This is a genomic window from Mesorhizobium sp. WSM4830 (genome assembly GCF_055811495.1).
Genome location: NZ_JBVVQI010000023.1, coordinates 1 through 56,747, shown reverse-complemented (window position 1 = coordinate 56,747; position 56,747 = coordinate 1). Strand labels below are relative to the sequence as shown.

Below are 56,747 nucleotides of genomic sequence, written 5' to 3'. Positions count from 1 at the left end.
TGGCCGTATCGTCCTTCCAGTCATCAGATAATTCCGGAGATGCAACGGTAACGCTGTCCGGCACTTCGATTTCCAGAAGCTGATAGGTCTGGGGCAGGTCTTCCGCGTCCACATGCACCAGAATTTCGAGAAGCGCTGTAGCTGGATGATCGGCGCAGTAGACGATCGGCGTCCCCATCACGTGCCAACGGCCGGCGCTGACCATGCCACCAGCGCCGGAGAGATCGGCGTAGCTGGAAATGCGCCACAACCGCATATGTTAGGCGAAAATGCCGTAATCGATGCGATGGAGCTCTTCTTCCACCAGGACGGCACCCGTCTCGGACCGCAAGAGGTTGATCGGTATCTCGTTGAGCACTCTGCTGCGCTTGCGTAACCAACGCTGCGCCTTTTCATGACTGCCGAAAACCCGGTCCGCCATCGCTGAAACCCGCTCAAGTCGCTGGACGCGGTCGGATTCGGCGATCGTCAGAGTCTCGTTTCGCTCTTTACGACGCGCCAAGGTCCGTCGCGGGCCAACGATCTTGTAGATTTCATCACTACTGAAGCCCCGTTGACGGAGCCCTTCGACCCTGGTGACATGAACAAGAAACCGTTCTGTCGCGGTATCGGGGATCGCGGTGTCGGCTTCTGGGCGAACCTTGATATGCAGACTAGACATGGGCTGGCTCCGCTGCCACTTGCCCCTAGACATAGGCGCAAGTGGCACATCATGCAAGGAAAACCACGACAACAAACTAGCGACCATGATGCCCCCGACAGGAAACCGCCGAGAGTTCGGGCTTTTCAATATCGCCTGTGTCGGTTAAAAGCCCAGCCATGACGAGCTTTTCGCGCCTTCTCGCGACTGCGATACGAATTACAGGCCCGGTGTTCCGGGCGGCCTGACCGCCGCCGGAGCCGCCGGGAATCTTGCGCGCGGCCTCTCGCGCTTTTTCCAGATCATGATAGTTCAACGCCCGGGCTCTTTCGCCGCCGGGCAACGCATATGGCAGACGAATGACTGATACCGAGACCGCCGAGACGATCGACTATTCCAAAACGCTCTACCTGCCGCAGACGGATTTTCCGATGCGCGCCGGTTTGCCGGAAAAGGAACCGCTGCTGGTCAAGCGCTGGCAGGATATGGACCTTTACCGCAAGCTGCGCGAAGACGCAGCCGGCCGCGAAAAATACGTGCTGCACGACGGCCCGCCCTATGCCAATGGCAACATCCATATCGGCCATGCGCTGAACAAGATCCTCAAGGACGTCATCACCCGCTCATTCCAGATGCGCGGCTATGACTCGAACTATGTACCCGGTTGGGATTGCCACGGCCTGCCGATCGAATGGAAGATCGAGGAGCAGTACCGCGCCAAGGGCAAGAACAAGGACGAGGTGCCGGTCAACGAGTTCCGGCAGGAATGCCGCGAGTTTGCGGCGCACTGGATCAAGGTGCAGGGTTCCGAATTCCAGCGCCTTGGCGTCGTCGGCGACTTCGACAATCCCTATACGACGATGGCTTTCCACGCCGAGGCGCGCATCGCCGGCGAGTTGCTGAAATTCGCCATGTCCGGCCAGCTCTATCGCGGCTCCAAGCCGGTGATGTGGAGCGTCGTCGAGCGCACCGCGCTGGCCGAGGCGGAGGTCGAATACCAGGACTATGAGTCGGACACGATCTGGGCGAAGTTTCCGGTCGTCAGCCTCGCTCGCCAGGTCATCAACATCGAGGAGGGGCAGCCAGCCCTGGATCCCAAGCTGACGCAGACCTCGCTCGATCTGCTTGATGCCAACGTCGTCATCTGGACCACGACGCCGTGGACAATCCCCGGCAATCGCGCCGTCAACTACTCGCCGCGTATCAACTATGGTCTCTACGAGGTTGCGGCGGCCGAGAACGCCTTTGGTCCTCAGCCCGGCGAAAAGCTGATCCTTGCCGAGAAGCTTGCCGACGACGCTGCCGCGAAGGCCAAGGTCACTCTGAATCGGCTTCGCAACGTTGGCGCCGAAGAACTTGAAAACCTTACGCTTTCGCATCCCCTCAAAGGTCTGGGCGGCGGCTACGATTTTCCCGTGCCGATGCTCGCCGGCGATCATGTCACCGACGATGCCGGCACCGGTTTCGTCCACACCGCGCCGGGACACGGCCGGGAAGACTTCGACGCCTGGATGGATGCCGCCTCTGATCTTCGCCAGCGTGGCATCGACACCACGATCCCCTTCACCGTCGACGATGCCGGCTTCTTCACCAAGGACGCGCCGGGCTTCGGCCCGGGCCGCGAGGGTGGAGCGGCGCGCGTCATCGACGACAATGGCAAGAAGGGTAACGCCAACCTGGCCGTCATCGACGAGCTGATCAAGCGCAACGCGCTGTTCGCGCGCGGCCGGCTGAAGCACTCCTATCCGCATTCCTGGCGCTCGAAGAAGCCGATCATCTTCCGCAACACGCCGCAATGGTTCGTCTATATGGACAAGGAGCTTGGCGACGGCACGACGCTGCGCAGCCGCGCGCTGAAAGCCATCGACGATACCCGCTTCGTGCCCGCCGCCGGCCAGAACCGCATCCGCGCCATGATCGAGGAGCGCCCGGACTGGGTGCTGTCGCGCCAGCGCGCCTGGGGCGTGCCGATCGCCGTCTTTGCCGATGCCGACGGCAACGTGCTGCGCGACGAGGCGGTCAACCAGCGCATCATGGACGCTTTCGAGAAAGAAGGCGCCGACGCCTGGTTCGCCGCCGGCGCCAAGGAGCGTTTCCTCGGCAATCACGATGCCTCGAAATGGCAGCAGGTCATGGACATCCTCGATGTCTGGTTCGATTCAGGCTCGACGCATGCCTTCACGCTTGAGGACCGGCCCGACCTGAAATGGCCGGCCGACGTCTATCTTGAAGGCTCCGATCAGCATCGCGGCTGGTTCCACTCCTCGCTGCTCGAAAGCTGCGGCACCAGGGGCAGGGCGCCCTACGACACCGTCGTCACCCATGGCTTCACCATGGATGAGGAGGGGCGGAAAATGTCGAAGTCGCTCGGCAACACCGTCGTGCCGCAGGACGTCATCAAACAGTCCGGCGCCGACATCTTGCGGCTGTGGGTGGTGACGACCGATTATTGGGAAGACCAGCGCCTCGGCAAGAACGTGCTGCAGACCAATATCGACGCCTACCGCAAGCTGCGCAACACCATCCGCTGGATGCTGGGCACGCTCGCCCATGACGATGGCGAGGAGGTGCCGCTGGACAAGATGCCTGAACTGGAGCGGCTGATGCTGCACCGGCTCGCTGAACTCGATGAAGTCGTACGCTCGGGCTACGACGCCTTCGAATTCAAGCGCATCACCCGCGCGCTGCTCGACTTCATGGTGGTCGAGCTGTCGGCCTTCTATTTCGACATCCGCAAGGACGCGCTTTACTGCGAAGCGCCTTCCAGCGTGAAGCGCAAGGCTTCCGTCCAGGTGGTGCGCCATCTCTTCGACTGCCTGGTGAAATGGCTGGCGCCGATGCTGCCCTTCACCATGGAAGAGGCTTGGCTCGACCGTCATCCGGATGCGGTCTCCCTGCACCTCGACCAGTTCCCGGAAATCGCGGCGGACTGGAAGAACGAGGCGCTGGCGGAGAAATGGCGCAAGGTTCGGCAGGTTCGCCGTGTCGTCACCGGCGCGTTGGAAATCGCCCGTGCGCAGAAGGTCATCGGTTCTTCGCTGGAAGCGGTGCCGGTCGTCACCCTCGACGATGCCGCGCTCGAAGCGGCGATCGCCGATGTCGACATGGCCGAGATGGCGATCACCAGCGATCTGGTTATCGTGCACGGCAAGGCGCCGGCGGGCAGCTTTACCCTCGACGACGTCAAGGGCGTCGCCGTGGTCGTCGAGAAGGCGGAGGACCGCGGCCTGGTGAAGTGCGCGCGCTCCTGGCGCTACACCGCCGATGTCGGCTCAGATCCGGAATTCCCGGATGTTTCGGCCCGTGACGCCGCTGTCCTGCATGAGCTGAAGGCTTTGAGCCGCCTTTAAGGCGGTGCACAAATGCCACGGCGGGCGGCCGATCGGCCCCCGCGCGTTGCCCTTAACGAGTGGTTGAGGTAAACACGCGAAACTCCGGACGACAAATTGTCGCCGGAATTCCGTCGGAAGAGCATAGGCGATGGGGACCGGACCTTTCTTTGGCCGGCGGCAATCGAGAGGCTGTCTACAGTGGGACTTTTTGGCATGACCGAGAGAACTTACGCGCGCGTTGCGCTGCTGGCGCCGCTTGTCGTATCGGGCCTCGCTTTGTCCGGCTGCATGGGCTCGCCCACTTACGGGACCGACAAGACCGCGGGCGCGCAGCTTGCCGGCGACCTCACCGGGGCTTTTTCCTTCGCACCCAAGCGCAAGGATAGTATCGACTACAAGCCGCGCCCCACGCTGGTGAAGCCGGGGCCGGGGCAGAAGGAAGTCTTGCCGCCGCCGCAGGAAAGCATCGAGACGGCGAGTGCCGAATGGCCCGAATCGCCGGAGCAGCGCCGTGCCCGCCTGCGCGCCGATGCCACCCTGCATCAGGACGACCCGGCCTACCAGGCGCAGGTCATCGATGACGTGCAGACGGATCCGGCGTCGGTCAAGGCCGCGCTGAAGCAGTCGGGCTCGAGCCACCCGCCAGCCTGGACTCCGGCCGATTCGGACAAGGCCCGCTCCGCGGAAGTCATGCGCCGCCGGGCCGAAGGCAAACAGGGCGACCCGACCACCCGCAGATATCTGAGCGAGCCGCCGGTGCAATACCGCGCTGCCGCCGCCACCGCGCCGCAGGGCGACCTCGGCGAGGACGAGTACAAGAAGGAACGCCGCCTCAAGAAGGAGGCGGCCGCCAAGAGCAAGAGCGGCGGCATGTTCGACTGGCTGCCCTGGTAGACTGACGGCGCCAGAGACGTTCTTGGCTGGCTGGATTTGGCTGACCTGGATTTGGATCGTCGGCCGGAAATCAGGGCCCGCGTCGCTCCCGAAAAAAGTCTTTAAGCAGCGCTGCTGCAGCGTTCTCGGCGATGCCCGGATAGATGTCGGGCACATGGTGGCAGGTCGGTGACGTGAAGAAGCGAACGCCGTTGACCACTGCGCCGCCCTTCTCGTCGGCAGCGCCGAAATAGAGCCGGCGCAGCCTGGCGAAGGAGATGGCGCCGGCGCACATGGCGCACGGCTCCAGCGTCACGTAGAGATCGTGGCCGCTGAGCCGCTCGCTGGAAAGCTTGCGGCAGGCCTCGCGGATCGCCAGCATCTCGGCATGGGCGGTGGGATCGGCAAACTCGCGGGTGCGGTTGCCGGCACTCGCAACGACCGTATCGCCGCCGACAACGACCGCGCCAACCGGCACCTCGCCACGCTGGGCGGCGGCTTCGGCTTCCTTAAGCGCCAGCGCCATGAAATCCTGCCGCTTCACGCGGTTTCCATTCCGATTATCTCCTCGCCACTAGAGCGCGATCCTGTTACTACCCGCGCAAACGAGCAAAGGCCACATGGACGACAAAAACAAGAAATTCCCGCGCAAGGCCGGCCCGAAGCCGGCAGGGCCGCGCGGTCGCGATAGCGCTCCCGGCAAGGGCGGCAAGCCGTCCTTCGGCGCCAAAAAACCCTACACTCCGCGCGGCGACCGGCCGGCGGCGGCCGAAGGCGAACGGCCGAAGCGCGACTTCAAAGGTGGCGACCGGCCGTTCAGCAAAGGGCCGCGTCCGGAAGGCAAGCCTTATGAAAAGCGCGAGGGTCCACGCAAGCCCTATGCGCCGCGCGGCGACCGGCCAGCAACTGCCGAAGGCGAGCGGCCGAAGCGCGACTTCAAGGGCGGCGACAGGCCGTTCAGCAAAGGGCCGCGTCCGGAGGGCACGCCCTATGAAAAGAGCGAAGGTCCACGCAAGCCTTACGCACCGCGCGGCGACCGGCCAGCAGCTGCCGAAGGCGAGCGCGGCGAGAGGCGCTTCGACCGTCCCAAGCGTGACTTCGGCGATCGTCCTAAACGTGATTTTGGCGGCGATCGGCCCCATGGGCCACAGAGGGCGCAGGTGGCATCGGAGGGCGGCTTCAAGCCGCGCCCGCGTCGCGTCGAGGCAACGGAAGAAGCCGGCGAACGCATTGCCAAGCGGCTGGCGCGTGCCGGCCTGGCCTCGCGCCGCGACGCCGAGGAACTGATTGCGGCCGGCCGCGTCAAGGTCAATGGCAAGGTGTTGTCCTCGCCGGCCTTCAACGTCATGCCCGGCGACATCATCCATCTCGACGGCATGGAGATCCCACCGATCGAGCGCACCAGGCTGTTCCTGTTCCACAAGCCGGCCGGCGTGGTCACGACAAACCGCGATCCCGAAGGCCGCAAGACCGTCTTCGACGTGCTGCCGCCCGGGCTGCCGCGGCTGATGACCATCGGCCGGCTCGACATCAACACCGAAGGCCTGCTGCTGCTCACCAATGATGGCGGCCTGTCGCGCGTGCTCGAACTGCCGGCGACCGGCTGGCTCAGGCGATACCGCGTGCGCGTCCACGGCAAGGTCGAGGAAAGCGCGCTTGCCGGCCTGCGCGAAGGCATTGCCGTCGACGGCGTCTTTTACGGCGCCATCGAAGCGACGCTCGACCGCGAGCAGGGTTCCAACGCCTGGCTGACACTCGGCCTGCGCGAAGGCAAGAACCGCGAGGTCAGGAACATCCTGGGCGCGCTCGGTCTCGACGTGACGCGGCTGATCCGCATTTCCTACGGGCCGTTCCAGCTTGACGATTTGCCGGAGGGCCATGTGCTGGAGATCAAGGGCCGCGTGCTGCGCGACCAGCTCGGCGAGCGACTGGTCGAGGAATCAGGCGCCAATTTCGACGCCGATATCGCCAAGCCGTTTTCCAACAAACCGGTCAGGCGTGAGCGGGAGGAGGAGCCCGAGCGGCCGAAATTCACCCGTGACGGCGAACGGCGGCCGATCGGCGAGGGCGGCCTGATCAAGAACCGCAAGCGGCGCGAGGGCAGCCGCGACGAAGCGCTCGGCAAGCTGTCGACAAGCCCTGACAGGAGCTTTGGGCCGAAAAAGAGCTTTGGCGAGCGTGGCCCCAGACCTGAACGCAGCGACTTCGGGGACAAACCCCATGGCGACAAGCCTCGTGGCGGCTTCGGTGGGAAAAAATCCGAACGCGAGCAGCGGCCGATCGAGCCGCCGGGCCAGCGCAAGGCCAATGTCTGGATGGCGCCGGGCGCACGGCCGATCGGCAAGGGCAGGGCGGAGGCAGACGCCGTCAAGGCGGCAGAAAACAAGGCGCGTAAGGCCTCGTTCAAGCCGTCTTACGGCAAGCCTGGCGGCAAGCCGCAAGGCGGCGATGCAAAGCCGTTCGGCAAACCGCGCGGCGAGCGCCCGGATAGTGGTGGCGACCGGCCGCGTGGCGGCCCGAAGGGAAGCAATGCGGATCGTCGGCGGTGAGTTTCGCGGGCGCCCGCTGGCGACGCCCCGCACCTTTGCCATCCGCCCGACCACCGACCGCACGCGTGAGGCGGTCTTCAACGTGCTGGCGCATCGCTTTCCCGAAAGACTGGACGGCGCGCGCGTGCTCGACCTGTTCGCCGGCACTGGCGCGCTCGGCCTCGAAGCGCTGTCGCGCGGCGCCTCCTACGCTGTCTTCATCGAGGAATCCGCCGAAGGGCGCGGCCTGGTCCGCACCAATGTCGAAGCTTTCGGCCTCACCGGCCGCACCAAGATATTCCGCCGCGACGCGACGGCCTTGGGCGAGGCAGGCACCATCGCCGCATTCGGCCTGGTCTTTGCCGATCCGCCCTATGGCAAAGGCCTTGGCGAACGCGCCTTGCGCTCGGCCAAGGCCGGCGGCTGGCTCGCCCACGGCGCGCTCTGCGTCATTGAGGAAGCGGCGGCGGCACCGTTCGAGGCAGGGCCGGGCTTTTCGGTTGTCGACGAGCGCAACTATGGCGAGACGGTCATCAGGTTCATAGAGGTTGGGTGAGGCCCCCGCGATTGGCGAGGAACCAGCGCCTTCAAAATGACGAACAATTCGCTTTGCCTCGACCAGCAACCCCGCCTATCGTCCCACCACAAACCGGAGCCATCTATGACATTTCAGGCTGAATGGCTGCGCGGAACGCTCTTGGGGCTGGCTTTGGTGATGGCCGCGCCGGCTCTGGCGGATAACAATCCTGACGACGGCGTCGTGACCGATTTCCTGCTCGACAACGGCATGGAGGTCGTCGTCATCCCCGATCACCGCGCCCCGATCGTCACCCATATGGTCTGGTACAAGATCGGCAGTGCCGACGAGCCGCCGGGCAAGTCCGGCATTGCCCATTTCTTCGAGCACTTGATGTTCAAGGCGACCAGCAACCATGCGGCCGGCGAGCTCGACCGCGCCGTCGCTTCCATCGGCGGTTCGGACAACGCCTTCACCTCCTACGACTACACCGCCTTTCATGAGACGGTATTGCCGCAGGCGCTCGGTGAGATGATGGGCTTCGAGGCCGACCGCATGCGCAATCTCATCCTCAACGACGATGTCATCAAGACCGAGCGCGACGTCATCCTCGAGGAGCGCCGCTCGCGCATCGATTCCAATCCGCAGGCGGTGCTCGACGAGGAGATCGACGCCACGCTGTGGCAGAACCAGCCCTACCGCATTCCGGTCATCGGCTGGATGCAGGAGATGGAGAAGCTGAACCGCACCGACGCGATAGCTTTCTACAACAAATATTACACGCCCAATAACGCCGTGCTGGTGGTGGCCGGCGATGTCGAACCGGAAACGGTCGAGGCGCTAGCCGAAAAGACCTATGGCAAGATCGCGCGTGGCCCGGATCTGCCGCCCCGCATCCGCCCCGTTGAGCCCGAGCAGAACACCAGGCGTACGGTGACGCTGACCGACGGGCGCGTCAGCGTGCCGAGCTTCACCACGCAATGGGTGGTTCCGTCCTATCACACGGCAAAGCCCGGCGAAGCCGAAGCGCTCGACGTGCTGTCCGAAATCCTCGGCGGCGGCAACCGCAGCCGGCTCTACCAGGAGCTTGTCGTCAGGCAAGGCATCGCCGCCGAGGCTGGCGCCTTCTTCCAGGGCACCATGCTCGACGACACCAATTTCACCGTCTACGGCGCGCCGCGCGGCGATGCCAAGCTTGCCGACATCGAAGCCGCGGTCGACGCCGAGATCGCCCGCATCGCGAAAGACGGCGTCACCAGCGACGAGCTGGAAAAATCCAAGGACCGTTTCGTCCGCTCGATGATCTTTGCCCGCGACAAGCAGGAGGACATGGCCAACATCTACGGCTCGACGCTTGCCACCGGCGGCAACGTCCAGGACGTCCAGCAATGGCCGGACCGCATCCGCAAGGTCACCGCCGACCGGGTCAAGGAAGTCGCTGCCCGCTATCTCAATCTCGACCACGCAACGACCGGCTATCTTCTGCCGCAAACCCAGGCTGGGAATTGATGTGATGATGAGCTTGAGAGTTGGCGCTGCCCCTCACCTGCCTGCCGGCATCCTCTCCCCGTATAGTGACGGGGAGAGGGGCGCCTTCGTCGAAGATTTCGCCAATCTCCAGCGTTTGCAGAACGAGCGCCGGGACAGCGGCCAGCCCCTTCTCCCCGTCACTATACGGGGAGAAGTGCCCGGCAGGGCGATGAGGGGCGGCGCCGACCTCGGCAGTTGGCGCACCGGCTCTCTTCTAGCAACCCTGCTCCTCTCCCTTCTCTTCCTCATCCTGCCGGCGCTTTCGGCTCGTGCGGCCATGAACATCCAGGAGGTGACCTCGTCGAAGGGCATCACCGCCTGGCTGGTGGAGGATTATTCGGTGCCGATCGTCGCCATCCGCTTCGTTTTCGATGGCGGCGCGACGCAGGACCCGCCCGGCGAGGAAGGGCTTGCCAATCTGATGAGCGGCCTGTTCGACGAAGGTGCCGGCGACCTCGACAGCGAGGCCTTCCAGATCAAGCTTGACGATGTCGGTGCAGAGATGAGCTTCGACGCGCAACGCGACGGCATCTACGGCTCGATGCGCATGCTGGCCGAGCAGCGCGACGGCGCCTTCGACCTGCTGCGGGTGGCGGTCAACCAGCCGCGCTTCGATCAGGTGCCGATCGACCGCATCCGCGCGCAGATCCTGTCCGGCATCATCGCCAACGAGCGCGATCCCGATACGCTCGCCCAACGCAAATGGCTGGACGCGATCTACGGCCGGCATCCCTATTCGCGGCCCGACCAGGGCACCAGGCAAAGCATCGCGACGATCACGCCGGCCGATCTCAGCGCCTTCCACAAGGCGAATTTCGCCCGCGACGGCCTGCATGTCGCGGTAGTCGGCGCCATCGACGCTGAAACGCTGAAGCAGAAGCTCGACCTGGTGTTCGGCAGCCTGCCGGAAAAGCAGGCGCTTACGCCCGTTCCCGACATCGACCTGAAGCTCAGCCAGCAGCTCGAGGTCGTCTACGACCAGCCGCAGGCCTCGCTGCAACTCGCCTATCCCGGCGTGAAGCGGAATGCGCCGGACTTCTTCGCCGCCGTGCTGATGAACGAGATTCTCGGCGGCGGCACCTTCACCTCGCGGCTGTTCGACGAGGTGCGCGAGAAGCGCGGCCTGGCCTACAGCGTCAGCTCCGACCTCGTCGACCACCAGCATTCCGAGGCGCTGTCCATCACCACCTCGACCCGCGCCGACAGGGCGGCCGAGACGCTGGCCGTGGTGCGCGACGTGGTCAAGCGCATGGCCGAGGAGGGGCCGACCGAAGCCGAACTGGCGGCGACCAAGAAATACATGATCGGGGCCTATGCCATCAACAATCTGAATTCCTCCGGCGCGATCGCCTCAACGCTGGTCGAGATCCAGCTCGGCAAGCTCGGCATCGACTACATGCAGCGCCGCGCCGCCCTGATAAACGCGGTGACGCTGGACCAGGTGAAAGCGGCGGCGAAAAAGCTGCTCTCCGCCGAGCCGGCCGTCATGGTGGTCGGGCCGAAGCTGGGAAGCAAGGAATGAGCTGTTGCCCGCGTTTTTCGGACGTTGGCGCCGCCCCTCATCGCCCTGCCGGGCACTTCTCCCCGTATAGTGACGGGGAGAAGGGGTCTGGCCGCAGGGCCAGCGCCCTTCTTGCAACGCTGGTTATTGGCGAAATCGGCGACGACAGCGCCCCTCTCCCCGTCACTATACGGGGAGAGGATGCCGGCAGGCAGGTGAGGGGCAGCGCCGACTTCGACAACTGCGGGTCTCCACGCCGTCTTCTGTCGGGAGCGGCTGCCCTGTGGCCAGATGGCACCCAAAATGGCGCCTAGCTTCGGCATCGCCTTTGGCGGCGGCGGCGCGCGTGGGCTGGCGCATATCCATGTCATCGAGGTGCTGGACGAGCTCGGCATAAGGCCGGCGGCAATCGCCGGTTCGTCGATCGGCGCCATCATGGGCGCCGGCATGGCCTCGGGCATGACCGGCAAGGACATCCACGACTATACGCGCTCGATTCTCGGCCGCCGCGCCGAAGTGGCGACGCGCATGTGGCGGGCGCGGCCCGGCACTTTTGCCGAGGCGGTGCAGGGCGGCTTGCGGGTCAGCCAGTTCAATGTCGAGCGCATCCTCAAGGCGTTCCTGCCCGACGCCATTCCCGAGACCTTCGCCGAACTCAAAATACCGCTGAAGGTGACGGCAACGGACTTTTATGGCCACAAGCTCGCGGTGCTCGACGAGGGCGAGCTGCATTCGGCGCTGGCCGCCTCGGCGGCGATCCCGGCGGTGTTCCGCCCGGTGATGCGCGACGGCAGGCTGCTGATCGACGGCGGCATCTATAATCCCGTGCCGTTCGACCTAATCGAGCTCGACGCCGACATCATCATCGCCGTCGACGTGGTCGGCGCGCCGACCGAGGCCGGGCGCAAATTCCCGACCTCCGTCGACCTGATGTTCGGCGCCACGCAGCTGATGATGCAGTCGATCATCGCCAGCAAACTCAACCAGAGCCGGCCCGACATTCTGATCCGGCCGGCGGTGTCGAAATACCGCGTGCTCGATTTCATGAAGGTCGAGGCGCTGATGGCCGAGACGGTGGTGATCAAGGACGAGCTGAAGCGCGAGATCGAAAAGACTGTCGATGCCCGCGCCAAAGCCGAAGCCAGCAAGCGCATCAACCGTCTCGGCGGATAACAGCCGTCAGGCGTCCGGCGTCAGCGCCCGCTGGACCATGAGCGTATCCTTCGTAGGTGGCGCGGATCAGCTCGCGATTGGCGCCCATCTCAGCCCCACTTCATCTCGCCGGTGGCAACCTTGGAGCCGATGTCGAGCGCAACGCCCATGCCGAGGCCGGGGAAGCGGGCTTCCATGGCGCCCTTCAGCGCGGCAGCGTCCTTGGCCTTGGCCAGTTCTTCCTCGAAGGCGACGAGATAGGTCTTGGTGTGCTCGACGCCTGAAAGGTCCGTAGCGGCCTCAGGCGTCATGTGCCCGGGGACGACGATCGCCGGCTTGCGCGCTGCGATCTTTTCGAGATTGGCGATCCAGGCGGCGCGCAGTTCCCTGGTCGGCGTGTCGGCGGTCCAGACATGCACGCCGGCAAAGATCATCACCCCGCCGAACACCGCATTCAGCGACGACACAAAGAGATAGCGCCGGTTGGCGAGGCCTTCCGCGGCCATGATCTCGATGCTCTCGCCATCAACGCTGAGCGTCTTGCCGTCGAAGGCTTCGGGGATGACGACGTCGGCCAGCGCCTGCGGGCCATTCTCCTTCAGCTGCGGCCCCCAGACGGCGAGCTTCTTTTCGACATTGCCGTTGATGGCGGCCACCGTCTCGGCCGCGGCGATCACCCGTGCGTGCGGGAACGCTTCCTTGATCGGCTTGAGGCCGAAATAATAGTCCGGGTCGGACTGGCTGACATAGATGGTGGTGAGCGTCTTGCCGGTCGCCTTGATCGCCTCGGCCACGGCCCGGCCGTCGGGGTAGGTGAAACCGCCGTCGATCAGCACGGCTTCAGTCGCCCCGGAGACCAGCACCGGGGCGCGAAAGAAGCCGTTTTGCCCGGCGGGAAAATGCTTCCAGGAAAGCCCGCCGGCGGCATGGCCAAGCCCGGCGGGAGCAAAGACCGCGGCGGCGCCGGCGGCGAGGGTGGTTTTCATGATGGCTCTCCGTGTGAACATGGATGTCTCCTGGGAATGGTGGATTCGGCGGCGCGCAGCCTCCATGCCCGCAAGATGGCAAAAGCGGAATGCGTATTGAAGGCCGACAAAATAGACGTAATGTATGCCATTGCCTGACAATGAAACTGCCATGAGCGAAGCATGAACCTGAACCGGCTGGCCTATTTCGCTGCGGTGGTCGACGCCGGCTCGTTCACGCGGGCCGCCGAGCGGCTGGGCATCACCAAGGCGGTCGTCAGCCAGCAGGTGGCGCGGCTGGAGCGCGATGTCGGTACGACGCTGCTGATCCGCACGACGCGGCGCGTCCATCCGACCGAGGCCGGCCGGACATTCCATGCCCGCTGCCTGCAAGTCCTGCAGCAGGCCGAGGATGCATTCGACGAGCTCGCGCAGGCCGCCGCCGAGCCGACCGGCACGCTGCGCATCGCCGCCTCCAACGACTACGGCACGTCGGCGGTGGTGCCGGTGGTCGCCGCCTTCAGCGCGCGCTATCCCGCCTGCCGGGTGGAGCTGACGCTGGGCGACGAGACGATCGACCTGGTTTCCGGCCACATCGACGTGGCGATCCGTGTCGGCTGGCTGGCCGATTCCAGCCTGCAGGCGCGGCGCATCGGCACCTTCCAACAATTCATGGTATGCGGCGCCGGCTTTGCAGGCCGCTTCACCGCCGGCGAACCGCAAGACCTTGCCGGGCTGCCCTTCGTCGCCAACATGGCGCTGCGCGAACCGCTGCTATGGCAGTTTTCGCGAAGCGATAACGAGCAGCAGGCCGTGCGCATGCAGGCAACGATTTCGATCGACGCGACGCCGGCCGTGCTGGCGGCCGTCCGCGCCGGCGCCGGCCTGTCGGTGCTGCCGGACTTTTTGGTGCGGGACGAACTGGCCGCCGGGCGGCTGGTGCAGATCCTGCCCGGGTGGCGGCTGCCCTCCGGCGGCATCTACACAGTCTACCCCGCCGCCCGCTTCCGGCCGCCCAAGGTGACCAGCTTCGTCGAGATGCTGATCGCGGCCGTGCAGAAGGTGGAGGCAGGCGGGCGCGGGCGCTGATGGCCAAAGCTGCGATCTCCCCCCTTGAGGGGGAGATGGCCGGCAGGCCAGAGGGGGGCGCTGTCCCGCCGACCTATCAGTCGGTTGCATAGCGTACGCACGCAAGTTCCCAGCCCATCAAGAAGGCTGGCGTTCCTTCGCGCCCCCCTCTGCCCTGCCGGGCATCTCCCCCTCAAGGGGGGAGATTAGCCTTCATCACCCCATCCCAGCCGCATACTCCAGCGCCACCACGCCGTTGCTGAATTGCGTGGCGGAAATCAGCTCGAGCGGCAATTGCGCGCCGGGCGGGAACAAGAGCTTGCCCTGGCCGACGGCACCGGGGTAGCTGAGCAGCCTGATGCGGTCGACAAGGCCGTGGCGCAGCAATTCCTGCGCGACGCTGAGGCTGCCATGCAGATAGATGTTGCCGCCGCTGCCTTGCTTCAGCCCTCTGACCGCGTCCGGCAAGGCGCCCTGCAGCAGCTCGGCCGGCTGCCAGTCGAGCGCAGTCAAGCTGGTCGAGGCGACATATTTCGGCAGCGCGTTGAAGCGGTCGGCGAAATCTCCGGTCTCCTTGGGCCACGAGCCGGCAAAGATCTGATAAGTCGTGCGCCCCAACAGCATGGCGCCGCTGTCGGCAAGCTCGTCGTCCTTGAACTTTTGCATCTCATCGTTCCAGGCCACGCTCGGCAGCTTCTCGACCTCGGCAATGCCATCGACGCTGATGAATTCGGTGATGATGAGTTTTCTCATGGCGGGTTCCTTCTGTCGGGGCGGCCGTGCGGGTCTTGTGCGAACTGCGCCGTCAACTAGCGCCGCGCTTTGTCAGGGGGAGGGGCTTTCCCCTTCAAAGACCGATACCATGGGAAAAGCTTCTCCGGCCCGCCCGCCGTCCGGTCATGCCACAAGGTCCGCGTCGGGTGGTGGGCAGTCTTTTTGCCTGTCCCCGATTGGATCTGGTTCGTAATCACGGGCTGCCTACAGCTTGGCAATACCGGCTTTCAGCAGTCCTTCGCGGACGTGCTGCACGTCAGACTCCTGGGCATAGTGCAGGGTGGCGATGAATGAATCGAGGTCGAATTGGGGATCGAGCGTTCTGATCTTGCCTAGATGCGCTGCGGCCGCGATTTCGTCGCCGAGCCAGCCGTAGCAGGCAGCGGCGAAAGCGTGCTGAACAGAGTCCATGGTCGACAGATGCATGAAAGCTTCGATCGCCTCGCCATACTGGCGCGCGGCGAAATGCGCCTTTCCCAGATGGCTCCAGAACCTCTCCGGGTGGTGCGGGTTCAACTGCATTGCCTTGCGGATCCATTCAATTCCCTCTTCCGGCCTCCCCAGCCACGTCAATAACTCGCCTTGCTGCACCACCACGAGGTCGTAATTGGGATTGAGGGCCAGCGCCCGCTCTTGATGGTAGCGCGCTGTGGTCAGCTCATTGTTGTTCACGTTCACTGCCGCGAGGATGCGGTGGACATCGGCATCGTTGTTGTCCAGCGCCAGCGCCTTGTCCAGCGCTGCCATGATGTTGTTCCAGACGGCATCCCTGTCTTTGCACCAGTTATGCACCCAGGCCTGGCCAAGAATGCAGGCCCGCCAGGCATGGGCATGGGCATAATCGGGGTCCAGCGTGACGGCCCTTTCTATCAAGGTTTGCGCGCGTTCATTATCCGCAATCGTGCTTCGGTGATGCAGCACTTTGGCGGCAAGCACACATTCATAGGCGGCCATGTTTGCAGGTTTCGCCCGCGCAAGCTGGTCCCGCTGAGCAGCCTCGACACGACCGGGCAGCGTGGCTGCGATCGCCGCGGTCACCTCATCCTGTATAGCGAATATGTCGTCCAGCTTCCGGTCATATTTGTCTGCCCAGATATGAGCGTCATTCGCCGTGTCGATGAGCTGAACCGTCACGCGCACCCTGTCGCCGATCTTGCGGACGCTTCCCTCCACCAGGTATTGGACGGCGAGTTTTTCGGCCACCTCGCGCACATTCACGGCGCGGTTCTTGTAGACGAAGGCGGAATTGCGCGAGATGACGAACAACTCATGGTGGCGAGACAATTCGGTGATGATGTCCTCGGTCAGTCCGTCCGCGAAAAATTCCTGCTCGGGGTCGCCGCTCATGTTGCTGAATGGCAGCACCACTATCGAAGGTTTCGAGATGGATCGCTTTGCCTCGACTTCTGGCAGGGCAGGACTGTCAAACCCAACGCGATAGAGGCGAACCGGGCGGCTGATGTTCTTCAACGTCTTCTCGCCCAGGTCCTCCATGGCAATTTCGAGACGGTCGGCAATCTGGGTCGCCACCGCTGCGGTCACGCAGATACCACCGACGTCGGCGAGTTGTTCGATGCGCGAGGCAATATTGACGCCGTCGCCGAAAATATCCTCATCGTCGAAAATGATGTCGCCGAGATTTATGCCGATCCTGAATTCGATACGCCGTTCTTGCGGCACATCCGAATTGCGCCGTTTCATGCGCTGTTGGATTTCCACCGCGCATTTCACCGCATCGGTCACGCTCTGGAACTCGACGAGCATGCCGTCTCCGGTGGTCTTGATGATCCGGCCCTTGTTCTTCGCGATGGCGGGATCGACCAGTTCTATGCGATGGGTGCGAAGGCGTGCGAGCGTGCCGGATTCATCGGCCTCCATTAGCCGACTGTAGCCCGCCATATCGGCAGCCAGAATTGCGGCTAGTCTCTGTTCCATCGCTGAACCAAAAACCAAGCCTACGCTTCCTGGGCTGCTAAATCCAGCAATTTGGGCTTGTGGCTGAATCAAGAAGTCCGCAGCAGCAAGAAAGGGCGGATCAGAACCTTCGCCTGGTGCGAGCGGCAGTTGCGCGCCGGGCGGGAAGAAGAGCTTGCGCTGGCCGACGGCACCGGGATAGCTGAGCAGGCCGATGCGGTCGACAAGGCGATGGCGCAGCAATCGCTGCGCGACGCTGAGGCTGGCATGCACATAGATGTTGCCGCCGCTGCCCTGCTTCAGCTGCCTGACCGCATCCGGCAACGGCATGATACCTTCGGTCCACCTGTTGAGAGCAGCATTCATGAATTATCGGCACGCATTTCACGCCGGCAATCACACCGAAGTTTTCAAACACGCTGCCTTGACGATCATACTTGAGCGTCTAGCGCAGAAAGCGCAGCCCTTTATGGTGTTGGACACGCACGCGGGTATCGGATCGTATGATCTCACCTCGGATGAAGCCAATCGAACAGGCGAAAAAGACGCTGGCGTCGGGAGAGTTCTCGGCAAGAAACTAGCTTCTGCGCCCTCCTACTCCACTCTATTAAGCGATTTGAACAGAGGCGGACTTAGGACGTACCCGGGATCGCCGGAGATAGTCCGGAACATGCTCCGGGACGGCGATCGTCTGGTAGCTTGCGAATTGCATCCGAAGGATGGAGAGTTCTTGCTAGAGCGTTACAAACGCGACCGAAGGGTTTCAGTTCAGCTACGCGATGGCTATGAAGCGATTGGGGCACTATTGCCTCCGCCAGAGCGCCGGGGATTGGTCTTCATTGACCCACCTTTTGAGCGAAAAGACGAGACCAAGCGACTTGCGAACGCCCTTCAGAAGGGTGCGAAAAAATGGGCAACTGGGATATTCCTTGTATGGTACCCGATCAAGGACTCGACGATTGGAGATGTATTGGCTGGGGCCGCAGTTTCCGCGGGTTTTCAGAAGATACTGCGAGCCGAGTTTGTGCCCTATCTAAGAGACGGCGCGCGCTTGGCGGGAAGCGGAATGATAATTTGCAATGCGCCATGGACGGTAGATGAGAGGCTACGCAATTTGTGTCACGAATTGACTCCACTGTTAGGCGACCCAAAAAGCACGTGGTCCGTTGAGTGGGTGTCAGGCGGTGGCTAATGGACCCGGTCAGTTGGCTGGGGCTCGTCATTCTCAATCGCGTGAATTACTGCCATCAAATCGCGCCACTTTTTGCATATAACGATGTCGCTTCGGGCCAGCGCTCTGTCGGCACGATCGTCCATTAGTTCGAGAGCCTTGTCCGAGCCGTAGCGTTGCATCAATCTGACCCCTCGGTACCAGGTCGCTTTGTCAAATCCATAGTCGTGCAGCCGCGAGGCATTGTCGACTATCGATTCGACGGTCACCTCGTATGGGCCGACTTTGAATTCTGACTTCTTTCGCTTCAATGTGTCAAAGGTTCCGGTGCGCACCATCTTCGCATCTGGTATTTTCTGTATAACGACTCAGAGGTGGTCGCCAACAGGCGCCAAAATGCGATAGCATTTGGCGGGGTGGCAAACATAACACGGTGAGAAGAGCGGTGCGAATTTTTCGGCCCAAGGGAGAGCGTTTGGCCGCAAAGTTTGAGATGGCGTTCCTGCGTCAATTTTTCCAAACGCTTGAGAGTTCTCATAGGGCCGCAATAGGGATGAATGCGTGATGTTAGCGCCTTCAATCGGTGAAACCTGGTCTTCGGTTCTCAAAAGCCCGCTTCCCTCCCGGCTAAGAGAGCAACTCGCCTTGTGTGCGATGCAGCCCGAGCGGGTGTTGTTCCTCGATATTGAGACCACGGGACTGAGCCACCACTACGACGAAATCACCGTCATAGGTTGGTCGATCGGGGGGCGTGCTTCCACTATGGTGAAGGGAGATCACCACCGCGGATTGGCAGAGGATGCGAAAAACGCGATCGCCTTGGTGACCTTCAATGGCATCCGGTTTGACCAACGCTTTATTCGGCAGGAGTTCCCGGACGTGGCGCTGCCTGGGATCCATCTTGATCTCATGTATCTTTGCCGCCGCGTGGGGCTGACGGGCGGACAAAAGGCGATTGAGAAACAGCTTGGCATCAACCTGCGGAGCGATATCGGGGATTTGGACGGTTTTGCTGCCGTGTTGTTATGGCATCGTTACCTAAGGGGCGATTTTGGCGCGCTCCAAACGCTCGTTCGCTACAATCGCGCCGATATAGCTGCGATGGGTGCCATATTTGACCAAGTGCTCGAACTGGTGCAGATCGAACCGGATTTGTTCACAGGGCCTACGAAATTCTTATCTTGGGCGGCGCCAGTTGGCTGGACTGATCTTCCCGCCCTTCGGCCGGCAGGTCCTGATCTAGTTTCCGCGCCTCACTTCAATCAGCTCCTGGCAAATGGCCCTGCAGCACAGGCTCGCATCGTTGGCATCGATCTCACCGGGTCTGAAGGCCGCGGCTCCGGTTGGTGCCTATTGGATGGCAATCATGCCAGCACGGAAACCCTTTTTAGCGATGATGCTATTCTCGCGCGAACTATAGATGCCAGGCCCGATCTTGTATCGGTGGATTCTCCGCTATGTTTGCCGACGGGTAGACTTACGGTGGAAGACACCGACCCTGGCCGTGAGAAATTTGGCATCATGAGAGAGTGCGAAAGAGAACTGAAACGACGGGGTGTGAACGTTTATCCGTGCCTTTTGCCGAGCATGCAGAAACTTACAGCTCGTGGCATGCGGCTTGCAAATGTGCTCAGACAACAGGGTATTCCTGTCATCGAAAGTTACCCTGGTGCCGCCCAAGATATCATGCGAATCCCCCGCAAGGGCGCTGGCGTGGAATGGCTGAAACTAGGGCTCTGTGAGTTCGGCATAGAGGGGGGCTACGTTGAGGGTAATGTCTCCCATGACGAGCTCGATGCAATCACCTCAGCACTCGTGGGCACATTCCACTTAGCGGGTCTTTCCGAGGCGCTGGGGACTGCGGAGGAACCGCCATTGATCATTCCGAAGCTCGATGCTGCTCCCGGGTCCTTAGTTATAGGCGTGAGCGGTCCCATAGCTGCAGGAAAGACAACATTCGCCAAAGTTCTAGAAAAGAACGGATTCGCTTACACCCGCTTCAGCTTGGTGATTGATGAGCTCCTCAAGGAGCAAGGCCGCAACCTTGATCGGGCAAACCGTCAAGAATTGGGACGCCAAATCAATGACTCTGGACGACAGCATTGGCTAGCGGAACAAACGTTAAAGCGTGTTGAGGGCGCCAACAGAATTGTCGTTGATGGGCTGCGCTTTCCTGAAGACCATGCCTTTCTGGTGGAAAAGTTCGGCGCGAACTTTCAACATATTTTCATAGACGCAGCCGAGGCAGTGAGGCGAGTGCGGTATCAGGAGCGGAAAACGGACGGGCGTTTCGATGATGCGGCACGTTCAGAAGTGGAAAGCAGGATCGGCGAACTGCGTCCGTTAGCGCACGAGATTCTTGTCAATGATGCTACGAAATCCGACCTTCAAGCTCGGGCAAAGCGTGTGATAAATGGCATTGATGAGGTAGGGAAATGCCGGTCTCAATCGTAGTCGGCGGACAATTTGGTTCTGAGGGAAAAGGGAAGGTTGCTCTTGAGATTGCTCGGAGAGCAAAGGAGTCTGTAACGCTTGTCCGAGTTGGTGGGCCGAATTCCGGCCATACGGCCTATGACCGAACAGGCAACAAATGGGCATTGAGACAGATGCCCGCCGGCTGCATCGATCGAAATGTGGATGTCATATTCCCGGCCGGATCGTATATCGATATCGAGCTTTTGCTAAGTGAGATCGACGCTCTCAACTTTCCAGTGGATCGAGTCAAGATTAGCCCCACAGCGCGTATCATTACACAGGAACATAAGGACTGGGAACGGAACGCGGCGTTGATTGCCTCAATCGGCTCCACTGGCTCGGGTGTGGGGGGGGCCGTGGTTGCTGCAGCCGCCCGTGGTGCAGCCAATTTGGGCCTTTCTAGCCCAATGGCATCCGATGTCGCCCAGCTTCAGCCATATGTCGCTGATGTGGCCAATTTGCTGCGCGATCAACTGAATGATTTTCAACGAGTGATAATAGAAGGCACTCAAGGTTTCGGCCTTTCTCTCCTGGACGGCGGGTATTGGCCAAAAGCGACAGCAAGAACAACGACAGCGGCGGGCGCATTGGCTGAGGCGGGGTTGAGTCCTCTTGATGTAGATGACATCACATTAGTCATCCGTTCTTTCCCCATAAGAGTGGCGGGAGATTCTGGCCCACTTCCAGGTGAAACCACGTGGCCAGAGATTGCTCGCGCGGCAGGTTTAAAAAAGGATCTGCGCGAGTTCACAACAGTGACGCAAAAGGTACGAAGAGTTGGCTTTTTCGATTCTGAGTTAGTTCGTCGTGCAATCAATGCCAACCAGCCTACACGATTGGTAATGAATCATGTGGACTATGTTGGCCCGGAGTCTGATCTCTCGCGAACTAATGCTCCCGTGCGAAGATTTATCGACCGGATAATGTCCGAACTTGGCCGGAAAATTGACTGGTTAGGATTTTCCGGCTTTGACGTGGTCGAGTTGGTTGGCCATCAAACATGACGACAGGCATGACGGAGCGGGAAACCCTTACTCCTGACCGAGCGGCAGAGATAGCACGCGCTCTGAAAGGCAAGCCTGATCCACTTCTAAATAAAAACATACCTCCATCGCTGCTCTCCGCCGAGCACACCAAGGCGTATGTTTTGGCGACAGGTTTCATATCTCCATTCTTTGAAGGAGGAGATCGGCCGAGGCTAAAGAAAGCTTCCTACGAGGGAAGAATTGGCTCTAAAGCATTCGAATTTAGGAATGGGAATCTTGTCTCAGTTCCGTTCGATGCCGGTTATCTTCATGTTCCCGCCAATTCTATTGTTTTTGTAGAGTGTGATCTAGAATTTCGTCTACCTGAGTACATTGCAGTTCGTTTCAATCTTCAGATTAGACATGTCCATCGCGGACTCCTTCTTGGCACGGGACCACTGGTGGATCCGGGATTCTGGGGGAAGCTATGCATACCCTTGCACAATCTAACGTCTGAACCCTACGACATTCCGATCAAAGAAGGTTTGATCTGGCTTGAATTCACCAAGACTACGTCGGACGTGACTGGAGCGGCCGCCATAGGAGTGGCGCCTTCTAATTCAGGGTTTTGGGACATAGAGGCCTTCATACGAAAGGCCTCTATGCGTTTCCAAGACGGGAAATCAGTGGCAATTCAAAGCTCGATTCCTTTGGCGGTGGCTGAGGCGAACGTGCAGTCGAAGGAGGCACTTGAAACATCTAAGAAAGCGGAACAAGTGGCTTCCAGTTCCGAGGAGATAGCCAAGCGATCCGAAGGTAATCTTAGAAAGATCGGCTGGATCGCGCTTGCTTCGTCTTTTGTGGCTGTGGCGGCGCTACTTTACTCGCACTATTCGACAACAGCGAGCCAATATCAGTTGTATAAAAGCTATATCGATAGCTCGAAGGATGAGCTTTCAAGCGAACTAAAAGGAGTCGATGGCCGAATTGCTCCGTTGGAAACGGTACCTAGCGAAATTGAAGTGTTGAAGCAGAGACTTTCTGCTCTTGAGGAGAAGCTGAAAGTGGATCAAGGGCGAACTGCGCCATAAAGAACTATACAAAGTTAATCCTGCAAAGAGATTTTTTGTAAGGACCAACGAGCGCAGAAATCACGTGATCGGTCGATAATTTGGGTGTCCGGATTGACGATAAAAAAAGTCCGGCAGCTATACGCGTTCGCTCGAACGGCAATTGTTCGATAAGGGAATTTGTTACGCCAATGATTAACTTCTAATTCATGTCCACCCTTGAATCGAGAGTTATGATGATAGACGACAAGGGTTCGACGTTCTGCTAATGCTATCGCCTCATTTATTGGAATCTGCTTGCTGAAGCACCTCTCGGAGCGACGGTATTCTTGGTCATCCACAATGCCATTGTCAGGATCTGCGAATACAAGGTCACAGTTAGAAAGGGAACGAACAGCGCGCCCGAACCAAGCCTCTCGCCATTGTGATCTGATGCGTGCAGGCAAAGTTGCGCTAATATTGCTTTCACTGAAAAACAATGCATCCAGCGCTCCAGACTTTTCAATGGCGTGAATTGATCGCTGGGTGATAGTTATTTCATTGAGTTTATCGAATAATTCTGGGTCTAAATGGCGCCAGTGGATCGGGTCAGAAAGATAACGGACGTGCCGTCCATCCGAATTGTGACTTTCGTCGGCGACAAGATACCAAGCTATTCCAAGCGTTCTGCCCACACTCAAATGCCTAAGTAGCGCGAGTTTGATGTAGTCGCCTATGTCGCCTGCATACCGATTCTGCATCAATCTGCCTCAAACTCGAAATCCGCGTGTATAGATAGCGCCCATAAAATTGCGATTATTGAATCTCTTGTCGCAGCCATAACCCTTCACGCGAATCTTATGCCTGAAAGAGGGTTGGGCTGGCTAGCCGTCCGCTACCCATCCTTCGTTCGCCATTCCCCCTTGCCATCCCCAAACCCTTCCCCTAATCGCCTCTGAGAAAACCTTTCCCATCCCGCGCGGCATCTGCTGACCTCACCATCCGGCACCCCGCACCCCTATAAGAGAAAGGCTTTCCCACCTGGGAGGATCGATATCCAAATCACGGCGTCTGACGTCCAGCCAACGCCCGCCAAGCAGCCCGTCACCCTCCGCGAGGTGGCGGCTATCGCCGGCGTCAGCGTTGCCACCGCCTCCAAAGCGCTGAACGGGCAGGGGGCGGCCGAGACGCGCGAGCGGATTCGCGAGACGGCGCAGCGGCTTGGCTTTCGCCCGAACAGCCTGGCGCAGAGCCTGTTGCGGCGGCTCTTTTACCGTCCGGCCCGATGAGCAACGACCTGTCGCCGCGCCTTCGTGACGGTACCGCCGACTCTGATGTCTAACATCATCGTGCGGCGCCAAGTCGTCGCCCGACCGGATGCGGCTAACGTCAGCAAAGCGGAACAATCCGGCGGCCGGCGGGTTTGTAGGATGAAGGGCGATCTGTTTCTGAGGAGGATTAGGATGAAACGCGTCCTTACCCACCATGCGGTGCGACTGATGCTCGGCGGCGTAGCCGCCTGTCTACTCACGGTCGTCGAGATTCCCAACCCGATCATGCCGTTGTCGCTCGTGTCCGAGGCGAGGGCTGCCACCGAGGTTTCGATCAGCACGTTCTACGAGGACCTGTCTTCCTATGGTGATTGGGTGTCGTATCACGGAGCGTCTGTTTTCGTGCCGGCTGATGTACCTGACGATTGGCGTCCGTATACCGTTGGACACTGGGCCTATACAGAGCAGTATGGCTGGCTGTGGGTGTCCAACGAGCCATTCGGCTGGGCGACGTACCATTACGGCCGCTGGGGCTATGCCGACGATATCGGCTGGTACTGGGTTCCGGGCAAGCGTTGGGCGCCGGCATGGGTGAGTTGGCGTCGCGACAGGCAGCACATGATTTGGGCTCCGCTGCCGCCGCGCCGCGATCCGGATCTGATTTCGATCGAGGTGACCATCGACACGACGCCGGATTATTACTGGGTTGTCGTCCCCACCCGCGAGTTCCTTGCTGAGGACGTTTCCACCGTCGTTATCCGTGATGAGCCGCAGTATGTGCGCATTGTCGAGTCGGCCGAGCCGGCCGGTGACGTGACGGTCCAGAACAATGTGGTGATCAACAAAGTCATTGATGTCGATGTGGTCGAGAAGGAGACGAACCAGAAGGTGACTGCCGTCAAGGTCAGCAAGACCGACGCGCCCGAGCAGGCCGGCAAATTGGAAAACGATACGGTCAAGGTCTTTGAAGGCGAGGTGAAAGCCGAGCCCGATGCCAAACCAGCCAAGCTTAAAGACATCGAGGAGGTGAAGCAGGTTCAGGCTGGCCGTAAATCGAAGCCGACCGAAGGCGCTGCAACGACCGAACAGGCCGAGCCGGAAAAGACCGCCAAACCTGAGAAGCCGACGACCAAGGAGCAGCCCGCCGCCGGGCAGCAGCAGGCCGAGCCCGGCAAGGCAGCCAAACCTGAGAAGCCGAAGACCAAGGAGCAGCCGGCCGCCGGGCAGCAGCAGACCGAGCCCGAACAGACGGCCAAGCCTAAGAAGCCGAAGACCAAGAAGCTGCCCGCCGCCGAACAGCAGCAGGCCGAGCCCGAACAGACGGCCAAGCCGGAGAAGCCGAAGTCCAAGAAGCAGCCCACCGCCGAGCAGCAGCAGGCCGAGCCCGAGCAGGCGGCCAAACCTGGCAAGCCGAAGACCAAGAAGCAGCCCACCGCCGAGCAGCAACAGGCCGAGCCGGAGCAGGCGGCCAAGCCTGAGAAGCCGAAGACCAGGAAGCAGCCCGCCGCCGAGCAGCAGCAGGCCGAGCCGGAGCAGGCGGCCAAGCCTGAAAAGCAGAAGGCCAAGCAGCAGCCCACCGAGCAGCAGCAGGCCGAGCCGGAACAGGCGGCCAAGCCGCAGAAGCAGAAAAACAAGGCGTGCGATCCGCAGACTGAGAGCTGCTAGCCGTACGGGTTGACTGCGGCACCGCGATTATTCGATCGCGGTGCCGGCTGAGCGACCATTCCCCCTTGCCATCACCACATCCTTCGTCCTAATCTCCCCCTTGAGAAAACCTTTTCCCACATCGCCCTGCGTCCGCTGACCTCACCATTCGGCACCCGCAGGGGCCATAAGAGAAAAGCTTTTCTCAACCGGGAGGATCGATACCAAAATCATGGCGTCCGACGTGCAGCCAACGCCTGCCAAGCAGCCCGTCACCCTGCGTGAAGTGGCGGCGATTGCCGGCGTCAGCGTTGCCACGGCCTCGAAAGCGCTGAACGGGCAGGGAAGGATGACGGCCGAGACGCGGACACGGATTCGCGAGACGGCGCAGCGGCTTGGCTTTCGCCCGAACAGCCTGGCGCAGAGCCTGCTCAGGCGGCGCTCCTTTACCGTCGGGCTGTTGACCAACGACACCTATGGCCGCTTTTCGCTGCCGCTGATGGCCGGCGTTTCCGATGCGCTGGTCGATGCCGGCGTCTCGGTGTTTTTGTGCAATGTCGAGGACGATCCGCGCCTTGCCCAGCTGCATGTCGATGCCATGCTCGACAAGCGCGTCGACGGCATTATCGCCACCGGCAAGCGCATCGACCGCCATCTGCCGGTCGACCTCGCCAATCTCGGCATTCCGGCGATCTACGCCTTCACCGAGCCCGATCCCAACGCCATCGCTTTCGTGTCCGACGATGCCGGCGGGGCGCGGCTGGCGGTCGAGCATTTTTGCCGGCTCGGGCGGCGGCGCATCGCCCATGTCAGCGGTCCGGCGAGCTTTGCCGTGGTGCATGCGCGGGCACAGGCCTATCGCGAGGTGCTGGCCGAGAACGGCCTGCCGGTCGTGGAGCCGCTGCTCGGCCCATGGTCGGAGGCCTGGGGGCATGAGGCGGTCGCAAAACTGTTCGATGGCGAGGCGGGCAGGGGGGAGCAGCCGGATGCCGTCTTCTGCGGCAACGACCAGATCGCGCGCGGCGTCATCGACGCCTTGCGCGAGCGCGGTATCGGCGTGCCGGACGAGGTTGGCGTCATCGGTTTCGACAATTGGCAGATCGTCGCCGAGGCGACCCGCCCGCCGCTGACCTCGGTCGACATGAATCTCGCAGCACTTGGCCGCGAGGCCGGCCTTGCCTTGCTTTCGCTCGTCGGCGGCGAACCCGCTCTGCCGGGCATCAGAAAACTGCCGTGCCGGCTGGTGGTGCGTCAGTCATGCGGCCGTCCGCCGGACGGCTGAACGAAACGGGCCGTGTCGATAGTCACCCGCTTGGGGGCGCGGCTAAATTAGAACCATGTGGAGGAGAAGCATGAGAACCACCATTACCGGGCTCGCCATCGCCGCGAGCATTTTCGGCACGCTGGCGACAGCCGGCGCGGCCGCCGCCGACACCGCCAACATCTGGGTTCGCGCCGACGGCTCGAACTTCATGCCGCGCATCGTCGATGCCTTCAACAAGGGGCATCAGAACCAGATCAAGCTCGACATCATCCCCAATGCCGAAATCATCCCGAAATACGGCGCTGCCGCCGCCGGCGGCACGGCGCCCGACGCGCTGTCGCTCGACCTGATCTACACCCCGTCCTTCGCCGCCGCCGGCCAGCTCGAAGACATCACCGACTGGGCGAAATCGCTCCCCTATTTCGCCAGCCTGTCGCCGGCGCATGTCAAGACCGGCACCTATAAGGGCCGCATCTACGGGCTGCCGTTCTCGGCCGATAGTTCGGTGCTGATCTGGAACAAGAAGCTGTTCAAGCAGGCCGGCCTCGACCCGGAAAAGGGCCCGACCAACTGGGCCGAGATCGAAGCCGACGCCGAAAAGGTCAACGCGCTCGGCGGCGACATCAAGGGCTTCTACTTCTCCGGCAATTGCGGCGGCTGCAACATCTTCACCTTCACGCCGCTGATCTGGGCCTCGGGCGGCGATATCCTCACCGAGGACGGCTCCAAGGCGACGCTGGATACGCCGCAGATGCGCGGCGCCATCGACCTCTACCGTTCGATGGTCAAGAAGGACCTTGTGCCTTCAGGCGCGCAGACCGACACCGGCTCCAACTTCTTTGCCGCCTTCGCCACAGGCAATATCGGCATCTCGCCGTCCGGCGCCTTCGCCATCGGCGCGCTCAACACGCAATACCCCGACATCGACTACGGCATCACCTTCCTGCCCGGCAAGGACGGCGGCTGGTCGTCGTTCGCCGGCGGTGACAATTTCGTCGTCACCAAGGGCACCACCAAGGTCGCGGTGGTGAAGGAGTTCCTCGACTTCGCTTATTCGCTCGAGGGCCAGACCATCCTGGCGAAATACGGCAGCCTGCCGGTGCGCGGCGACATCGCCAACGAGGCGCTGAAAGACCTCGACCCGCGCTACAAGGTCGCCGCCGAAGCCATGGCCAAGGGCCGCACGCCCTATTCGGTGGTGTTCAACGATCTGATCAACTCGGCCAACGGTCCGTGGAACCAGATGATGAACGAGGTCTTCTTCGGTGAAGACGTCGACGGCGCCATAGCCAACGCGCAGGAGACCATGCAGTCGATCATCGATTCGGCGCCGCAGAAGTAGGGCGAGCGCCCACCTCCCCCTTGAGGGGAGGTCGGACCGAAGGTCCGGGTGGGGTCCTCAGTGAAACGCGCCGACAGAAAGAAGCGTCGGCGCACTTCGCAGAGGACCCCACCCCCCGCCGAGGGCGGGGCCCCACCCCCGGAGGGGGGGGGGGGGGGGCGCCAAATGAGTAACCCCCCGAACCCCCCACACCCCCACAAACCCCCCCCCCAACAACTCCCGCGGCGCCCCCTCACCCCCCCCCCCCCCCCCCCCCCGCCCGGGCCCCCCCCCCCCCCCCCCCGGGGGAGGGGGACGTCCCACTAATGGAAGACCCGCATGACCACCATCACAGCAATCTCCGCCCCGACGCGCCCCCGCAAACTCGTCGGCGTCGGGCGCCGGCAGTGGATCGGCCTGCTCTATGTCGCGCCGGCCGTTGCCCTGGTCGTCGTCTTCTTCATCGTGCCGCTTTGCATGACCGCCTGGATGTCGCTGCACAATTGGCCGCTGATGGGGGCGCATAGCTTCATCGGGCTCGACAATTACTGGGCGATCCTGCGTGACACCCGTTTCTGGAACGCGCTGAAGTTCACCGGCTACTACACGGTGGTGGTGACGATCGCGATCTTTGCCGTTGCCTTTCCGCTGGCGCTGTTCATCGAACGGCCGCGGCAGCTGACCGGCTTCTACCGCACGTCCTTCTTCATGCCGGCGGTCATCGGTTTTGCTTCGGCCAGCCTTTTGTGGTCGTGGCTGCTCAATGTCGATTCCGGCCTGTTCAGCCCGGCCGCCTTCGAGCTTGGCCTGACCGAGAAGAAATTCAATCTGCTGGCGACCTTCCAGCCGGCCTTCTGGTCGATCATCGCCATGGTGGTGTGGAAGGTGGCGGGCTTCACCATGATCATCCTGATGACCGGCCTGCAATCGATCCCGCCGGACCTGCAAGAGGCGGCGATGATCGACGGGGCAGGGCCATTCGCGCGGTTCCGGGCGATTACCCTGCCGCTGATGCGCCGCACGCTGGCGCTGGCGCTGATCCTGTCGGTCGCCGGCTCGATCCTCGCCTTCGACCAGTTCTACATCATCCTGCGCGGCGGCCCGCGCAACCAGACGCTGACCGCAGTCTATTGGATCTTCAACCAGTCCTTCGTGTCGTTCAAGCTCGGCTATGGCGCCGCCCTATCGATGGTCCTGCTTGTCATCCTGGTGGCGCTCAGCCTCATCCAGTTGCGGCTGTTGCGCCAGCCCGAGGGGGTCGACTGATGGCACAGGCAAGGAGCCGCAACCGCCGCATCGGCATGCAGATCGCCGAGCACTCGACTGGCATCGTCGCGTCCATTCTGTTCCTGGCGCCGATCGCCTGGACGGTGCTTTCGGCCTTCAAGCCGGCGCAGGAGGCGCGCCAGCCGCCGCTGCCGCCCTGGCCGACCAGCGGCATCTCGCTCGAGAACTACGCCACGCTCAACACGTTCGGCGACGGCCTGTGGCTGCCGGCACAAAACAGCATCTATGTCTCGGTCATGACCGTGGTGCTGTCGGTGATCGTCAGCGTGCTCGCCGGCTACGGTTTCTCGCGCTTCCGCTTTCCGCTGAAGAACCTGCTGTTCGTCGTCATCCTGTCGACGATCATGATCCCGTTCCAGTCGATCCTGACGCCGATCTTCCTGGTGCTGACAAAAATCGGCCTGCACAACACGCTGACCGGGCTGGTCTGCGTCTACGTCACGCTGCAGCTGCCGTTCTCGATCTTCATGATGCGCAACGCCTTCGACGCGGTGCCGCGCGAAATCGAGGAGGCCGCGCGCATGGACGGCGCCAACAATGTCACCATGCTCTTGAGGGTCATGCTGCCGCTGGTCTGGCCTGGCATCGTCACCATCGCGCTGTTTGCCTTCCTCGGCGCCTGGAACGAGTTTCTGGCGGCCCTCGTGCTGATGACCGACCAGTCGAAATTCACGCTGCCGATCATGATGACCGCACTCCAGTCCGGCCGCTTCGGCGCCATCGACTGGGGCGCCGTGCAGGCCGGCGTCACCGTGATGATGGTGCCGTGCCTGGTGCTCTTCCTTTTGCTGCAGCGCTTCTACATCCGCGGCCTCATGGCAGGGGCCGTCAAGTGACCAATCGAACCGAACCGGAGTAAATTGATGACCGCATCGCAATCCGCCAGTCAGGGCGCCAAGCCGAAACTCGCCTTCCGGCCGCTTCCGGTGCCGCAGGTCGATGTGCGCGGCTTTTGGGGCGACCGCGTCGATGCCGTCGCCTCAAAAACCGCCGGCATCCTCTACGACCGCTGCGTCGAGGCCCGCATGCTCGAGCAAATCGATCCGGACCGGCCGTCGCCCGGCGTCGTCATTCCGTTCCACTCACCCTCGCCGGACGAGGCAGCCACCGCCGGCAACGAGTTCACCGGATCGACGGTGACGACGCAGATGTTCTGGGACTCGGATTGGGGCAAAACCATCGAGACCGCCGCCTATTCGCTCTACCGCCGCCGCAACGACGAGCTGGAGAAGAAGATCGACGCCGTCATCGACATGTATGGCAGGCTGCAGCAGCCCGACGGTTATCTGTCGAGCTGGTACCAGCGCATCCAGCCGGGCCTGCGCTGGACCAATCTGCGCGATTGCCACGAGCTCTATTGCGCCGGCCATCTGATCGAAGGTGCGGTCGCCTATTACCAGGCCACGGGCAAGCGCAAGCTGCTCGACATCATGTGCCGCTATGTCGACCATATCGCCGAGACGTTCGGTCCCGAGCCCGGCAAGAGGAAGGGCTATTGCGGCCATGAGGAGATCGAGCTGGCGCTGGTCAAGCTGGCGCGGGTGACCGGCGAGCGCAAATACATGGAGCTAGCCAAATACTTCATCGACCAGCGGGGACTTGAGCCGCATTATTTCGACGAGGAGGCGCGCGCCCGCGGCGCCGACCCGAAGGCCTATCATTTCAAGACTTACGAATACAACCAGTCGCACAAGCCCGTTCGCGAGCAGGACAAGGTCGTCGGCCATGCGGTGCGGGCGATGTATCTCTATTCGGGCATGGCCGACATCGCCACCGAATATGGCGACGACACGCTGCGGGTGGCGCTCGACCGGCTGTGGGACGATCTCATGACCAAGAACCTCTATGTCACCGGCGGCCTCGGGCCGTCGGCGCACAATGAAGGTTTCACCGCCGATTACGACCTGCCCAACGACACCGCCTACGCCGAGACCTGCGCTTCGGTCGGCCTGGTGTTCTGGGCAAGCCGCATGCTCGGCATGGGTCCCAACGCGCGCTACGCCGACATCATGGAGCGGGCGCTCTACAACGGCTCGATCTCCGGCCTGTCGCTCGACGGCTCGCTGTTCTTCTACGAAAATCCGCTCGAAAGCCGCGGCGCCCACCACCGCTGGAAATGGCACCGCTGCCCGTGCTGCCCGCCCAATGTCGGGCGCATGGTCGCCTCGATCGGCAGCTATTTCTACGGCCTGTCGGACGACGCACTCGCCGTCCATCTCTATGGAAACGGCACGGCTCGTTTCGATATCGCCGGGACGCAAATTGAGCTGACCCAGACCAGCAATTATCCGTGGGACGGCGCGGTCTCGATCTCCGTCGAACCGCAAGCTCCGACCGAGTTCACCTTGCACCTGCGCCTGCCGGGCTGGTGCCGCAAGGCAGTGCTCAAGGTCAACGGCGCCGATGTCGATCTGGCTGCTGTCACCAGCGACGGCTATGCCGCGATCCGCCGCGAATGGCGCAAGGGCGACCGCGTCGAGCTCGACCTCGAAATGGCCGTCGATCGCCTCTACGCCAATCCGCAGGTGCGGCAGGATATCGGCCGCGTCGCACTGGCCCGCGGGCCGCTGATCTATTGCGTCGAGGAGACCGACAATTCCAGCCAGCTGCACCGCATCGCTTTGCCGCGGACGGCCGACATCGAGGCGCATCAGCAGCCGAACCTTCTGGGCGGCGTCGTGACACTTTCGGCGATTGCCAAGAAGGAGGCTTTCGAAAACTGGGAAGAGGGGCTCTACCGCACCGAACCGCCAGCGGTCGAGGAAGCAAAAGTCACCGCCGTGCCGTATTTCGCCTGGGACAACCGCGACCCCGGCGAGATGCTGGTCTGGCTCAGGGACGAATAAAGCCCGACGGCGGCGCCCGACCGATCTCCTCGGCCACAAGTTCCTGCAGCTGCCAGAGGTTGCGGTCGCGGATGCCGCAAGCGTCGAGATGGCGAATGGTCTCGAACAGATATTCGGCGCCCGAACCCCAGTGGCCGACGGCCGTGGCCAGGGTCGCCGCTATCGCTCGCTTTTCGAGCTTGCCGGCATAGCGCGGATTGGCGGGATCGACAACGAAACCAAGCGCTTGGCCCATGCCGTCGCCCGTCCTGACCTGCAGCCAGCGCGGCACATTGACGGCCGGCAGGATGGTCATCTCGCGGCGCAGCAGCGCTTCGAGATTGGCCGACACCGGCTCGGCGATCTCGAACACCATACCCTGGCATTGGCCGCCGCGGTCGAGCGCCATCATCAGGCCGGGCTGCTCGATCGTTCCCCTGAAGCGTTGCACCGTAAAACAGAACGAACGGTGCCAGCCTGTCGCCACGGCCCGTTCGCCACCCCTGACCTCGCCGGCCGGCTTCCACAGCAGTGAACCATAGGCAAACAGCTTCACCGGCCCGGCCGGCGCGCCGGCCAGCACCTCGTCGCGAATGCGCGCGTAATCGGCATCGGTCATGTAGACCATGCCCGGCGTCGGCCCGGCGTCCTCGACCGCCCGCAAAGTGCGGGCGACCAGCGCCTCGGTCAGCGCCATCGGTGACTTGCGCGGTGCCGACCGACGCCGCGATGCGGCGGAAATGACCTTGCTCATCCTCGTGCTCTCAGCTTTGCCGCCATGTTGCCGAAGGCTGAAGGATTCTCAAGGGCCGAGTGCACCGGCGCCAAAATACCTGGATCAGACGCGCGAGGTGGCCTGAAAGGCAGACCGGCCCGGCTCATTGGATGCCTATCGGCGGTCGTCCCTGGAAACTATAGAAAGGTCTCCGTCTGCTGACAGGCGCAGGCACGGCAGCGTCAGAGTACCTCGACCGCGGTCGCGAACACGTAACCGGCGCCACGCTCCGTAACGATGAGCTTGGGCTCGCTCGGGTTGACCTCGAGCTTGCGGCGCAGCCGCAATATCTGCACGTCGATGCTGCGGTCGAACACCTCCTCGTCGTGCACGCGGCTGGCAGCGAGTAGCTGCTCGCGGCTCAGGATCTGCTGTGGCGATTTCAGGAAGGCTGCCAGCAGGTTGAACTCGCCGGCGGTCAACGGCGTCGCCTCGCCCGCCGGCGACCTCAGGCGCCGCATCCGCATGTCGAGCTCCCAGCCGGCAAAACGATAGCATATGTGCTTCTTGCCGCGCGGCTGCGGCTGCGCCGACGCCGATCGCCGCAGCACGGCGCGAACACGCGCCAGCAGCTCCCTGAGGCTGAAGGGCTTGGTGATGTAGTCGTCGGCGCCGAGTTCCAGGCCGACGACGCGATCCACCTCGTCGCGCCTGTGGCCGGTGATGATGATGATGGGCGCTTCCGGCGGACTGCCGAGTTGCCGCATGACGTCGAACCCGTCCTCGTCCGCAAGCCTCATATCGAGGATCATCAGGTCCACGGGCTTTTCGTTGAGGACGCGCGACATGGCCCGGCTGTCGGCGACCGCGCTGACCCTGAAGTTTTCGCTCTCCAGGTAATTGGTGAGCATATCGCGAATTTCGGCGTTGTCGTCGACGACAAGAATATGCCTCGGCGCCGCTGCCTGCTCGATACTGCCTTTCGACTGCTGTTCGTGGCGAATGTTTTGTTCGGCTGACATCTCGCACCGTCCGCAAGCGTGGAACTCATGACCGAGCCGTTGCTTTTATTAAACATCGATTTTCGGCGATTTATTGGTGAGCGCGATGATCTTCGTGATCGCACACCCTGCCACAGGCTCGCTCGATGGCACATCAGCAGATTGGTAAGGTTCGGGCGGGGCTTTTTGTTCCGCTTTGCCTGGCAATGGCGGCACCTTTTGCGTTGGCCCAGAGCAGTCAGCCGGCCCCGCCGATGGGCGAGCCGATTGCGCCGATCACGGCCAGCGGTCCCTCCGACCGGGCGAAGATCGCGCTCGGCGAGAGCCTGTTCAACGATGCCCGCCTGTCGCATGGCGATGTCGTGGCCTGCAGTTCCTGTCACAGGCTGGATCTCAGCGGCGACGACGGTCAGGCCCGTTCCGTGGCGGCGGACGGCAAGCCGCTCGAATTCAACACGCCGACCGTCTTCAACGCGGCGCTCGATTTCCGGCTGAACTGGCGCGGCAATTTTCGCACTTTCGAGCAGCAGAACGAGGCAGCCCTGCTCGATGACAGGCTAATGAATACGAGCTGGGAGGAATTGCTGACCAGGCTGCGCTCCGATGCAGACTATTCGCAGCGGTTCGCGAGGGTCTACGGCTCCATTCCCGACCGGACAAACGTGCTCGACGCCTTGGGGATGTTTCAACAGTCGCTGATCACGCCCGATGCCCGTTTCGACCGCTATCTCAAGGGCGAACGCGACGCCATCACGACCGACGAAGAGCACGGCTATCAACTGTTCAAAGCGTATGGCTGCGTCGCCTGCCACCAGGGCGCCAATGTGGGCGGCAATCTGTTTCAGAAATTCGGCATCTTCCAGGATCCCTTCGCACGCCAGAAGACCCTGACCAAGGCGGATCTCGGCCGCTTTGCCATTACCGGCGCCGAAAGTGACCGCCATGTGTTCCGTGTTCCCAGCCTGCGCAACGTCGCGGTGACGGCGCCGTATTTTCACGATGGCCGCACCGCATCGCTCGCAGACGCGGTGAAGATCATGGCGCAGAACCAGCTCGGCCGGGAGCTCGACCAGCGCGATGCCGATCTCATCGTCGAATTCCTCGGGACCTTGACGGGCGAGTATCGCGGCCGGCCGTTGACCAGCGCAGCCGATCGTCTGCAGCAATGAAGTCGCTACGCATCCTGGCGCCGATCGTTGCCTGCCTGCTCATCGTCCTGACCTACCTCCTGGTGCAGGGCACGGCTCCCGATGCGGCGCGCCACGAACGCACGCTCGATGCGCTCAGGACCGTCATCCTCTATAACGCCGCCCTGCAGCGCGATGTGTTGCGGGCACGCGCGGGACTGCTGCGCAGTTACGATCCGCTTGTGCGGTCGATCGAGAACCTGGATGAGGCGACGCAGACGCTGCCGGCTGACCGCGACGTCGCAAGCGGCGAAACACGGGTGGATATCGACAAGCGGATCGCCGGGGTCATCGCCGCGGTCCGCGACGAGGAAGCGCTTGTCGAGAGGTTCAAGTCCGACAACGCGCTGCTGCAGAATTCGCTGAACTTTTTCAACTATATGAGCGGTCGCCTCACGAGCGAGGGTGACGGCCTTCGAGCGGTCGAGATAGGAGCCCTGATGGTCGCGATGTCGCGGTTTATCAGCGATCCCCAGCCGGACGCGGCAAAGGCAGTAACCGCCGCACTCGACCGGCTGGCCAGGCCCTCGGTCGATACCGTGCCTGCAAGCGATGTGCTCTCGCTCGTCTCCCACGGCCGGCTTATCGTCGCCAGGCTTCCGGCGGTCGACGGTCTCGTCGCCCGCCTGCAGACCGCGCCGACGAGCGAGCGGGCTCGCGCGCTGCAGGACGTCTATCTCGGTGCGCATGGGCGGGCCGCGGCCAGGGCCGAACTGTTCCAGACGCTGCTTTATGTCGCCGCGCTGGGACTCGTCGGCTATGTCGCCTACCTGTTCGCCCGACTGCGCCGCAATGCGCGGATCCTGCGCGAGCGGCTGGAATTCGAGGGCCTGATCGCCTCGATCTCCACGCAGTTCATCAATCTGCCGCGCGACCACATCCGCGCCGGCATCAGCAAGGGCCTCGCGCGCCTGGTCGACCATGCCGGGCTCGACGGCGCCCAGATTTTCGTCAGCCACATAGCCGGTCCTTCCGGCGGCTACTTCTATCGCCGTCCGGGCGCGAGCAGGCCGGCCCCCCTGCCGAATGACGTGATCGAGCTTGCTTCACGCTGGACGCTTGCCGACCATGAGCGGCAAGGCTGCATCGACGTTCCCAGCGTCGACGAGCTTCCCGAGGGGCGGGAGAAGGCATCCCTTCAGGCGCACCAGTTTCGATCGTGGCTGTGCATACCGATGTGGCATGCCGGCGAACGATTGGGTTTTCTGACTCTCGATACCGTCACGCACGAAAAGCATTGGACCGACGACGACATTGCGCTGCTGCGCACCGCCGCCGAGATTTTTGCCAATGCCATCGCGCGCGAGCATAGCGAACGCGAGCGTGAGGCACTGCAGGCGCGGCTCAACCAGTCGCAACGGCTGGAAGCGATCGGGACGCTCGCCGGCGGCATAGCGCACGAGTTCAACAACATCCTCGGTGCCGTCCTCGGCTACAGCGAGATGGCGCTGGCGGTGCTGCTGAAGGAGTCGCGCGCGCGGCGCTACGTCCAGCAGATCATGCAGGCCGGCAGGCGGGCGCAGGACGTCACCGAGCAGATCCTGGCCTTCGGCCGTCGCCACGAGCGGCAGCATCACGCGCTGCGGGCGGAAGCCGTGGTTGCCGAAGCGGTCGACCTGTTGCGCGCCTCGTTCCCCGCCACGCTTTCAGTGCAGACGCATCTTGCAACCGCGGATGCGGCGATGATGGGCGATCCGACCGAACTTCAGCAGGTGGTGATGAACCTCGGCACCAACGCGGCGCAGGCGATGAACAACCGCGGCGCATTGGAAATCGGTCTCCACACGACGGAATTCGTCGAGGCGCGGATGCTGTCGCATGGCAACCTGCCTGCCGGCCGCTATCTCCGCCTTGCCGTCAGGGACACCGGCGACGGAATGGATCAGGCGACGCTCGAGCGCATATTCGAACCGTTCTTCACGACCAAGCCGGCAGGGCAAGGCACCGGGCTCGGCCTGTCGACGGTGCACGGCATCGTCATGACGCACAGAGGCGCGGTCGACGTGACGAGCAAGCCCGGCGAAGGCACGACCTTCGAGATCTATTTTCCGCAGATCGAGGCCGCCGCAGCAACCCAGGACGAGGACGAGAGCGACGCCGCCGAGGTGCCGGTCCAGCATGGCAACGGCGAGACGATCCTCGTCGTCGACGACGACACGCCGCTGATGCAGCTTGCGGAGGAGATGCTCACCGCGCTCGGCTACGAGCCGGTCGGGTTCGACCGCAGCCCCACGGCTCTCAGCGCATTCCGCACCGATCCGGAACGCTTCGACCTGGTGCTGACGGACGAGGTCATGCCCGACATGACAGGGATCGAATTCTCGGGCCAGTTGCACAAGATCCGGCCCGACCCTCCGATCGTGCTGATGACCGGTTACGGCCGCCCGCTGCGGTCGCGTCAACTGACGGCGGCCGGCATAACCGAAGTCATCAAGAAGCCGCTGCTGTCGGCCGCCGTCGCACAATGCCTTGCCCGCCATCTGCATTCAGGCTGATCACGGCCGGCCGGATTTCTTCGTTACAACTGTAACCAAAATCCCGCCTGGCTGAAATCGACCCGTAGCCGCGCTGGTCGATGGTCCTCCCGCGCTCAGACCGTGATCCAGAAAACCGGGAACCGATTTTCGGAAAGGTCACGGTCTCTTGAGCAAGGAGGAATCTTATGGACGCAAACATCACCGAGGTAACGAAACAGGCGAAGGACGTCGCGGAACTGTCGCCCGAAAGCCTCATGCAACTCGGCCTCGGCTTCTGGGCATCGAAGACGTTGCTGAGCGCCGTCGAACTTGACCTTTTCACGGAGTTGGCGGCTGGACCTCTCGAAGGTGAAACACTGCGGAACCGGCTCGGACTGCATGAGCGGGGAGCGCAGGATTTCTTCGACGCGCTGGTTGCGCTGAACATGCTTGAGCGCGAGGGCAACGTCTACTGCAACACGCCCGTGACTGACCGCTACCTTGACCGCAACAAGTCGACCTATGTCGGCGGGATGCTCGCCAGGGCCGGTCAGCTGCTTTACGCGAACTGGGGCTCGCTCACCGACGCGCTCAGGACGGGCAAACCGCAAAACGGCACCGAGGACGGCGAAGATCTGTTCGACATGCTGTTTTCGGACCCGGACAAGATGGCGATGTTCGCGCAGGCGATGACCGGCGGCAGCCTCCAGGTGGCGGAGGCGCTCGCCCGGCATTTTCCCTGGACGGACTATCGCACCTTCATCGATATCGGCACAGCCGAAGGCAGGCTTCCGGTCGAGATAGGACGCGCCCATCGGCATCTCACCGGCGGCGGTTTCGACCTGCCGCCGATGCGGCCGGTATTCGAGGCCTATGTGGAGCGGTACGCGCTTGCAGACCGGCTTCGGTTTTATCCCGGCGACTTCCTCGCCGAGCCGCTGCCGTCCGCCGAAGTGCTGGTGATGGGTCATATCCTGCACGACTGGAACCTGGAGGTGAAGCGCGCGCTGCTGGCAAAGGCCCATTCCGCGCTGCCGAAGCGAGGCGTGCTCATCGTCTACGACCAGATCATCGATGACGAGCGACGGGAGAACGCCGCGGGTCTGCTGATGAGCCTCAACATGCTGGTCAACACCAATGGTGGGTTCGACTACACGCGCGCCGACGGCATGGGCTGGATGCAGGAGGCGGGCTTTGCGGAGGTCCGCTGCGAGCATCTCACCGGGCCTCACTCGATGATCGTCGGCGTCAAATAGCAGTGGAGAAGCTGATGACACGAAGAGCTCTCATCGCAATTGCCGCCCTTGGCCTGGCCGCAGTATTCACCGCCGCAACGCTCAACCAGGTTGAGGTGGGCGCGGCGTCCGCGACCGCTTCGATCGAGCACGGTCGATACCTGGTGAAAATCGGCGGCTGCAACGACTGCCACACGCCAGGGTACCTGGAGAAGGCCGGCAACGTCCCGCAGGATCGATGGCTGATCGGTGACTCGCTCGGCTTCAACGGGCCGTGGGGTACGACTTACCCAACCAATCTTCGCCGGTTTTTGCGAACCATGGACGAGGACGACTGGGTACAGTTCGCGCGCACGATCGAGACGCGCCCGCCCATGCCATGGTTCAACCTGCGTGCCATGAGCGAGGCCGACCTGCGCGCCATCCACCGATATGTGCTTTCGCTCCCGGCAGACGATACGCCGGTTCCGGACTATGTGCCGCCCGGTCGTCCGCCGAAGACGCCGCATATCGTGTTCGTTCCGCGGGCGCCGAAATCATAGTGGCGTCCGAACGGTCCGGCCGGGGGCGGTCATCAGGCTGCCCAGCGGTCAAATCGAGACAAATCGATCCGCGATAAATCGATCATGGAGTCAAACATGTACAATCTGCTTGCCGAACATGCACAGAAGACCGACCGTGATCAGAGCACCATGGATCCGCGTCCCTATGCGTTGGGTTACAAGCAAAGCGAATTCAAGCGCCTGGAGCTGCAGGGAGCGCTCATTCACCACCTTACCGAGCATGTCCTGCGCAGTGCGGGCATAGGACCCGGCATGCGCGTGCTCGACATTGGCTGCGGCGTAGGCGATGTCTCGTTGCTGGCCGGAAGGCTGGTCGGACCGGCGGGAAGGGTGCTTGGTGTCGATCGCTCGGCAGAGGCTGTGGACATCGCCGAGCGGCGCGCCACTGAATCCGGCCAGTGTTACTGGACACGTTTCACAACGGCTGAGCTTGATACATTCTCGCCCGACGGGGACTTCGATGCGGTGATCGGCAGGCTTGTCCTGATGTATCTGCCCGACCCGGCCGCAACCCTGCGCAGGCTTGCCGGTTTCCTGCGGCCTGGCGGCATCGTCGCCGTCCAGGAACTGGCGATGCCGCTCACCCGAAGTTTTCCAGAGGCGCCGCTGTTTAGCAAATGCCGCGGCTGGATCATCGACACGATCAAGCGGGCGGGTTTCGAGGTCGACATGGGTGGCAGGCTGCCCATGGTGTTCGCCGGCGCAGGGCTGCCGGCGCCGCGGATGAACTCCGCCGGGCTCGCCGGCAGCGGACCCGACTCGCCGATCTACGACTACATTGCCGGCACTTTGCGCAGCCTGTTGCCGATGGCCGAGGCAGTCGGTACCGCGACCGCCGCCGAGGTGGACGTCGATACCCTCGCCGAGCGGCTGCGCAACGAGGCTGTCGAGCAGCAGACGTGCATCATGCTGCCGCCCTTCGTCGGCGCATGGGTGAATACGCCGGGATAACGAACCGAAGGGAGGACACACGATGCTCGATACTGCCATCGGCGAGCGCGCGGGACATCTCGTCGACCTGCACAACGTCGATTTCGCCTAGGACAACCGCGACCCGGCGAGATGCTGGTCTGGCTCAGAAGCGCCGGATAGCGGTATCGCCATTTGAGCCGCCAATGCATGCCTTGAATTCGCCGGGGCGCGCGTCATCTAGCTTTGGGTGGCGCCTGCCACTTGAACGGGTGGAGGCAGATTTTGGCGCTCGAAGCTGTGGCGCGTCCGAACGCCGGTCGCCGCTTTATTGCGGTAGCCGTCGTGGCGGTGCCGTTGCTGTTCGTCGTCAGTGGACTCGCCATCCGCTATGCCGCATTTGCTTCGGTCTCGTCGGAGGCAGGCTTCGCGGCCTACGCCCAGGCGCTCTGCCGGTGGGATTGCGCGTGGTATGTCGACATTTCCGAACTCGGCTATGAGCGCTTTCCCATTCCAGGCCAGAGCAATGTCGGACGCTGGGGCTTCTTCCCGCTCTATCCGATGCTGGTGGCGGCCATCCGGTCTGTTTTCCCTTTCCCGACCATCCTGGTGGCATCGATCACATCGATTGCGTGCAGCTATGCCGCCTGCCTGGTGGCGTGGCCGCTGCTCGACAAGAACATGCGCGCCTATGTGCTGTATTGCGCCTTTCTGCTCAGCGGCCCGTTCTCCTATCACTTCACGACTTTCCTGACCGAACCTCTTTTCGTGCTGCTGACGTCGTGCGTTTTTCTGGCGCTCAAACGCTCCAGCTACCTGGCCGTGGGGCTGTCGTCGGCTCTCCTGTCGGCAACCAGGCTCGTCGGGGTGCTTGTTGTATTCGCGACCGTCATTCAGATGTTCAGGGATTACCGCGCCAAGGGCGGGTCGGCGCTGTCGTTCCCGCGTTGGCTGCTTGGCCGACCGGACCTGCTCGTCGCGATCTTCATCTCGCCGGCCGGTCTGTTCGCCTACATCCTGTTCCTCTATCTGACGGTCGGCGACGGCTTTGCTTTCCTGCACGTGCAGCGCGCGTTTGGACGGGTGCCGGGCGATCCGCTCGCCTTCATATGGGACGGGCTTTCGGCCGTTCCGACAATTGGATGGCTGCCTACGGCGCCGCAATGGAGCGCGCTCGCCGCACTCATAGGACTGGCGCTGTCGGCGGTTCTGGCGGTTCGCAGGCAATATGGCGCTGCGTTGTTCTGCGCCTGCTGCATCATCCTGCCGCTGGTCACGAATCTGGCCTCGATGGTCAGATACGTCGTTGGGCTTGCACCTCTGACAATGTTGCTGGCCATGCTGTTGTCGGTGTCGAAGCCGACTTTTCTTACGGCTCTGGCTCTCTTCGTAGGCGCCTGCTATTTCATGACCGTGGCATGGATCGGGGGCTATCTTGCCCTGGTCTAGCATTCCGGACCCATATCGGCGCTCCGCCTCGTTCGTCGGCTACGCGCTCGCGGCGGTTCTGGCCGGGTCCGAGATCGTCATCCTTACTCTTGCTCTCAATCCGAACGTCAACCCCGATTATCGTGCCTATTACATCGATCGGACGACAACCTGCCTCAACCGCGATGCGGTCGGCGGCTACACATTTGGCGAGACGGTGTCGTTCCGGTCCGACGGAGCCAAAAAGACAGCCGGCATGATGGTCTGTGGCTGGTCGGGACCGGTTGCCGACGGCACCCATTCGCTGGGCGAGACCTCGCGGCTTCGCCTGAAGATACCGCCGCTCCGCGACGGCCTGACGGCCACGCTGCAAATGGCCGCCGTCATTCGCTCGCCACAGGTCACGCAAAGAGTGGTGATTTTGGTGAATGGCGTTCGGGTGCATGCGGTGACGTTGTCCGGCAAAGAGCCGCGAACGGTCTCGTTCGTCATCCCACCAGCGGCTCTCGCCGATGCCAAGACACTCGACATCGCTTTCGACTACCTCGACGGCATTCCGCAAACTCCGGCCGCCAGCAACATCTACAAACGCTCGATCAAATTGTTGTCGTTACGGCTCGATCCCATTGAGGCGAGTTAGGGCGGGCGATCACGCTGCTGGCTGCGTCTTCGCTGCTGAAAAACCCAGCGGTCGAGCATGAGAAGATTGACCGCTGGAACAAGCAGGCATGTAACCAGGATGGCAACAATCGGCGGCAGGCCGAGTTTCGCCGTCAGAAGCGCCGGCGCCGCGTAGGCGACGGCGAAGCCTGTCGCCGTCAGCAAGAAAAAACGCGGAGCTTCAGTTCGATGCGATCCGCTCGACGCGAAGGTTACGAACTTATGCGCGAGGTAAGAAAACAGGGCGGCTACCGTGTAAGCTACGAGCGAGGCACCGACCGGCGAGAGGCCGAACCGTTGCGATTTTACCAAAGCGGTGGCCATCACGGCATACAGGATCGTTGCAGCAATGCCGACCGACCCGAAACGCGCCAGTAGCCTCAGCCCGGCGTCGCTGGTCGAACGGCGCTCAGACATGCGCACTGCACGCATACTGCGCCCCAAGCGGCAAAGGCGCGAATACCCGCTCGACTCTTCTGGCCAAGGGCCTTGCCGACGGCAGCAGCAGGAAATGCTCGGATCGGATGTCCCTGAAGCCTGTCTGCTGAAAGAGATACGCAGCTTTGGCGGCGCCGAGCAGGACCGCGTCCTGGTCGAACGGGCACCGGAACACCGCTAGACGCGTCATCGGATTGTAGGGGTTGTGCTCGATGACACAGGCGACGCCGCCTGGCCGCACGACGCGTCGCATTTCCACGAAGAAATCGAGCCAGGAGGAGGGCGGAACGTGATGGACGACGCAACTGGCGAAAGCCAGATCGAACGCGCCATCCTCGTAGGGCAGTTTCGGCGTGGTGCAGGCCCTATAGGTCACACCCGGATTGTCCTGGCCGGCGCGCGAAATCGATTCTTGCGAGACGTCGCAGCCATCGAGGCTGTCGAAAGCGCCGTCGAGGTAGGGGTGGAGTGAACCGACGCCGCAGCCGACATCCAGCGCCCTGACAGCCGAACCACCCTGCCGAAGCTTTCGCTCGACCGCCAGACGCCGCAGCAGGTCCGCCTTGGCGATAAGGAAGAAGTCGTGCCCGAGCCCGGAAAACCGGATGGACCCTTCGACCGCCTCGCCATAGTTGGATTTATAGCTGTCGAAGAGTTCGGCCATCGGCGGGGACTCCACTCCTGGGCTTGTGAAACGATCGGCGGCGCTCACCAGAGACGGTACGCATCGCCTCGTCGAAGCCGGTGAGCCGATCGATCACATAAAGCGGGCGGCGTTTCACCTCGGCGTGGATGCTGCCGACATAGAGCCCGACCACGCCGGTCATGAAAAGATTGATGCCGCACAGGAGCGACACGATCACCACGGTTGATGTCCAGCCGGCAATGATGCCGGCTTCAAAAAACCAGGCAAAGATGGCGTAGGCGCCAAAGACCACCGCAAGCGCGGAAATGGCCAATCCGCCCCAGAGCGCCAGGCGCAACGGCTTCTCGGAAAAACTGACGATGCCGTGAACCGCAAGGTGCATCATCTTCCAGAACGGGTATTTGGTCTGGCCCAGGGTTCGCGCGTGGCGCTCAAACGGCACTGCCGTCTGCTTGAAGCCCATCCAGCCGAACATGCCCCTGACGAAGCGGTCATGTTCGGGCATACGCTTGAAGGTTTCCAGCGCCTTGCGGCCGACAAGGCGGAAGTCACCGACGTCGCGCGGAATATCGACCGACGTCATTTTCTCCAGCAGGCGATAAAAGAGACTTGCCGTGAAACGCTTGAACCAGGATTCGCCGTCGCGCTTGACCCGGCGGGCATAGACGATCTCGAAGCCTTCCTTCCACTTAGCCACCAGATCGAGAACGACTTCCGGCGGGTCCTGCAGGTCGGCATCCATGACGATGACGGCATCGCCCGCAGCGGCGTCCATGCCGGCGGTAATCGCTACCTGGTGGCCGAAATTGCGGGAAAATTCGATCAGTCGAAAGCGCGGCTCGGCAGCGATCACTTTTTGAAGGTATTCGACGCTTCCGTCGAGGCTGCCATCATCGACGAAGATGGCTTCGGCTTCGCCGTCCAGCCGGCCGATTAGCGAATTGATACGCTCGATCAGCCGAGGCAGCACCTGTTCTTCATTGTATATGGGCAGGACCAGCGAGTAGCGCGGCGATGACCTGTTCACCGTCATTCCAGGGCCTTGGACCACAGACTCTCGCATGCGATTGAAAATGGAACGCAAGCTACAAAGTTCCAAAGGCACTTGAGAAACTGCTAATTTAGCTGGTTCTGGAGCGAATACTGGTTCTCAAATGAGGACCTGGAGGGTGTCGTCGTGACGTCGGACGCCCTCATCAAAGCGTGGAATTATCGGTAGCTGCCGGCGCGATCGGCCTGGCGAGAAGCAGTCACTGAGGCATAGCCCTTTGACCGATTGCCTGCTCCCGGACTTGCCAGTTGAAGCAGCGCTACGGGCGACCTGAGCGTGCGGGCCGACCACTTTGACGCATGTCAGACATGGCTCATCGAACGTGTCGCCGAGCCTGGCCGAGTATCGCGCTTGCAAGGCTGGCAAGCGTCCTGACCGGCAACCTATCATACCGGCCGAGCCTTGGCTGGGCCGGCCGGTACGATACACATTTGCCGGCCTGACGAGGGCCGCCGTCAAGCAGGCGGCCGGATGTTTTGGTTCACCCGGAAGAGGTTGTTCGGGTCGTATTTCTTCTTCAGCCTAGCCAGACGCTCGTAGTTCTCGCCATAAGCCGCCTTGATTCTTGTATCGCCCTCGTCATCCATCATGAAGTTCAGGTAGGCGCCACCCAGATCGAACGGATGCACGGCCTCCCAATAGGCCTTGGTCCAGCGCGTCACGGGCCCCGCTTTCTGTGGGTCCGGATCGATCCCGGCGATGACCATCGACCAGGTCGCATCACGGTAATTCCAGGGTGTCTCGTCCTTGCCGACGCGATGGACGGCGCCATCGATCGGATAGAGATGCATGAGCGATAGCTCGCTCGGCGTCTTCGCCGCCTGCTCGAGATGAGCGTCGATCGCCTCGTCGGACAGTGTCTTGACGAAATCGCCCCGCCAGTACCACTGCATTCCCTTCGGGTAGAGCCCATCGAACATGCTCTGCACCGCGGGATAGGGCATCGTTCCCATCCAGTTGAACCAGGGCGCGGGCAGCGCATCGAGTAGCGGGGCCAGCGCCTCTCTGCCCTTTTCCTCCGGGCCGTTATAGCAGCACATCAGCAGACACATCCGCTTTCCCCAAAACTCTTCCGGGAACGGTGCGCTCGAGAGGACCGTCTTGAGCCCGAGAAAGATCCCGAGTTCTTCGGGCGCGTTCGGCAGGAACTCGCGATAATGCTGCATGATGGTGCGGGCGTGGCGCTGATCCCATGCGATCGGTCCCGCAAAGACCATGCTGACCCGGTGAAGCTGGAACACAAAGCTGGTGACGATGCCGAAATTGCCGCCGCCGCCGCGAAGCGCCCAGAACAGGTTGGGGTTCCGCTGCTTGCTGGCGGTGACGAAGCTTCCGTCGGCAAGCACGACATCTGCCTCGACGAGATTGTCGATGGTCAGGCCATATTTGCGCGTCAGATAGCCATGGCCGCCGCTCAGCGTCAGTCCGGCGACCCCGGTGGTCGAGATGATGCCCGCCGGTACAGCCAGGCCAAAGGCATGGGTGGCGTGGTCGACGTCGCCCTGAGTGCAGCCCGGGCCCACCCGCGCCGTACGGGCATCCGGATCGACGCGCACGCCGTTCATCGCCGACAGGTCGATCACCAGACCGTCGTCGCAACTCCCTAATCCTGGTCCGTTATGGCCGCCGCCACGTACCGCAACCAGCAAATTGTTGTCGCGGCCGAAATTCACAGCTGTGATCACGTCGGCGACGTCGACACAGCGGGCGATGATCAGCGGCCGCTTGTCGATCATGCCGTTGTAGAGCTTGCGGGCCTCGTCATAGCGGGCGTCGCCGGCGCGGATGACTTCGCCCCGCAGGCTTGCCGCGAATTTGGTGATGTCTTCATCGTGCATGGTATTCCTCCCTGTTATTGGACCTGTCGGCCGGCTGACGAAACGCTAGTCCCGTCCGCTGTTCCCGCAAATGTCACATCGTCCATTTCTGTTGCCCGATCGTTCAGGGGAGGATCAGCCATATGTGCGCTTGCTCATACGGCCATATTGCGCTCTTCAAACCGCAGTCCCGGACGATTGCGAGCGCAATGTTCCCGCCAAGTTTCATGAAACCGCTACGGTGTCGCAAGGCGGTCTCATGCAACTATCTGACGCTCATTCGGCAATGCCCGACGCAATTGCCGCACTTGGCCGCAAATTCTCAGTCGACGCGTACGCGGCGCGTCACTTGGCCATTGCTTTCCCAATATGTGTGTTTCTTGGCGATCCACGGATCGCTCATCGCCGGCTGAATGTTGCCGCTCATGTCGATCGCGCGCGAGGTCACGGTGTGCTCCCCGGGCGAAGGCTTGGGCCAGTCGAGAGACCACATCTTCCAGGCGAATTCCGCCTCGTCGCTGCCGTCGATTGTCGCCGGCATCCACGGCCCATCGTCGATCTTCACGTCGACCCGGTCGATCGGCGCGCCCCAGGCGGCTCCGACGATCCGGTAATCGTTGCCGATATGGGTGACCCGGGCCGGCGCCGATTTGAGGCGCGCCCGTCCGACGGACGTTTCTACCCACACGGTCTCGCCGTTATGGTCTTCCTCGCGGAGCGTGACGTAGTCGCGTCCCATGAACCGGTTCTCGAAGCGCTGGTCGTGCACGTCGATGCGCTTGAGCCATTTCACGTTGGCGACCCCGTACCAGCCCGGCGCTATCAGCCGCAGCGGGAAGCCATTATCGGCCGGTAGGGCAGCTCCGTTCATCTCGTCGCAAAGGATATTCTTTGGGTCCATGGCATCTGCCAGCGACATGCTGCGCGCGAAATTCTGCTTGAACTTGACGTCGTCGGTCCGCTTGATCTCGCCTTCGTCGGCGGCCCAGAAGACCACTTCGATGCCGCTGTCGAGGACGCCGGCCTCCTTTAGGATCGGGGCGAGCGGCGTACCCGCCCAGTGCGCATTGCCGATGCCGCCATTGAAAAACGGAAGGCCGGTATTGCCCGAACATTCGATCGTGAACGTGACTTCCTGGCGCGGCCGTGCCTTGATATCGGCAAGCGTCAGGGTCGTCGGCTTTTTGACCAGGCCGCCGATTTCGAGCTTCCACGCGCTCGCGTCGATGACTGGCCGGTTGAAATGCGCGATTGAAAAGAACTTGTCATTGGGCGTTACCCAGGAATCGAGATCCTCCCAAACGAGCTGATTCTTGATGACCTCCGGAACCGGGTTCGGTGGCAGTTGGTCGAGCCATTTGACGACTTTCTCGCCGGGCCGGCTTGGAAAGGCATAGGCGTGTTGGCTCGCGAAGAATGCCGCTAGGCCCGCCAGCGCCGCGCTGCCCTTTGTGATGAATTCTCGACGCGGAATCCGCAGGCTTGCTGCGGATTTGGTGATGTCTTGATCGTGCATGGTATTCCTCCCCGTTATTGGACCTGTCGGCCGGTCGATGAAACGCTAGTCCCGTCCGTTGTTCCCGCAAATGTCACATCGTCCATTTCTGTTGCCCGATCGTTCAGGGGAGGATTAGACCGGATGGATAGTTGCTCGGGCGGCTGTATTGCCGGATAGTTCGAGATGCCTGGCCGAAAAAGCGTTGTCAAAGGGAGCAGCCGATCGTTTCCGGAGGTGTAGTGCATGGATGTCCTTTCCGATGTGCTCCGAGCCGTTCGCCTCACCGGTGCGATCTATTTCGACGTCGACGCCAGCTCTCCCTGGGTTGGCGAGTCGCCGGGCACGGCCGACATTGCCGCCGCCGTCATGCCGGAGGCAGAGCACATCATTTCTTTTCATGCCGTGATGTCGGGCTCGTGCTGGGCCGCGCTGGCAGACGATTCCGTCCCCCCGGTGCTCGTAAACGCCGGTGATGTCGTTGTCTTCCCCGGTGGTGTTCCGAACGTCTTGAGCTCCTCGCCCGGGGCGCGAGGCGAACCCAATATGGCGATGTATTATCGGCCGATAGACGAGAGCCTGCCGTTCGCGGTGATCCATGGTGGCGGCGGAGACGAGCGGACCCGGTTCATTTGCGGGTATCTTGGCTGCGATGCACGCCCCTTCAATCCTCTCCTCGCCGCCTTGCCGGCCATCCTGTGTGCCCGCAAGCCCGCCGATGGAAGCAGCTGGGTTATCGACCTTTTTCGGCTGGCGCTGGCCGAAGGGGGCAGTGGGCGGGCGGGCTGTGAAACGATCCTCGCCAAGCTGAGCGAGCTGATGTTTGTCGAGATCATCCGCCGCCATCTCGAGACCCTCCCCGACGATTCGCGCGGCTGGCTCTCAGGCCTGCGGGATCAACACGTCGGCGAGGCGCTCCGGCTCATCCACGCTCGCCCCAGGGAGGAATGGACATTGGACCGGCTCGCCCGCGAAGTAGGGCTCTCACGCACGGCCTTTGCGAGCCGCTTTACCCACTATGTCGAGGTCTCGCCCATGCACTATCTTGCTCGCTGGCGTCTGCAACTGGCAGGACGCTTGCTTGAACGGCCTGAAATGAGCATCGCGCAAGCGGGTGCCGAGGTCGGCTACGAGTCGGAAGCCGCCTTCAATCGCGCCTTCAAAAAGTTCGTCGGCATTCCACCTGGCACCTGGCGAAAGGGACGGTCGGCGTTGCTCGAGGCTCAGAGATTGCCCGCTGGCGTCGTCCAATAGGAAAGAACTCGCAGGGCGTTGACGCTTCGGTCTGCGTGCAGCGTCCCAATGCTCGAAAGCCCCTGGCACAAAGCGGTAGACGATGACCGGCAGCCTCGACGTTTTCGGCGAGGCGTTTCAGGCTTCGCGCCTCAATCCTTCGCGCGCTCGACATAGGCGCCATCGGCGGTCATCACCACCACGCGGGTGCCGGCGCTGATGTGTGGCGGCACCAGGGTACGCACGCCGTTGGACAGCGTTGCCGGCTTGTAGGACGACGATGCCGTCTGGCCCTTGGTCACCGGCTCGGTCTCGACCACCTCGAAGGTGGCGCGCTGCGGCAGCACCAGCGAGATGGCGATGTTGTTGTATTGCGAGATCTGCACCGGCATGCCTTCCACCAGATAAGGCGCCATGTCGCCGACCACGCTTTCCGGCACCGCGACCTGGTCGTAGGTCTCGGGGTTCATGAAGTGAAAGCCTTCGCCGTCGCGGTAGAGGAACGTGTGCTCGCGCTCCTCGACATAGGCGCGCTCGACCTGCTCGGTGGTGCGGTAACGCTCGGAAACCTTTACCCCGTCGGAGATACGCCGCATGTCGAGCTGGGTGACCGGCGTACCCTTGCCAGGATGAATGTTTTCGGCAAAGAGGATCACATAGAGCTTGCCGTCCTTTTCGACGACGTTGCCTTTGCGTAAGGAGCTGGCGATGACCTTCACGGGTTTCCATCCTGATAAAATTTGTTGGCGCAAATCGGCTGGAGAGGCCGTTGCGTGCGGCCTAGCGCATCTTGGTCGCAATCGCCAGCCCTCTGTGCAATTCCCCTGAAGCCGATGACAGCCGCCTCGCCGTGGTGGACGCCGCATGTCCATGCCGACCGCCGGTCGCGGCTGATCCTGCGCAATGCCATTGCCGCCGGGATGCGCGACTGGTTCGCCCGCCGCGACTTCGTCGAGGTGGAGACATCGGCGCTGCAGGTCTCGCCCGGCAATGAAGCGCACCTGTCGGCCTTTGCCACCGAGGCGATCGGGCCGGACGGGCAGCGCCAGCCGCTCTACCTCCACACGTCGCCGGAATTCGCCTGCAAGAAGCTGCTTGCCGCCGGCGAGGAGCGCATCTTCAGCCTCGGGGCTGTCTGGCGCAACCGCGAGCGCGGCCCCTTGCACCATCCTGAGTTCACCATGCTCGAATGGTACCGCGTCGGCGAGACCTACGAGAGCCTGATGCGCGATTGCGCCGAGCTCGTTGCGCTTGCGGCCGAGCGGGCCGGAGCGAAGCGTTTTAGCTTCCGCGGCCGCGAGGCCGACCCGTTTGCCGAGCCGGAAAGGTTGAGCGTCGGCGAGGCCTTCATGCGCCATGCCGGTATCGATCTGCTGGCGACGGTTGCAGCCGATGGCAGCACCGATCGCGCGGGGTTGCATGCCGCCCTGGTCCAGGCCGGATTGCGGACCGCGCCCGACGACAATTGGGCCGACCTGTTCAGCCGGGTGATGGTCGAAAAAATCGAACCGGCGCTGGGGCAGGGGCGCGCCACCATCCTTTTCGGATATCCGATCTCGGAGGCGGCATTGGCCCGGCCGAGCGCGGACGATCCGCGCACCGCCGAGCGCTTCGAGCTCTATTGCTGCGGCGTCGAACTCGCCAACGCCTTCGGCGAGTTGACCGACCCGGTCGAGCAGCGCCGGCGCTTTGCCGCCGAAATGGACGAAAAGCAGCGTGTCTACGGCGAACGCTACCCGATCGACGAGGACTTCCTCGCCGCGCTCGCCATCATGCCGCAGGCGAGCGGCGCCGCGCTCGGCTTCGACCGGCTGGTGATGCTCGCCACCGGCGCGCTCAGGATCGACGACGTGATCTGGACGCCGGTGGCCGCTTCCTGAGGGATTGTCGATCTCGGCTCGCCGCTCATTCGCCTAGCGCCTGCGGCCCTGTTTGGGCGCTTGATGCACCCGGGTTGCGCCTTCTCCCATTGCAGAAGCTGCACCGGGACAATAGATGGTGCAGCAGCGGCTGCCCTTCAGCCAGCCGGAAATAGCAGGATTATGCGCATGACCGATACGCTCGACGCAGCGAAACTGACCGACCGCGTCGCGGCCCTGGTCGAGGCTGCCAAACGGGCCGGCGCCCATGCCGCCGATGCGGTTGCGGTACGCGGCCGCTCGACCGGCGTGTCGGTGCGGCTCGGCAAGGTCGAAGGCACAGAGGCGTCCGAGAGCGAAGACGTCTCGCTGCGTGTCTTCGTCGGCAAGCGGGTAGCGAGCGTTTCGGCAACGGCGGCATCCGACCCCAATATGCTGGCCGAGCGCGCCGTCGCCATGGCCAAGGTGTCGCCCGAAGATCCCAATCAGGGCCTCGCCGATCCGTCCTTGCTGGTCAAGAAGCCGCGCGACCTCGATCTGTTCGACGCCACCGAGGTGTCGGCGGACCAGCTGAAGGAGGCAGCGCTTGCCGCCGAAGCGGCGGCGCTTGCCGTCAAGGGCGTCACCAATTCGGCCGGCAGCGGCGCCAGTGCCGGGCTCGGCGGCCTGGTGCTCGCCACCTCGCACGGCTTCGTCGGCCATTACGTCGCCTCGCGTTTTTCGCGCTCGACCAGCGTGATCGCCGGCGAGGGCACCGGCATGGAGCGCGACTACGAATTCTCCTCGCGCCAGCATTTTTCCGATCTCGACGCGCCGGAAGACATCGGCCGCAAGGCCGGTGAGCGCGCCGTCCGCCGCATTGGCGCGCGCAAGGCTGCGACCGGGCCGGTCGACGTGGTGTTCGATCCGCGCGTCGCGCGCGGCATTGCCGGCCATCTCGCCGGTGCCATCAATGGCGCCGCGGTGGCGCGCAAAACCAGCTTTCTGCGCGACATGATGGGCAAGAAGGTGGCTTCGGCCGCAATCACCGTCACCGACGAGCCGCTTCGGCGCCGTGGACAGGCGTCGCGCCCGTTCGACGGCGAAGGCGTCGAGGGCGAAAAACTGTTCATGGTCGACAAGGGCGTGCTCAACCACTGGTTCCTGTCGACTTCGGCGGCTCGGGAACTCGGCCTCGTCACCAATGGGCGCGGCTCGCGCAGCGGCTCGTCGGTCTCGCCATCGTCGACCAATCTCGCCATCGAGCCCGGGGAAAACACGCCGGAAGAGCTGATCAAGTCGCTCAAGACGGGCTTCTACGTCACCGAGGTGTTCGGCCAGGGCGTCGACATGGTGACGGGCGAGTATAGCCGCGGCGCGTCCGGCTTCTGGATCGAAAACGGCGAGCTGGCCTATCCCGTCGCCGAGGTGACCATCGCCTCCAATCTGAAGACGATGTTCCTCAACATGGTTCCGGCGAGTGATCTCGACCGCAATTTCGGCACCGCCGCGCCCACGCTTTTGATCGAAGGAATGACCCTTGCCGGAGCTTGATCCGGCCGTCTCGGCCGGCGCTACTGAAGACCTGCAGCTGTTGCGCGACGCCGCCCGCGAGGCGGGGCTCATTGCTATGCAGTACTTCAACAATAAACCGCAAGTGTGGATGAAGGGCGGCACCTCGCCGGTCAGCGAAGCCGATCACGCCGCCGACAAATATCTGCGTGAGACCTTGCTGGCGGCCCGGCCTGACTATGGCTGGCTATCGGAGGAAACCGTAGACGACCCGGTAAGGCTTGTCGCGCGCCGCACCTTCGTCGTCGATCCGATCGACGGCACGCGCGGCTTCCTCGAGGGCCTGCCCACATGGTGCGTCAGCGTCGCTGTGGTCGAGAACGGCCGCACGCTTGCCGGCGTGCTCGACTGCCCGGCGAAGGGCGAAATCTATTGGGCGCTGCCGGGCGAGGGCGCATTCCTGAACGGCAAGCGCATCAGCGTGCGTCCGCCGTCGGAAACGGCCGAAATCGCCGGACCGAAGCCGATGATCGACCTGCTGCCGGCGAAATGGCACAAGCGGCTGAAGCGCGTGCCCTATATTCCTTCGCTCGCCTACCGGTTGGCGATGATCGCCGGCGGCCAGCTCGATGCCACCTTCGTCAAGGCCAATGCGCATGACTGGGACATCGCCGCGGCCGATCTCATCCTGCGCGAGGCAGGCGGCGCCTTGCTCGATCGCCACGGCCGCGCGCCACTCTATGCCGGCGAAGTGATCCATCACGGACCGCTCGCCGCCGGCAGCGGCGAACTGCTCGCCGTGCTCGCCGGCGTCATCGCCGGGCTGGACAATTGACCACTATCAATAGTTCCAAAGTCGGCGGCTTTGGTCTAGACCTGTCCCAAACTCACGATATGTGAAGGATCGACATGGCCGCTGAAGACGGAAAGAAACAGCTTTTGCACCTGGTGTTCGGCGGCGAACTCAAGAAGCTGGGCGGCACCGAATTCCGCGATCTCGACGCGCTCGACATCGTCGGCATCTATCCGGACTACCAATCGGCGCACGCCGTCTGGAAGGCCAAGGCGCAAGCCAGCGTCGACAATGCCCATATGCGCTATTTCGTCGTTCACCTGCACCGTCTGCTCGACCCCGAAAACAAGGCTGTCGGTTGACATCGATGAACCATGAAGCGGTCAAGCGATCAGCCCCGCGGTCGGCGGTCAGACGTCGCAAGCCGAAGACGTTCTGGCGCAAGATCCGCGAACCGCTGGCGCAGTCGCGATTCGTCAAGAATGCGCTTGCCGCGCTGTTTGCGTATTTCGTCCGCCTTGTCCGCGTGACCAACCGCCTGGTCGAAGGATCGGCGAAGTTTTCCGGCGGCGCCTATGCGCAGCTCGAGCCTGGCATCATCGCGCTCTGGCACGGCCAGCACCTACTGACCCCGGCCTATTATCCCAAGGGACGGCCGCTGGTTGCCATGGTGTCGCGCAGCGCCGATGCCGAGCTCAACGCGCTGATGGTCGAGAAATTCGGCATCGAGGCGGTGCGCGGCTCTGGCGGGCGCGAAAGCGCAAGGCATCTCGACAAAGGCGGCGCCAAGGCGCTCATCGCCCTCAAAAAGTCGCTCGCCACCGGCAAGAATGTCGCCATGATTGCCGATATTCCCCACGGCACGCCGCGCGATGCGGGGCTCGGTGTCGTCCTCCTGGCGCGGCTGTCCGGCCGGCCGATCCTGCCTGCCGCGATAGCCACCAGCCGCCGCAAGGTGATCGAGGGCAGCTGGGACAAGACGACGATCAACCTCCCGTTCGGCCGCTCCTCGATCGTCGTCGGCACGCCCGTCTTCGTGCCGGCCAACGCCGACGCCGCGGAAATGGAACGCAAGCGCCAGGAGGTCACGGCCTCGCTCAATGCCGCGACCGCCGAGGCCTATCGCCTTGTGGACGGTTCGAAATGAGTATGCGCTGGGCGCGCGCCTTCCTGACGGCATACCGTTTCGCCGGGGCCGCCGCCTACCCGCTGGTCGGACCTTACGTTGCCTGGCGCACATCCAGAGGCAAGGAGGACCGCGTTCGCCGGCGCGAGCGCTACGGCGTCGCCGGGCGCGAGCGCCCCGAAGGTCCCGTGATCTGGATCCATGCAGCCAGCGTCGGCGAGACCATCGCCGTCGTGCCGCTGGTCGAGAGCATTCTCGATTACGGCGTCAACATCGTGCTGACGACGGGCACGGTCACCTCGGCGCAGGTCGCCGAAGAACGGCTGGGCGACCGCATCATCCACCAATATGTGCCGCTCGACCTCAAGCCGGCGGTCAGCCGCTTCCTCGACCATTGGCAGCCGGACCTGGCGATCATCGCCGAATCGGAGATCTGGCCGATGACCATCCTGGAACTCGGCGCCCGCCGGGTGCCGCAGGTTCTGGTCAACGGCAGGCTGTCCGACCGCTCCTTCAAGTCCTGGAAGAAGCGCGCCAACATTGCCGAAGCATTGTTCGAAAATCTTGCCCATGTCGTCGCCCAGTCGGACCTCGATGGCGAGCGCTTCCTTTCGCTCGGCGCCCGGCCGGTCACCGTATCCGGCAATCTCAAGGTCGACACCGCGCCGCCGCCGGCCGACGAGCGGGCGCTGGCGGCGCTGAAACGCCAGCTCGCCGGCCGCCCGACCTGGGCGGCGATCTCGACCCATGATGGCGAAGAAGCGGTCGCCGCCGAAGTTCACGCCATGCTGCACAAGCGCCACCACGGGCTTCTGACCATCATCGTGCCGCGCCATCCCGATCGCGCCGGGCAGCTGGCCGCCCAGATTTCCGGCATGGGCCTGAAACTGGCGCAGCGCAGCAAGGGCGACAGGATCACCGCCGATACCGATATTCTCCTCGGCGACACGATCGGCGAGATGGGGCTTTATCTGAGGCTGACGGAAATCGCCTTTGTCGGCCGTTCGCTGACTTCCGAGGGCGGCCAGAACCCGCTGGAACCGGCCATGCTGGAGACGGCGGTGCTTGCCGGCCGCAACGTCCAGAATTTTCGCGAGGCTTATCAGCGCCTGCTCGACAGTGGCGGCGCCAAGCTGGTGCGCGACCGCGATATGCTGGCCGGCGCCGTCAATTTCCTTTTGACCAACGAGGCGGCCCGCCATGAGATGATGGCGGCGGGTGCGGCGACCGTCGACGAGATGCGCGGTGCGCTGGCACATACGCTCAGGTCGCTCGAGCCCTATATCCAGCCGCTGGTCGTCAAGTCGCGCCTGAAGGGCGCGAACGGGCGCTGACGTGACCTCGGAAGCGCCACCCTTCTGGTGGGAAGAGCCGGACTGGCGGGTCACGGCGCTGTCGCCTTTCTCCGCCATCTATGCGCTCGTCGCCGGTCGCCGCATGCGGCACGCGCCGCGCGAAAAGGTCGAGGCGCCGGTGCTCTGCGTCGGCAACTTCACCGTCGGCGGTACCGGCAAGACACCGGTGGCGATCGCGCTGGCCGAGCAGGCCCGGCGCATGCAGCTCAATCCGGGTTTCCTGTCGCGCGGCCATGGCGGCTCCTTCGCGCAGCCGCATGTCGTCGATCCGCACCACGACGCCGCCAAGCATGTCGGCGACGAGCCGCTGCTTCTGGCCGAACACGCGCCAGTCGCGGTGACACCGAACCGGGCCGCCGGCGCCAGGCTTCTGCTGGAGAAGCTCGGCTGCGATTTCCTGATCATGGATGACGGTTTTCAGAGCGCGCGCATCCACATCGACTATGCGCTCGTCGTCGTCGACGCGCGTCATGGCATCGGCAATGGCCGTGTCATCCCCGGCGGGCCGCTGCGGGCAAACGTCGTCGACCAACTGGTCTTCACCAGCGCCTTGCTGAAGATGGGCGAGGGCACTGCGGCCGATACGGTCGTGCGCCAGGCCGCGCGCGCCGGCAGGCCGATCTTCGAGGCGCACACCGCGCCGAGCAGCAAGGTGACGCTGGCCGGCAGGCGGTTCCTGGCATTCGCCGGCATCGGCCATCCCGACAAGTTTTTCGACACGGTAAGCGAGGCCGGAGGCGAGCTTGCGCTGACCCGACCGTTTCCTGACCATCATTTCTACAGTGCGGACGAGCTTGCCGAATTGGCGGCGACGGCACGTAAAGCCGGGCTTGGCCTCATTACCACCGCCAAGGACGCTGCCCGCCTGCGTCACGGCGCAGCACCGCCGGAATTCCTCGACGGGCTCGATGTGCTGAAGATCGACACCGTCTTCGAGCTCGGCCACGTGCCGCAGCGCATCATCGACGAGACGCTGGATGCCTGGCGGCAGCGCCGGCTTAAAGGCTGACCAGCAGCTCGAGCACCGAGGCGATGCGGAACCGGAATTTGCATCTTTCCGCCGGTCGAGCGTACTTTGTTCTTGCTTTGTGCCGGCAGCTATGCTAGTAATTTGGATATGGTGATGATTCACCGGTGACCCGCCCTCGAGGCGGGTTTTTTGTTGTGTGCCGAGCATGATCGACAGCTTGGAGGTGCAAGTCCTCTACCCAGCCTGATGACGG

50 protein-coding genes and 1 pseudogene (1 of these 51 running past the window's edge) are annotated in these 56,747 nt (G+C 62.8%); 34 read left to right on the top strand and 17 right to left on the bottom strand.

Annotated features, from left to right (window positions below; translation table 11 throughout):
• The 3 genes from AC0L2Y_RS24915 to AC0L2Y_RS24905 form a co-directional block, all read right to left on the bottom strand.
• Window positions 1-256 carry the 5' portion of an RES family NAD+ phosphorylase gene (locus AC0L2Y_RS24915; protein WP_352490216.1) on the bottom strand. The gene continues 179 nt to the left of window position 1, outside the view, so only the first 256 of its 435 coding nucleotides appear in the window; it begins with the start codon at window positions 254-256; its stop codon lies beyond the left edge, outside the window.
• Window positions 257-259: 3 nt separating this feature from the next.
• A complete protein-coding gene (locus AC0L2Y_RS24910) occupies window positions 260-661 on the bottom strand; it encodes an antitoxin Xre/MbcA/ParS toxin-binding domain-containing protein (RefSeq protein ID WP_352490215.1) in 402 nt (133 codons plus the stop codon).
• Window positions 662-737: 76 nt separating this feature from the next.
• Entirely contained in the window at window positions 738-956 is a 219-nt protein-coding gene (locus AC0L2Y_RS24905; RefSeq protein ID WP_352490214.1) for a hypothetical protein, read from the bottom strand.
• A 43-nt stretch (window positions 957-999) separates the two neighbouring features.
• Between AC0L2Y_RS24905 and ileS the strand changes: the two genes are divergently transcribed.
• Window positions 1,000-3,990, top strand: a complete 2,991-nt coding sequence (gene ileS, locus AC0L2Y_RS24900; RefSeq protein WP_473560189.1) for an isoleucine--tRNA ligase — start codon at window positions 1,000-1,002, stop codon at window positions 3,988-3,990.
• 195 nt (window positions 3,991-4,185) lie between these two features.
• Window positions 4,186-4,866 carry a hypothetical protein gene (locus tag AC0L2Y_RS24895; protein ID WP_473560188.1) on the top strand — a complete coding sequence of 227 codons (681 nt, stop codon included), beginning with the start codon at window positions 4,186-4,188 and terminating at the stop codon, window positions 4,864-4,866.
• A gap of 70 nt (window positions 4,867-4,936) precedes the next feature.
• Here AC0L2Y_RS24895 and AC0L2Y_RS24890 read toward each other — a convergent pair whose 3' ends face one another.
• The gene (locus tag AC0L2Y_RS24890) at window positions 4,937-5,389 is read right to left on the bottom strand and encodes a nucleoside deaminase (protein WP_352707254.1); all 453 of its coding nucleotides are present in this window, start codon (window positions 5,387-5,389) and stop codon (window positions 4,937-4,939) included.
• 76 nt (window positions 5,390-5,465) lie between these two features.
• Between AC0L2Y_RS24890 and AC0L2Y_RS24885 the strand changes: the two genes are divergently transcribed.
• The 5 genes from AC0L2Y_RS24885 (at window position 5,466) to AC0L2Y_RS24865 (ending at window position 12,094) form a co-directional block, all read left to right on the top strand.
• Complete coding sequence (locus tag AC0L2Y_RS24885; RefSeq protein ID WP_473560186.1) at window positions 5,466-7,394, top strand: pseudouridine synthase; 1,929 nt, start codon at window positions 5,466-5,468, stop codon at window positions 7,392-7,394.
• On the top strand, window positions 7,375-7,929 hold the full coding sequence (gene rsmD / locus AC0L2Y_RS24880) for a 16S rRNA (guanine(966)-N(2))-methyltransferase RsmD (RefSeq protein WP_473560184.1): 555 nt from the start codon (window positions 7,375-7,377) through the stop codon (window positions 7,927-7,929). Before AC0L2Y_RS24885 ends, rsmD begins: the two co-directional genes overlap by 20 nt.
• Before the next feature lie 105 nt (window positions 7,930-8,034).
• Window positions 8,035-9,399: a M16 family metallopeptidase gene (locus AC0L2Y_RS24875; RefSeq protein WP_473560182.1), complete on the top strand. Its 1,365-nt coding sequence runs from the start codon at window positions 8,035-8,037 to the stop codon at window positions 9,397-9,399.
• 190 nt (window positions 9,400-9,589) lie between these two features.
• Complete coding sequence (locus tag AC0L2Y_RS24870; RefSeq protein WP_473560245.1) at window positions 9,590-10,942, top strand: M16 family metallopeptidase; 1,353 nt, start codon at window positions 9,590-9,592, stop codon at window positions 10,940-10,942.
• A gap of 282 nt (window positions 10,943-11,224) precedes the next feature.
• Window positions 11,225-12,094, top strand: coding sequence for a patatin-like phospholipase family protein (locus AC0L2Y_RS24865; protein WP_473560181.1), 870 nt, complete (start codon window positions 11,225-11,227; stop codon window positions 12,092-12,094).
• Between the two features lie 89 nt (window positions 12,095-12,183).
• Here AC0L2Y_RS24865 and AC0L2Y_RS24860 read toward each other — a convergent pair whose 3' ends face one another.
• Window positions 12,184-13,080 (bottom strand): MBL fold metallo-hydrolase, encoded by an 897-nt coding sequence (locus AC0L2Y_RS24860; RefSeq protein WP_473560178.1) that lies wholly within the window; start codon window positions 13,078-13,080, stop codon window positions 12,184-12,186.
• A 141-nt stretch (window positions 13,081-13,221) separates the two neighbouring features.
• On the opposite strand from AC0L2Y_RS24860, the gene AC0L2Y_RS24855 reads away from it, so the two are divergent.
• Window positions 13,222-14,127 carry a LysR family transcriptional regulator gene (locus AC0L2Y_RS24855; RefSeq protein WP_473560176.1) on the top strand — a complete coding sequence of 302 codons (906 nt, stop codon included), beginning with the start codon at window positions 13,222-13,224 and terminating at the stop codon, window positions 14,125-14,127.
• Window positions 14,128-14,322: 195 nt separating this feature from the next.
• Here AC0L2Y_RS24855 and AC0L2Y_RS24850 read toward each other — a convergent pair whose 3' ends face one another.
• On the bottom strand, window positions 14,323-14,859 hold the full coding sequence (locus AC0L2Y_RS24850) for a dihydrofolate reductase family protein (RefSeq protein ID WP_473560174.1): 537 nt from the start codon (window positions 14,857-14,859) through the stop codon (window positions 14,323-14,325).
• A gap of 225 nt (window positions 14,860-15,084) precedes the next feature.
• Window positions 15,085-17,160, bottom strand: coding sequence for an adenylate/guanylate cyclase domain-containing protein (locus AC0L2Y_RS24845; protein ID WP_473560172.1), 2,076 nt, complete (start codon window positions 17,158-17,160; stop codon window positions 15,085-15,087).
• On the opposite strand from AC0L2Y_RS24845, the gene AC0L2Y_RS24840 reads away from it, so the two are divergent.
• Window positions 17,072-17,986: a 23S rRNA (adenine(2030)-N(6))-methyltransferase RlmJ gene (locus tag AC0L2Y_RS24840; RefSeq protein ID WP_473560171.1), complete on the top strand. Its 915-nt coding sequence runs from the start codon at window positions 17,072-17,074 to the stop codon at window positions 17,984-17,986. The genes AC0L2Y_RS24845 and AC0L2Y_RS24840 overlap by 89 nt on opposite strands.
• On the opposite strand, the gene AC0L2Y_RS24835 is transcribed toward AC0L2Y_RS24840, so the two are convergent.
• Complete coding sequence (locus tag AC0L2Y_RS24835; RefSeq protein ID WP_473560169.1) at window positions 17,983-18,303, bottom strand: hypothetical protein; 321 nt, start codon at window positions 18,301-18,303, stop codon at window positions 17,983-17,985. The genes AC0L2Y_RS24840 and AC0L2Y_RS24835 overlap by 4 nt on opposite strands.
• Before the next feature lie 226 nt (window positions 18,304-18,529).
• Here AC0L2Y_RS24835 and AC0L2Y_RS24830 point away from each other — a divergent pair, with 226 nt between their 5' ends.
• The 3 genes from AC0L2Y_RS24830 to AC0L2Y_RS24820 are packed head-to-tail and all read left to right on the top strand — an operon-like array spanning window position 18,530 to window position 22,496.
• Window positions 18,530-20,419 (top strand): ribonuclease H-like domain-containing protein, encoded by a 1,890-nt coding sequence (locus AC0L2Y_RS24830; RefSeq protein WP_473560167.1) that lies wholly within the window; start codon window positions 18,530-18,532, stop codon window positions 20,417-20,419.
• Window positions 20,401-21,444, top strand: coding sequence for an adenylosuccinate synthetase (locus AC0L2Y_RS24825; RefSeq protein WP_473560165.1), 1,044 nt, complete (start codon window positions 20,401-20,403; stop codon window positions 21,442-21,444). Before AC0L2Y_RS24830 ends, AC0L2Y_RS24825 begins: the two co-directional genes overlap by 19 nt.
• Window positions 21,441-22,496 carry a dCTP deaminase/dUTPase family protein gene (locus AC0L2Y_RS24820; RefSeq protein WP_473560164.1) on the top strand — a complete coding sequence of 352 codons (1,056 nt, stop codon included), beginning with the start codon at window positions 21,441-21,443 and terminating at the stop codon, window positions 22,494-22,496. The genes AC0L2Y_RS24825 and AC0L2Y_RS24820 overlap by 4 nt, the downstream gene beginning before the upstream one ends.
• A gap of 14 nt (window positions 22,497-22,510) precedes the next feature.
• On the opposite strand, the gene AC0L2Y_RS24815 is transcribed toward AC0L2Y_RS24820, so the two are convergent.
• Complete coding sequence (locus tag AC0L2Y_RS24815; RefSeq protein WP_473560162.1) at window positions 22,511-23,215, bottom strand: hypothetical protein; 705 nt, start codon at window positions 23,213-23,215, stop codon at window positions 22,511-22,513.
• A gap of 300 nt (window positions 23,216-23,515) precedes the next feature.
• Between AC0L2Y_RS24815 and AC0L2Y_RS24810 the strand changes: the two are divergent.
• From AC0L2Y_RS24810 to AC0L2Y_RS24780, 7 genes and pseudogenes are all read left to right on the top strand, one after another.
• A pseudogene (locus AC0L2Y_RS24810) lies at window positions 23,516-23,719 on the top strand (LacI family DNA-binding transcriptional regulator); the annotation flags it as partial.
• 198 nt (window positions 23,720-23,917) lie between these two features.
• Window positions 23,918-25,390 (top strand): DUF6600 domain-containing protein, encoded by a 1,473-nt coding sequence (locus tag AC0L2Y_RS24805; protein WP_473560160.1) that lies wholly within the window; start codon window positions 23,918-23,920, stop codon window positions 25,388-25,390.
• A gap of 211 nt (window positions 25,391-25,601) precedes the next feature.
• Window positions 25,602-26,651: a LacI family DNA-binding transcriptional regulator gene (locus AC0L2Y_RS24800; RefSeq protein WP_473560159.1), complete on the top strand. Its 1,050-nt coding sequence runs from the start codon at window positions 25,602-25,604 to the stop codon at window positions 26,649-26,651.
• Between the two features lie 70 nt (window positions 26,652-26,721).
• Window positions 26,722-27,975, top strand: coding sequence for an ABC transporter substrate-binding protein (locus AC0L2Y_RS24795; protein WP_473560157.1), 1,254 nt, complete (start codon window positions 26,722-26,724; stop codon window positions 27,973-27,975).
• 318 nt (window positions 27,976-28,293) lie between these two features.
• Window positions 28,294-29,220 (top strand): carbohydrate ABC transporter permease, encoded by a 927-nt coding sequence (locus AC0L2Y_RS24790; protein WP_473560155.1) that lies wholly within the window; start codon window positions 28,294-28,296, stop codon window positions 29,218-29,220.
• Window positions 29,220-30,077, top strand: a complete 858-nt coding sequence (locus AC0L2Y_RS24785; RefSeq protein WP_473560153.1) for a carbohydrate ABC transporter permease — start codon at window positions 29,220-29,222, stop codon at window positions 30,075-30,077. The genes AC0L2Y_RS24790 and AC0L2Y_RS24785 overlap by 1 nt, the downstream gene beginning before the upstream one ends.
• 27 nt (window positions 30,078-30,104) lie before the next feature.
• Window positions 30,105-32,087 carry a glycoside hydrolase family 127 protein gene (locus AC0L2Y_RS24780; RefSeq protein WP_473560151.1) on the top strand — a complete coding sequence of 661 codons (1,983 nt, stop codon included), beginning with the start codon at window positions 30,105-30,107 and terminating at the stop codon, window positions 32,085-32,087.
• On the opposite strand, the gene AC0L2Y_RS24775 is transcribed toward AC0L2Y_RS24780, so the two are convergent.
• A complete protein-coding gene (locus tag AC0L2Y_RS24775; RefSeq protein WP_473560149.1) occupies window positions 32,074-32,820 on the bottom strand; it encodes a gamma-glutamylcyclotransferase in 747 nt (248 codons plus the stop codon). The genes AC0L2Y_RS24780 and AC0L2Y_RS24775 overlap by 14 nt on opposite strands.
• 203 nt (window positions 32,821-33,023) lie before the next feature.
• On the bottom strand, window positions 33,024-33,803 hold the full coding sequence (locus tag AC0L2Y_RS24770; protein WP_473560148.1) for a response regulator: 780 nt from the start codon (window positions 33,801-33,803) through the stop codon (window positions 33,024-33,026).
• A 233-nt stretch (window positions 33,804-34,036) separates the two neighbouring features.
• Here AC0L2Y_RS24770 and AC0L2Y_RS24765 point away from each other — a divergent pair, with 233 nt between their 5' ends.
• From AC0L2Y_RS24765 to AC0L2Y_RS24735, 7 genes are all read left to right on the top strand, one after another.
• A complete protein-coding gene (locus tag AC0L2Y_RS24765; RefSeq protein WP_473560146.1) occupies window positions 34,037-34,951 on the top strand; it encodes a cytochrome-c peroxidase in 915 nt (304 codons plus the stop codon).
• Entirely contained in the window at window positions 34,948-37,464 is a 2,517-nt protein-coding gene (locus AC0L2Y_RS24760; RefSeq protein ID WP_473560144.1) for a two-component system VirA-like sensor kinase, read from the top strand. Before AC0L2Y_RS24765 ends, AC0L2Y_RS24760 begins: the two co-directional genes overlap by 4 nt.
• 167 nt (window positions 37,465-37,631) lie before the next feature.
• Window positions 37,632-38,681: a methyltransferase gene (locus AC0L2Y_RS24755; RefSeq protein ID WP_473560142.1), complete on the top strand. Its 1,050-nt coding sequence runs from the start codon at window positions 37,632-37,634 to the stop codon at window positions 38,679-38,681.
• A gap of 14 nt (window positions 38,682-38,695) precedes the next feature.
• Window positions 38,696-39,202, top strand: a complete 507-nt coding sequence (locus tag AC0L2Y_RS24750) for a hypothetical protein (protein WP_473560140.1) — start codon at window positions 38,696-38,698, stop codon at window positions 39,200-39,202.
• 96 nt (window positions 39,203-39,298) lie between these two features.
• Window positions 39,299-40,174, top strand: coding sequence for a class I SAM-dependent methyltransferase (locus tag AC0L2Y_RS24745; RefSeq protein WP_473560139.1), 876 nt, complete (start codon window positions 39,299-39,301; stop codon window positions 40,172-40,174).
• A 243-nt stretch (window positions 40,175-40,417) separates the two neighbouring features.
• Entirely contained in the window at window positions 40,418-41,581 is a 1,164-nt protein-coding gene (locus AC0L2Y_RS24740; RefSeq protein WP_473560137.1) for a hypothetical protein, read from the top strand.
• Window positions 41,568-42,200, top strand: a complete 633-nt coding sequence (locus AC0L2Y_RS24735; RefSeq protein WP_473560136.1) for a hypothetical protein — start codon at window positions 41,568-41,570, stop codon at window positions 42,198-42,200. The genes AC0L2Y_RS24740 and AC0L2Y_RS24735 overlap by 14 nt, the downstream gene beginning before the upstream one ends.
• Here the strand turns inward: AC0L2Y_RS24735 and AC0L2Y_RS24730 are convergent.
• From AC0L2Y_RS24730 to AC0L2Y_RS24710, 5 genes are all read right to left on the bottom strand, one after another.
• Window positions 42,197-42,652: a GtrA family protein gene (locus AC0L2Y_RS24730; RefSeq protein WP_473560135.1), complete on the bottom strand. Its 456-nt coding sequence runs from the start codon at window positions 42,650-42,652 to the stop codon at window positions 42,197-42,199. The two genes, AC0L2Y_RS24735 and AC0L2Y_RS24730, sit on opposite strands and share 4 nt — an antisense overlap.
• Window positions 42,630-43,322 carry a class I SAM-dependent methyltransferase gene (locus tag AC0L2Y_RS24725; RefSeq protein ID WP_473560133.1) on the bottom strand — a complete coding sequence of 231 codons (693 nt, stop codon included), beginning with the start codon at window positions 43,320-43,322 and terminating at the stop codon, window positions 42,630-42,632. Before AC0L2Y_RS24725 ends, AC0L2Y_RS24730 begins: the two co-directional genes overlap by 23 nt.
• Window positions 43,297-44,337, bottom strand: a complete 1,041-nt coding sequence (locus AC0L2Y_RS24720) for a glycosyltransferase family 2 protein (RefSeq protein WP_473560131.1) — start codon at window positions 44,335-44,337, stop codon at window positions 43,297-43,299. The genes AC0L2Y_RS24725 and AC0L2Y_RS24720 overlap by 26 nt, the downstream gene beginning before the upstream one ends.
• A 473-nt stretch (window positions 44,338-44,810) precedes the next feature.
• Window positions 44,811-46,193 carry an FAD-binding oxidoreductase gene (locus AC0L2Y_RS24715; protein WP_473560129.1) on the bottom strand — a complete coding sequence of 461 codons (1,383 nt, stop codon included), beginning with the start codon at window positions 46,191-46,193 and terminating at the stop codon, window positions 44,811-44,813.
• Window positions 46,194-46,494: 301 nt separating this feature from the next.
• Complete coding sequence (locus AC0L2Y_RS24710) at window positions 46,495-47,688, bottom strand: sulfite oxidase (protein ID WP_473560128.1); 1,194 nt, start codon at window positions 47,686-47,688, stop codon at window positions 46,495-46,497.
• Between the two features lie 225 nt (window positions 47,689-47,913).
• Between AC0L2Y_RS24710 and AC0L2Y_RS24705 the strand changes: the two genes are divergently transcribed.
• Window positions 47,914-48,921, top strand: a complete 1,008-nt coding sequence (locus AC0L2Y_RS24705; protein ID WP_352663110.1) for an AraC family transcriptional regulator — start codon at window positions 47,914-47,916, stop codon at window positions 48,919-48,921.
• Window positions 48,922-49,052: 131 nt separating this feature from the next.
• Here AC0L2Y_RS24705 and efp read toward each other — a convergent pair whose 3' ends face one another.
• On the bottom strand, window positions 49,053-49,619 hold the full coding sequence (efp, locus tag AC0L2Y_RS24700; protein ID WP_023674374.1) for an elongation factor P: 567 nt from the start codon (window positions 49,617-49,619) through the stop codon (window positions 49,053-49,055).
• Between the two features lie 114 nt (window positions 49,620-49,733).
• Between efp and epmA the strand changes: the two genes are divergently transcribed.
• The 7 genes from epmA (at window position 49,734) to lpxK (ending at window position 56,533) form a co-directional block, all read left to right on the top strand.
• Entirely contained in the window at window positions 49,734-50,780 is a 1,047-nt protein-coding gene (gene epmA / locus AC0L2Y_RS24695; protein ID WP_473560126.1) for an EF-P lysine aminoacylase EpmA, read from the top strand.
• A gap of 168 nt (window positions 50,781-50,948) precedes the next feature.
• Window positions 50,949-52,292, top strand: a complete 1,344-nt coding sequence (locus tag AC0L2Y_RS24690) for a TldD/PmbA family protein (RefSeq protein ID WP_473560124.1) — start codon at window positions 50,949-50,951, stop codon at window positions 52,290-52,292.
• Window positions 52,279-53,085 carry a 3'(2'),5'-bisphosphate nucleotidase CysQ gene (locus tag AC0L2Y_RS24685; protein WP_473560122.1) on the top strand — a complete coding sequence of 269 codons (807 nt, stop codon included), beginning with the start codon at window positions 52,279-52,281 and terminating at the stop codon, window positions 53,083-53,085. Before AC0L2Y_RS24690 ends, AC0L2Y_RS24685 begins: the two co-directional genes overlap by 14 nt.
• 74 nt (window positions 53,086-53,159) lie before the next feature.
• A complete protein-coding gene (locus AC0L2Y_RS24680) occupies window positions 53,160-53,405 on the top strand; it encodes a DUF4170 domain-containing protein (RefSeq protein WP_023674378.1) in 246 nt (81 codons plus the stop codon).
• Between the two features lie 5 nt (window positions 53,406-53,410).
• Window positions 53,411-54,190: a lysophospholipid acyltransferase family protein gene (locus AC0L2Y_RS24675; protein ID WP_352663079.1), complete on the top strand. Its 780-nt coding sequence runs from the start codon at window positions 53,411-53,413 to the stop codon at window positions 54,188-54,190.
• Complete coding sequence (waaA, locus tag AC0L2Y_RS24670; RefSeq protein WP_473560120.1) at window positions 54,187-55,503, top strand: lipid IV(A) 3-deoxy-D-manno-octulosonic acid transferase; 1,317 nt, start codon at window positions 54,187-54,189, stop codon at window positions 55,501-55,503. The genes AC0L2Y_RS24675 and waaA overlap by 4 nt, the downstream gene beginning before the upstream one ends.
• Before the next feature lies 1 nt (window position 55,504).
• Window positions 55,505-56,533 (top strand): tetraacyldisaccharide 4'-kinase, encoded by a 1,029-nt coding sequence (gene lpxK / locus AC0L2Y_RS24665; RefSeq protein ID WP_473560118.1) that lies wholly within the window; start codon window positions 55,505-55,507, stop codon window positions 56,531-56,533.
• The last annotated feature ends 214 nt before the right edge of the window (window positions 56,534-56,747 follow it).

Excerpts from the sequence above, each read along its gene's own strand:
- AC0L2Y_RS24910 (WP_352490215.1), bottom strand. The coding sequence starts at position 661 with ATGTCTAGTCTGCATATCAAGGTTCGCCCAGAAGCCGACACCGCGATC.
- AC0L2Y_RS24715 (WP_473560129.1), bottom strand. The coding sequence starts at position 46,193 with ATGCACGATGAAGACATCACCAAATTCGCGGCAAGCCTGCGGGGCGAA.
- AC0L2Y_RS24805 (WP_473560160.1), top strand. The coding sequence starts at position 23,918 with ATGAAACGCGTCCTTACCCACCATGCGGTGCGACTGATGCTCGGCGGC.
- waaA (WP_473560120.1), top strand. The coding sequence starts at position 54,187 with ATGAGTATGCGCTGGGCGCGCGCCTTCCTGACGGCATACCGTTTCGCC.
- AC0L2Y_RS24875 (WP_473560182.1), top strand. The coding sequence starts at position 8,035 with ATGACATTTCAGGCTGAATGGCTGCGCGGAACGCTCTTGGGGCTGGCT.
- AC0L2Y_RS24780 (WP_473560151.1), top strand. The coding sequence starts at position 30,105 with ATGACCGCATCGCAATCCGCCAGTCAGGGCGCCAAGCCGAAACTCGCC.
- AC0L2Y_RS24840 (WP_473560171.1), top strand. The coding sequence starts at position 17,072 with ATGTTGCCGCCGCTGCCCTGCTTCAGCTGCCTGACCGCATCCGGCAAC.
- AC0L2Y_RS24680 (WP_023674378.1), top strand. The coding sequence starts at position 53,160 with ATGGCCGCTGAAGACGGAAAGAAACAGCTTTTGCACCTGGTGTTCGGC.
- AC0L2Y_RS24730 (WP_473560135.1), bottom strand. The coding sequence starts at position 42,652 with ATGCGTGCAGTGCGCATGTCTGAGCGCCGTTCGACCAGCGACGCCGGG.
- AC0L2Y_RS24745 (WP_473560139.1), top strand. The coding sequence starts at position 39,299 with ATGTACAATCTGCTTGCCGAACATGCACAGAAGACCGACCGTGATCAG.
- AC0L2Y_RS24865 (WP_473560181.1), top strand. The coding sequence starts at position 11,225 with ATGGCGCCTAGCTTCGGCATCGCCTTTGGCGGCGGCGGCGCGCGTGGG.
- AC0L2Y_RS24895 (WP_473560188.1), top strand. The coding sequence starts at position 4,186 with ATGACCGAGAGAACTTACGCGCGCGTTGCGCTGCTGGCGCCGCTTGTC.
- AC0L2Y_RS24765 (WP_473560146.1), top strand. The coding sequence starts at position 34,037 with ATGGGCGAGCCGATTGCGCCGATCACGGCCAGCGGTCCCTCCGACCGG.
- AC0L2Y_RS24690 (WP_473560124.1), top strand. The coding sequence starts at position 50,949 with ATGACCGATACGCTCGACGCAGCGAAACTGACCGACCGCGTCGCGGCC.
- AC0L2Y_RS24885 (WP_473560186.1), top strand. The coding sequence starts at position 5,466 with ATGGACGACAAAAACAAGAAATTCCCGCGCAAGGCCGGCCCGAAGCCG.
- AC0L2Y_RS24785 (WP_473560153.1), top strand. The coding sequence starts at position 29,220 with ATGGCACAGGCAAGGAGCCGCAACCGCCGCATCGGCATGCAGATCGCC.
- AC0L2Y_RS24850 (WP_473560174.1), bottom strand. The coding sequence starts at position 14,859 with ATGAGAAAACTCATCATCACCGAATTCATCAGCGTCGATGGCATTGCC.
- ileS (WP_473560189.1), top strand. The coding sequence starts at position 1,000 with ATGACTGATACCGAGACCGCCGAGACGATCGACTATTCCAAAACGCTC.
- AC0L2Y_RS24770 (WP_473560148.1), bottom strand. The coding sequence starts at position 33,803 with ATGTCAGCCGAACAAAACATTCGCCACGAACAGCAGTCGAAAGGCAGT.
- AC0L2Y_RS24795 (WP_473560157.1), top strand. The coding sequence starts at position 26,722 with ATGAGAACCACCATTACCGGGCTCGCCATCGCCGCGAGCATTTTCGGC.
- AC0L2Y_RS24720 (WP_473560131.1), bottom strand. The coding sequence starts at position 44,337 with ATGACGGTGAACAGGTCATCGCCGCGCTACTCGCTGGTCCTGCCCATA.
- AC0L2Y_RS24825 (WP_473560165.1), top strand. The coding sequence starts at position 20,401 with ATGCCGGTCTCAATCGTAGTCGGCGGACAATTTGGTTCTGAGGGAAAA.
- AC0L2Y_RS24725 (WP_473560133.1), bottom strand. The coding sequence starts at position 43,322 with ATGGCCGAACTCTTCGACAGCTATAAATCCAACTATGGCGAGGCGGTC.
- AC0L2Y_RS24705 (WP_352663110.1), top strand. The coding sequence starts at position 47,914 with ATGGATGTCCTTTCCGATGTGCTCCGAGCCGTTCGCCTCACCGGTGCG.
- AC0L2Y_RS24750 (WP_473560140.1), top strand. The coding sequence starts at position 38,696 with ATGACACGAAGAGCTCTCATCGCAATTGCCGCCCTTGGCCTGGCCGCA.
- AC0L2Y_RS24760 (WP_473560144.1), top strand. The coding sequence starts at position 34,948 with ATGAAGTCGCTACGCATCCTGGCGCCGATCGTTGCCTGCCTGCTCATC.
- AC0L2Y_RS24830 (WP_473560167.1), top strand. The coding sequence starts at position 18,530 with ATGTTAGCGCCTTCAATCGGTGAAACCTGGTCTTCGGTTCTCAAAAGC.
- rsmD (WP_473560184.1), top strand. The coding sequence starts at position 7,375 with ATGCGGATCGTCGGCGGTGAGTTTCGCGGGCGCCCGCTGGCGACGCCC.
- AC0L2Y_RS24675 (WP_352663079.1), top strand. The coding sequence starts at position 53,411 with ATGAACCATGAAGCGGTCAAGCGATCAGCCCCGCGGTCGGCGGTCAGA.
- AC0L2Y_RS24775 (WP_473560149.1), bottom strand. The coding sequence starts at position 32,820 with ATGAGCAAGGTCATTTCCGCCGCATCGCGGCGTCGGTCGGCACCGCGC.
- AC0L2Y_RS24835 (WP_473560169.1), bottom strand. The coding sequence starts at position 18,303 with ATGGTGCGCACCGGAACCTTTGACACATTGAAGCGAAAGAAGTCAGAA.
- AC0L2Y_RS24855 (WP_473560176.1), top strand. The coding sequence starts at position 13,222 with ATGAACCTGAACCGGCTGGCCTATTTCGCTGCGGTGGTCGACGCCGGC.
- AC0L2Y_RS24820 (WP_473560164.1), top strand. The coding sequence starts at position 21,441 with ATGACGACAGGCATGACGGAGCGGGAAACCCTTACTCCTGACCGAGCG.
- AC0L2Y_RS24815 (WP_473560162.1), bottom strand. The coding sequence starts at position 23,215 with ATGCAGAATCGGTATGCAGGCGACATAGGCGACTACATCAAACTCGCG.
- AC0L2Y_RS24870 (WP_473560245.1), top strand. The coding sequence starts at position 9,590 with ATGAGGGGCGGCGCCGACCTCGGCAGTTGGCGCACCGGCTCTCTTCTA.
- AC0L2Y_RS24800 (WP_473560159.1), top strand. The coding sequence starts at position 25,602 with ATGGCGTCCGACGTGCAGCCAACGCCTGCCAAGCAGCCCGTCACCCTG.
- AC0L2Y_RS24790 (WP_473560155.1), top strand. The coding sequence starts at position 28,294 with ATGACCACCATCACAGCAATCTCCGCCCCGACGCGCCCCCGCAAACTC.
- AC0L2Y_RS24755 (WP_473560142.1), top strand. The coding sequence starts at position 37,632 with ATGGACGCAAACATCACCGAGGTAACGAAACAGGCGAAGGACGTCGCG.
- epmA (WP_473560126.1), top strand. The coding sequence starts at position 49,734 with ATGACAGCCGCCTCGCCGTGGTGGACGCCGCATGTCCATGCCGACCGC.
- AC0L2Y_RS24710 (WP_473560128.1), bottom strand. The coding sequence starts at position 47,688 with ATGCACGATCAAGACATCACCAAATCCGCAGCAAGCCTGCGGATTCCG.
- AC0L2Y_RS24860 (WP_473560178.1), bottom strand. The coding sequence starts at position 13,080 with ATGTTCACACGGAGAGCCATCATGAAAACCACCCTCGCCGCCGGCGCC.
- AC0L2Y_RS24845 (WP_473560172.1), bottom strand. The coding sequence starts at position 17,160 with ATGAATGCTGCTCTCAACAGGTGGACCGAAGGTATCATGCCGTTGCCG.